This window comes from Zafaria cholistanensis (assembly GCF_008580665.1).
GTDB lineage: Bacteria > Actinomycetota > Actinomycetes > Actinomycetales > Micrococcaceae > Zafaria > Zafaria cholistanensis.
This window is the reverse complement of the sequence record NZ_BKDJ01000011.1, coordinates 1-55613: the sequence shown is the minus strand read 5'-3', so window position 1 is coordinate 55613 and position 55613 is coordinate 1. Positions and strand designations below refer to the sequence as shown.

The window sequence follows — 55613 nt, the reverse complement described above, 5'->3', positions numbered from 1 at the left end:
CGCATCGGCCATGCGGGAGGGCGGGAAGCCGTCCTCGGCGCCGGCGATGTCGAAGCCGACGACGCCGCGGTCGCGGTGGCGCAGGGCCAACTCGGCGATCTCGGTGCCGCGGTCGGCGTGGCGCATCGCGGTGAGCAGCTGCCCGACCTGGATCGGACGGCCGCTGGCCTCGACGGCGGCCACGCCGGCGTCCAGGCCCTCCTGCACGGCCTCGACGGCCTCATCCAGGGACAGGCCGGCGGACAGGTGCTGCTCGGGGGCCCACCGCACCTCGGCGTACACGACGCCGTCGTCGGCCAGGTCCTCGACGAACTCGCGGGCCACGCGGGCCAGCCCTTCGGCGGTCTGCATGACCGCAACGGTGTGGTCGAAGGTCTCCAGGTACCGGACCAGCGAGCCGGAGTCGGCGGAGTCGCGGAACCACGCGCCCAGGGCTTCGGGATCGGTGGCGGGCAGCCCGTGCCCGGCCGCGGCGGCCAGTTCGATGATGGTGGCGGGGCGCAGGCCGCCGTCGAGGTGGTCGTGCAGCGACACCTTGGGCAGGGCGCGGAAGTCGAAGTCGGGGTCGTATGCGGTGTGGATCAGCTCGTCAGTCACCCGACCAGCCTACTGCGGGGTGACGGGCTTGCGATAGCGCCCGCGCCCTTGTCAGACGGGCCCCTCAGGTGGCGTCGCCGTCGGCCTCTTCCGCCTTCATCAGCTCATACTCCGGAGCCTCCGTCGGCTTGCCCATCCGCCTCAGGATGGCGTACACGATCCGGTCCAGCAGGTAGCCCAGCACGATCGCGACCACGATCGAGAGCACGATGCCCAGCACCTGGTTCTCATGGAACCACTGGCCGGCGAGGGCGCCCACCCCCACCGAGTACGCGGCCCAGACCAGGCAGGAGAGGATGTCCAGCACGGTGAAGCGTCCCAGCGGGTAGCCGGTGGCCCCCGCGGTGAAGTTGACCGCCACGCGGCCGATCGGGATGTAGCGGGCGGTGAAGATCAGCATCGCCCCGCGCTTCATCAGCTCATGGTGGGCAAAGGCGAAAGCCTTGCGGCTGCGGCGCAAGCGCATCCAGCGGAAGCGTTCCGTGCCGATCCGCCGCCCCATCCGGTAGGCGATCTGGTCGCCGGTGATCGCCCCGGCGGCACCGGCCACGGCCAGCAGGGCCATGTTGGGCGTTGCGGCGTTCACGGCGACGCTGCCCAGGGCCACCAGCAGGGTTTCGCTGGGCAGCACCGGAAAGAACCCGTCGATCAGGCAGAACAGGTACACAATGGGCAGGATCCACCACGCGTTGGCGGCGTGGAGAATGGCCTCATTGATGACATCCACGTAGGTTCGCTTTCCCTCGGCACCCGGCCCCGGCCGGCACGGCACGGTAGTCGGGCCGGTGCACACCATTGTCGCCCACCGGAAGGGCGGCCCGCGTCAGCCGATACGGTCCAGGATCAGCGGCCGGGACGGCAGGTCCCCCCCGGCGGCGATCACCGCGGCCCCCTCAAGTGCCTCCTTGGCCCGCCCGAACCGCTCCGGGGTGTCGGTCAGCAGCGTCATCAGCGGCTGTCCGCGGCGGACTGCGTCCCCGGGCTTGGCGTGCAGGCGCACCCCCGCGCCGGCCTGCACGGCGTCCTCCTTACGGGCCCGGCCGGCGCCCAGCCGCCAGGCGGCCACCCCGACGGCGCGGGCGTCCAGTTCCACCAGCACCCCGTCCGCCTGGGCATACACGGTTTCCGATTCCCGGGCGACCGGGAGCTTGGCGCGCGGGTCTCCCCCCTGGGCCGCGATCATCCGGTTCCACACATCCATGGCGCGGCCGTCGCGCAGCGCAGCGGCCGGGTCCGCCCTGGACATTCCGGTGGCACCGCGCACCCCGGCCGCCTCGAGCATCTCCTCGGCCAGCCGGACCGTGAGTTCGACGACGTCGGGCGGCCCGCCCCCGGCCAGCACCTCCACGGACTCCTCGACCTCGATCGCGTTCCCCGCGGTCAGTCCGAGCGGGGTCTGCATGTCGGTCAGCAGGGCCACCGTCCGGACCCCGGCGCCGGTGCCGAGGGCGACCATGGTTTCGGCGAGCTCGCGGGCGGAGGCCGCGTCCTTCATGAATGCCCCGGACCCGACCTTCACGTCCAGGACCAGCGCCCCGGTGCCTTCGGCGATCTTCTTGCTCATGATGGAACTGGCGATCAGCGGAATCGATTCGACGGTCCCGGTGACGTCGCGCAGGGCGTACAGCTTCCTGTCCGCCGGGGCCAGCTTGGAACCGGCGGCGCAGACCACCGCCCCGACATCCTGGAGCTGGGACATCATCTCCGCAGTGGACAGCACCGCCCGCCAGCCCGGAATGGCCTCAAGCTTGTCCAGGGTGCCTCCGGTGTGCCCGAGCCCGCGGCCGCTCAGCTGGGGCACCGCGACGCCGAATACTGCCACCAGCGGCGCCAGCGGCAGCGTGATTTTGTCCCCCACCCCGCCGGTGGAGTGCTTGTCCGCGGTTGCCTTCACGCGCCCGTCCGGGGTGCGCAGCGCGGAGAAATCCATCCGCTCGCCCGAGGCGACCATCGCTGCCGTCCAGCGGGAAATCTCCGCGCGGTCCATCCCGTTGAGCAGGATAGCCATGTTCAGCGCCGCCATCTGCTCCTCGGCGATCGCGCCGCGGGTGTATGCGTCGATGGTCCAGTCGATCTGGGCGGCGCTGAGCGTGCCTTTGTCCCGTTTGGTGCGGATGATGTCGACGGCGTCGAAGGCCTCGGTGGTCATGGCTGCCTTTCGTGGGTGCGGGACTGCTGCGCGGGAGTCAGAACAGGTTGTGGGGACCGAAGGCGTCCGGCAGGACCTCGTCCATGGTCCGGACCCCGCTGACGGTCATCAGGCGCATGTGGGCGCCGCGGTGTTCGAAGAGCAGTTGGCGGCAGCGGCCGCACGGCATGAGGACGTTGCCGCGCCCGTCCACGCAGTAGAAGGCGCGCAGCTTTCCGCCGCCGGTCATGTGCAGTTGGCCGACCAGCGTGCATTCGGCGCAGAGCGTTACTCCGTAGGAGGCGTTTTCCACATTGCACCCCGTGACCATCCGCCCGTCCTCGGTTAGGGCCGCGGCCCCGACCGGGAACCCGGAATAGGGCACGTAGGCGTGGGTGGCGGCCTCGCGGGCCGCCTCGGCCAGGCGGGCCCACTCGGCCTCGGTCACGGCGGGCTCGGGCGTGGCGGGCTCGGGCATGGCGGGCTCGGGCATGGCGGGCTCGGGCGTGGCGTCCGGCATGGGCTGCTCCTTCACGGGGGGACGGGCTGCGGGGGGGACGGGCTGCGGGGGACGGCTGGGGAGACGGGCTACGCCTCGACGGGTTCCCCGTCCCGCGCCCCGGAGGCGGCAATGGCGTCCAGCGCGGCCCGGGCCATGACGCGCACGCCCACGGCGATGGCCCGTTCGTCCGGGATGTAGTCACCCCGGTGGAGGTCGTAAGTGTCCCCGCCCGGGGTCCGGGTGCCCAGCCGCATCATGGCGCCGGGGACCCGCTGCGTCATCCAGGCGAAGTCCTCCCCGCCCATTGACTGCGGGGTCAGCACGATCGCGGAGGAGCCGATCTCGGCGCGTGCGGCATCTTCGATCAGTTCCGTCTCCTCCGCGGTGTTGACCACCGGCGGTACGCCCCGGATGTGCTCCAGCTTGACGTCCACCCCGTAGGGCGCGGCCACCTGGCGCACCACCTCGTCCAGCAGCTCGCCGGCACCGTGCCAGGCGGCCGCGTCCAGGCAGCGCATGGTGCCGGCCATGTAGCCGGAGGCGGGAATCGCGTTGGGGGCGGAGCCGGCGTGGATCTGTCCCCACACCACGGACACGGCGCTGCGCACGTCGATGCGCCGGTTCAGCACCGCGGGCACGTTCACCGCGATCTGGGCCAGGGCGAAGACCATGTCCTCGGTCAGGTGCGGGCGGGAGGTGTGGCCGCCGCGGCCGGTGAGTTCGATCTTGATGGTGTCACTGGCACTGGTGATGGCGCCGATGCGGGTGCCGATCTTTCCCGCGTCGATGCGCGGCTCGCAGTGGAGGGCGAGGATGCGCGGGATCCCTTCAAGTGCCCCCTGGGAGATGACGAACAGGGCACCGCTGGGCAGCGTCTCCTCGGCGGGCTGGAAGATGACGCGGATGCGGCCGTGCAGCTGGCCGGCGTCGTCCATGTTCTTGAGCAGCAGCGCGACGCCGAGCATCACGGTGGTGTGGATGTCGTGGCCGCAGGCGTGGCATACGCCCTCGTTGGTGGAGGCGTACGGCAGGCCTGTCTCCTCGAGGACCGGCAGCGCGTCGATGTCCGCCCGCAGCCCCAGGGCGATCGGGCCCCGGCCCACGTCGACGAACACTCCGACCCCCTCGAAGCGCTGCGGGGACAGCCCGGCTTCCTCGAGGGCGGCGACGATCCGGCCGGTGGTCCGGAACTCGCGGAAGGACAGCTCCGGGTTCGCGTGGATGTCCCGCCGGAATCCGACCAACCGGTCGACCAGCGGCTCCATCCAGCCGGCGAGCGTCGGAATCTGGTACTGGGCCTCGGAAGTGAATCGCACGGCAAAACCCTACTCGGGTTTGACGCCCCCGGCTGCGCCGCCGTTCCGTTCTGGTGCGTCCGTCCTCGCGCGTCCGTCCTCGCGCGCCGCCGGGCGGGACCCCGGCGGCGGCTGCGCGCATGGGCGGGCTAGAGGACGTCGACGTCGCCGGCGGCCTTGAGGTGCTCCACGGCCTTCTTCACCGACTGTGCGTGGTCCTTGGTGGTAACCAGGAGCGCGTCGGGGGTGTCCACCACCACCACGTCGGAGATCCCGATAAGCGCGATCACGCGCTTGGTGTCGGAGACCACGACGCCGGAGGCCTGGTCCGCATAGACCCGCGCCCCCTCGCCCAGGACCGTGATGTTGGTGCTTTCGCTGGCGGGGTTCAGGCGTCCGATGGCCGCGAAGTCGCCCACGTCGTCCCAGGTGAACACGCCCGGGATCATGGCCACGTCGCCGGCGGCCGCGGCCGGTTCGGCGACCGCGTAGTCAATGGCGGTCTTGGGCAGGTCGGGCCAGATGCGTGCCATGACCTCGTCGCGGACCGGGGTGTCCCAGGCCGCGGCGATCTCCATCAGGCCCACGTAGAGTTCCGGCTCGCTGGCCGCCAGGTGGCGCAGCATCAGGCCCACCGGGGCAACGAACATGCCGGCGTTCCACAGGTAGTCGCCGCTGGCCAGGTACTTGCGGGCCAGGTCCTCCCCGGGCTTCTCCACGAACTCGGCGACCGCCATGGCGCTCGGGGCGCCGTCGATGTCCAGGCGGCCGGACTGGCGGATGTAACCGAAGGCGGTCGAGGGCAGCGTGGGGCGGATGCCGATGGTGACGATCTTGCCGGTGGCGGCGGTGGCGACGGCCTCGCGGACGGCCTCCTGGAAGACCTCGACGGGGCCGATCACCTGGTCGGCGGCGAAGGAACCCATGATGGTGTCCGGGTTGCGCTGGCTCAGGATCGCCGCGGCCAGTCCGATCGCCGCCGCCGAATCCTTGGGCTCGCTCTCCAGGACCAGGTTTTCGTCGCACAGCTCGGGAAGCTGGGCCAGCACCGCGGTGCGGTGCGCCTGCCCGGTGACCACCATGATGCGGTCCCCGGTCAGCGGGGCCAGGCGGTCGTAGGTGGCACGGATCAGCGTGCTGCCCGAACCGGTCAGGTCATGGAGGAACTTGGGGGCAGCAGCCCGGGAGAGCGGCCATAGCCGCGTGCCCACCCCACCGGCCGGGATGACGCCGTGGAACCGCTGCAGGATGTCTTCGCTCATTTGCCCAAGGCTAGCCGATGTCCCCGGCCGGGGACGCCAGGCGGCCCCGGCCGGGCGGCTTCCTCCAGGCTCCGATTTAGGCCACTTTCGCGTTGCGTAATTCCGCATGATTCCAAGGTTTTCGGGCCGGTCGCGTCATCAAAGTGACCCTGCACACACACCGCCGATCCCGACCGCATGCATCCCGCCATAGTGGTTTAGGGTATGCGGTAGGAACGCTCACGCACCGGCGTCAATTCTTGTGTGGAAACCGCACAACGCCCTTGCGATGCATGGAGGTTAATTCAGTGTCGAAGACTTCGTCAGGCACCCTCTACCGCGGCCGCGAAGGCATGTGGTCTTGGGTGGGACACCGTATCACCGGTGTCGTCATTTTCTTCTTCCTTCTGGTGCACGTGCTCGACACGTCCCTGGTGCGCGTGTCGCCCGGGGCCTACGACGCAGTGATCGCCACTTACAAGAACCCGCTGATGGCCCTGGGCGAGACCGGCCTGGTGGCCGCGATCATCTTCCACGCCTTCAACGGCCTGCGCCTGATCCTCGTGGACTTCTGGAAGCAGGGTCCCAAGTACCAGCGCCAGATGCTGTGGGGCGTCATCATCCTCTGGGCACTTGCCCTCGGCGGATTCGCCATCCGCCACCTTTCCCTCGCCTTCGGAGGTCACTAAGCCATGGCATCGACGGAATTCGTAGCCCCGCGCACCGGCCGCATCGAGCCGCAGTACAACCGCATGCGCAACCGCGGCGGCACCTTCGAGATGTCCGCCTGGCTGTTCATGCGCCTCTCCGGCGTCATCCTGGTGGTGCTGATCTTCGGCCACCTCATCACCAACCTGCTGGTTGGCGGCGGCATCAACGACGTCGACTTCGGCTTCGTCGCCGGCAAGTGGGCCGACCCGTTCTGGCAGTTCTGGGACCTGGCCATGTTGTGGCTGGCCATGCTGCACGGCACCAACGGCCTGCGCACCATCATCAACGACTACGCGGAGAAGACGCGGACCCGCATGTGGCTCAAGACCGTGCTGTACATCTGCACGGCCGTGATCATCATCCTGGGCACCCTGGTCATCTTCACCTTCGATCCATGCATCCCGGGGTCCACCCTCGAGGTCTGCAACTAGTCCCGGCGCCGTTCGCCGTTACTGAGAATTCGAAAGATTAGAGAGAGCATCCGGTATGCAGGTACATAAGTACGACGTCGTCATCGTCGGCGCAGGCGGCGCCGGCATGCGCGCCGCCATCGAGTCCGGCCAGCGCGCGCGCACGGCGGTACTCACCAAGCTTTACCCGACCCGTTCGCACACGGGTGCGGCGCAGGGCGGCATGTGCGCCGCCCTGGCCAACGTCGAGGAAGACAACTGGGAGTGGCACACCTTCGACACCATCAAGGGTGGCGACTACCTGGTTGACCAGGACGCGGCCGAGGTCATGGCCAAGGAGGCCATCGACGCGGTCCTCGACCTGGAGAAGATGGGCCTGCCCTTCAACCGCACCCCCGAGGGCAAGATCGACCAGCGCCGCTTCGGCGGCCACACCCGCGACCACGGCAAGGCCCCGGTCCGCCGGGCATGCTACGCCGCCGACCGCACCGGCCACATGATCCTGCAGACGCTGTACCAAAACTGCGTCAAGCACAACGTCGAGTTCTACAACGAGTACTACGTGCTCGATCTGCTCCTCGTCGAGGAGGACGCGGTCCGCGCCGACGGCACCCCCTACAAGCAGAAGCGCGTTGCCGGCGTCGTCTCCTACGACCTGGCCAGCGGCGAACTGCACGTGTTCCAGGCCAAGTCCGTCGTCTTCGCCTCCGGCGGCGCCGGCAAGGTCTTCAAGACCACCTCCAACGCCCACACCCTGACCGGCGACGGCATGGGCATCGCGTTCCGCCGCGGCATCCCGCTGGAGGACATGGAGTTCTTCCAGTTCCACCCGACCGGCCTGGCCGGCCTGGGCATCCTCCTCACCGAGGGCGCCCGCGGCGAGGGCGCAATCCTGCGCAACTCCGAGGGCGAGCGCTTCATGGAGCGCTACGCGCCCACCATCAAGGACCTGGCCCCGCGCGACATCGTGGCCCGTTCCATGGCCAACGAGGTCCGCGAGGGCCGCGGCTGCGGCCCGAACAAGGACTACGTCCTCCTGGACCTCACCCACCTGGAGCCGGAGCACATCGAGTCCAAGCTGCCGGACATCACGGAGTTCGCCCGCACCTACCTGGGCGTGGAGCCGTTCACCGAGCCGGTGCCGGTCTACCCGACCGCGCACTACGCCATGGGCGGCATCCCGACCAACGTCGAGGCGCAGGTCCTGCAGGACAACGACACCGTGATCCCGGGCCTGTTCGCCGCCGGCGAGGTGGCGTGCGTGTCCGTGCACGGCTCCAACCGCCTCGGCACCAACTCGCTGCTGGACATCAACGTGTTCGGCAAGCGGGCCGGCCTGGCCGCTGCCAAGTACGCCCGCGACGCCGAGTTCGTCGCCCTGCCGGAGGAGCCGGAGGCGTTCACCACCACGCTGCTGGAGGACCTGCGCAACGCCAACGGTACCGAGCGCGTCGCCGTGCTGCGCAAGGAGCTCCAGGACACCATGGACGCCAACGTCCAGGTGTTCCGCACCGCCGAGTCCCTGCAGGAGGCGCTGGACGTCATCAAGTCCCTGCGCGGGCGCTACAAGAACGTGGCCATCCAGGACAAGGGCAAGCGCTTCAACCTGGACCTGCTCGAGGCCGTTGAACTGGGCTTCCTGCTGGACATGGCCGAGGTCATGACCACCACGGCCATGCACCGCAAGGAATCCCGCGGCGGGCACTACCGCGAGGACTTCCCGGACCGCGACGACGTGAACTTCATGAAGCACTCCATGGCCTACAAGGACGCCGACGCCGTCTCCGAGGGCACCTCCGGCATCCGCCTGGAGACCAAGCCCGTCGTCTTTACCCGTTACCAGCCGATGGAGCGTAAGTACTAATGAGCACGGAACTTCCGGAACCAGCATCTGTCGTCAAGCTCGCCCCGGGCGTGGGCGGCGGCGGGGAGATCCCCAAGTTCGACATCACCCTGCGCGTGCGCCGCTACGACCCCGAGGTCTCCGAGGAGGCCTCGTGGGAGGACTTCAAGCTGACCATGTACGGCACGGACCGTATTCTGGACGCGCTGCACAAGGTCAAGTGGGAGCATGACGGCTCGCTGTCCTTCCGCCGGTCCTGCGCCCACGGCGTCTGCGGCTCCGATGCCATGCGCATCAACGGCCGCAACCGCCTGGCCTGCAAGACCCTGCTGAAGGACCTGGACACGAGCAAGCCGATCACCGTCGAGGCCATCAAGGGCCTGCCGGTCGAGAAGGACCTGATCGTGGACATGGAGCCGTTCTTCCAGTCCTACCGCGAGGTCATGCCGTTCCTGGTCGCCAAGGGCCACGAGCCGTCCAAGGAGCGCTACCAGTCCGTCGAGGACCGCGAACGCTTCGACGACACCACCAAGTGCATCCTCTGTGCCGCATGCACCTCCTCCTGCCCGGTGTTCTGGACCGACGGCCAGTACTTCGGCCCGGCGGCGATCGTGAACGCGCACCGCTTCATCTTCGACTCCCGCGACGAGGCCGGGGACATGCGCCTGGAGATCCTCAACGACAAGGAGGGCGTGTGGCGCTGCCGCACCACCTTCAACTGCTCCGAGGCCTGCCCGCGCGGCATCCAGGTCACGAAGGCGATCGCCGAGGTCAAGCAGGCCATCCTGGCCCGCTCCCTGTAGCCGACCGGCTCGCGCGAAGGCGCCGCTCCCCTGCGGGAGCGGCGCCTTCGCCGCGTTAACGGCGCGTCATTAACCGCGCCTGCGGGAGGGCCTGAGCAGCCCGGCCCGGCGCCGCAGGCTGAGCCCGTCCAGGCCCTCCTCCGCCGCGGCGCGGGCCCGGGCGTCCGCCGCGGCCACGGCGCCCCAGGCGGCCGCCAGCAGGTAGATCTGGCTCAGCAGGTTGAACCACACGAAAAGGCCCAAAACCACGGCGAAGGGTGCCAGCAGCGGGTTGTTCCCGACCGTTCCAAGCAGCAGCGAGGAGAAGTAGCGCAGCACCGTCGCGCCCAGGCCTGCCAGCAGGGCGGCCTGCAGCATCGCGCGGCGCGGCATTGAGATGGCCGAGGCGAAGCGGAACAGCCCAACCGCCAGCATCATGTCCAGCGCCAGCATCAGGCCCAGGCCCGCGATGCGGGCCAGCGGCGCCACCAGGGCGGCATCGAGCCGCAGCCACCCAATCACCAGGTCCAGGGCTGCGCCGGTGAGCGCGCCCAAGGCGGTGGTGAGCAACAAGGCCAAGCCGGCCAGGACCAGCAGGCCGAGGTCGCGGGCGAGCTTCACCAGCGGATTGATGCGCTCCAGCTCCAGCCCGAAGATCCCGCGCACGCCCTGCCGCACGCTGGAGATCCAGTGCAGCGAGGTGAAGGCCAGCGTGGCCGTGGAAATGGCCAGCGCCCAGCCGAAGCTCCTGGCGCTGAACAGCTGCGCCGGCCGCGCCAGGCCACCCCCGCCGGTGTCGATGAGGCCTGGGACGGCGCGCGCAACCGTCCTCACCACCGCCTCCTGCCACTGCGGGTTGCCGCTCAGGACCAGCCCCAGGATGGAGAACCCCACCACGGCCGCCGCGGCGATGGAGAAGAACATGTTGTAGGCGTTGCCGGCGGCCATCAACGGCCCGCGGCGCGCGGTGTACAGGTTCCACGTGCGCAGCGGACGGGCAGCCGCGGCCTGGGCCCCCAGCCACTGGAGCCCCGCGACGGCCACTTTGAGCCGGCCGTCGCCGCGGCGGCGGGCAGCGCCGTACATGGCCCGCCGGCGCAGGGCGGCGGAGCGCAGCGCGTCCAGGTCCAGCGGATCCGCCGGGGGCTGCAGGTGGTGGACGCCGGCGCCGGCCCGGACACGCACCGGCGCCGCGGCACTAGTGCGGGGCCTCGACGGGGCGGCCAAGGGGCAGCTCCTCGCGCAGGGCCCAAAGGCCGGCGGCGTCGGCCTGGAAGAGTCCAATCGTGGCCACCCTGAACTCGGCCGTGAAACCGGCCATCTCCGCCATCGCCCGGTCCAGGCAGGCCTCGGCCACCTCCTGCGCCAGCGTCACGTGCGGGTGGTAGTCGAAGGTGCGTTCGGCCTCGAGCGGCCCGTCGAGCAGGCGGCGGTGCAGCCGGGCGCAGGCGTCCGCGCCCTCGGCCAGCGCCAGGTAGACGACCGGCGAGACCGGGCGGAAGGTCCCGGTCCCGTGCAGGCGCACGGTGAACGGGTCGGTGGCGGCCGCGACCGCGCGCACGTGCGCGGTCGCCCCCTCCAGGTCATGCGTGGAGCCGCCGGTGACCAGGGTAATGTGCGCGGGCACCACGGCGGCCAGCGGGTCGTTGTAGGACGCCCGGGCCCGTCCCAGTTCCCCCGACAGCGGCTCGGGAACCGGGATCACGATCCCGAGGCGCTCTTCCGGGCCCCCGGAGGACTCTCCCGGGGCCACAGGCACCTCGCCCGTGCGGCGCATGCCCTAGCCGGCCGTCCCCGACCCGGCCAGCGGCAGGAAGCCAACCTTGTCGTAGACATCGGCCAGCGTGGCGGAGGCAACGCCGCGGGCCTTCGCGGCGCCGCGCGCCAGCAGCCGGTCCAGTTCGCCCGGGTCGCCGAGCAGTTCCAGGGTCCGCGTGCGGATCGGTTCGAGCCGCGCCACCACCGCATCGGCCACGTCCACCTTCAGGTGCCCGTACATCTTGCCCTCGTAGCCGGCAACCAGCTCCGGGACGGGGGTCCCGGTGAGCGTGGAGAGGATCTCCAGCAGGTTGGTCACGCCCGGCTTGTTCGCGCGGTCGTGGGCGATGACCGTGCCGGTGTCCGTGACGGCCGACTTGATGCGCTTGGCGATGGTCTTGGAGTCGTCGAGGATATTGATCAGCCCGTTGGGGCTGGAGGCGGACTTCGACATCTTCGAGGTGGGGTTCTGCAGGTCGTAGATGCGGGCCCCCTCCTTCTGGATGAGGGCCTGCGGCACGGTGAATGCCTTGCCGTAGCGGTGGTTGAAGCGCTGCGCGAGGTCGCGGGCCAACTCCACGTGCTGGCGCTGGTCGTCCCCGACCGGGACGCCGTGGGGCTGGTAGAGCAGGATGTCGGCGGCCATCAACACCGGGTAGGTGAACAGGCCGACGCTGGCGGCCTCCTGGCCGCCCTTGGCGCTCTTGTCCTTGAACTGAGTCATCCGCGAGGCCTCGCCGAAGCCGGTGATGCAGTTGAGCACCCAGGCGAGCTGGGCGTGCTCCGGCACGTGGGACTGCACGAACAGGGTGGACTTTTCCACGTCGATGCCGCCGGCGATGTACTGGGCGGCGGTCTTGCGGGTGCGCGCCCGCAGTTCGGCAGGATCCTGCGGAACGGTGATCGCATGCAGGTCCGGGATGAAGAAGAAGGCGTCGTGCTCGTCCTGCGACTTGACCCAGTTGACGAGGGCCCCGAGGTAGTTGCCCAGGTGCAGGGAGTCCCCGGAGGGCTGCATGCCGGACAGCACGCGCTGGCGCGTGCCTTCGGGAACGGCGGCGGCGCCGTCGTGGGCTGTGGCCGTGGAAGCGGTGCCGGCCTGGGCTGCGGTGCTGGTCTGGCTCATCTGGTCCTTCTAGAACTGGTAGTCGACGACGATCGGGGCGTGGTCGGAGAAGCGCGCGTCGTAGGTCGCCGCGCGGTCCACGACCGCGTTGCCCGCCCGCCGGGCAAGCTCGGGGGTGGCCATGTGGTAGTCGATGCGCCAGCCGGCGTCGTTGTCGAACGCCTGTCCGCGCCAGGACCACCAGGTGTAGGGGCCGTCGACGTCGCCGGCCAGTTCGCGGGCCACGTCCTTGAAGCCAATCTCCTCGCCGAAGAAGCGGTCGAAGTAGGCCCGCTCCTCGGGCAGGAAGCCGGCGCGCTTGACGTTGCCCTTCCAGTTCTTGATGTCGCGGGTGGTGTGGCCGACGTTCAGGTCCCCGACCACCAGGACGTGGTCTTTCTCGACGCGGAGCTTGGGCAGTCGCTCGGAAACGACGTCGAGGAAACGGTACTTGTCCACCTGCTTGGGCGTATCCACCTCGCCCGAGTGCACGTAGGCGCTCGCCACCGAGAGGATGCTGCCACCGTCGACCAGGAAGTCGGCCTCCACCCAGCGGCCTGAGGTGGTGAAGTAATCGTCGCCGATGTGCTCGCGGGTGGCCACCGGTTCGACGCGCGAGGCGATGGCGACCCCGGCGCGGCCCTTGGCCTCCGCCTCGGCGTGCAGCACGTGCCAGCCCTCGCCCAGCAGTTCGCGCAGGACCGCGTCGGGTGCGCGGACCTCCTGCAGGCACAGGATGTCCACGTCCCGCCCGGCCAGCCACTCGGCCATGCCGCGCTTGTAGGCGGCGCGGATTCCGTTCACGTTGACGCTGGCCACGCGCAGCGCACCGGCGTTCTTGGCTCCGGTGCCGCTGACAGCGGCATCCAGGGCAACGGCCAATTCATTGGTTTCCACTGCGGCACTCACCCCATCCACCTTACAGACCCCGCGCTAGTCGATGATTTCGCCGGACATCGGCTTGGCTCCGCCGGAGGGCTTCATCAGGTCGCGGGCGTTGGAGGCGGTGATCTCGATGGTCTCAAGGGCGCGCGCCACCATCTCGCGTGCCTCGGCACCCTCCTGCGGCAGGTACTCCTTGATGACCCCGGCCTGGACCAGGACGATCTTGAAAGAGTGGTCCAGCTTCAGGTCCCGGGCGCTGGTGGCTTCGTTGACGACCACCGGTGCGGAGGAATCACCCCTGGCCGCCAGGCCCACCGTTGCCTGCTGCAGCTGCTTGCCGACGGCCTTGGCGCCGCGGCGCAGGCCAAACACCAGGAACGCGGACAGCAGCAGCCACCCCAGCGAAATGATGACGACGAACCAGCCGATTACATCGTTCTGGTTGGCCGCGAACACCACGGCGACGAGGAACACCGTGACCATGACGGCCAGGGAGAGGGTGCTCGCGGAAAGGGTGAGCGATTTGCCCGGGGCACCGTTGGACGGCGTGCCGGGGTTGCTGCCGAGAGATTGCATGGCTCCATTCTCTCAAACCGCACGGACTGCCCCGTACCGGTTCAACCGGCGGCGAACAGGCCGCGGTATGGCCGGCTGCCGCCGGTGCCGGTCCGCCGCTGTGCCGCCGTTCACGACACCGGCCACCACGCCACCGGTCACCACGCCACCAGGCAGAAAGGATGCTTTTGCGGGTCCAGGTAGACACGGTGGTTGCGGCCGCCGGAATTCATCGACACGGCGCCCAGCCGAAGGACCTGTTCCTCCGCGAGATCCAGATCCTCGACCCTGATGTCCAGGTGGGCCTGGGCCGGGTGCAGGTGCCCGGGCCACTCCGGGGCGACGTAGGGGTCCACGCGCTGGAAGGCGATCGCCGGACGGTCGGGTGCGTCGCCGATCGTGATCCACCCGTCGTCGTCATGCTGGACCCGCACCATACCCAGCAGCTGCTCGTAGAACGTGGCCAACTGGTCGGTGTCCTCGCAGTCGATGACCACCGCTTGCCATTTTCCGATCATGGGGGTGCCTCCTGGAGTCGGTTTTCCCACACCCTAGCGCCTGCCGGGCTCCCCCGTCTGCCTTCGCTCGCCGCGGGTCCCCCGCCCGTCGGGCCGTGCCGCCGCCAAGACTGGGGAAGGAACGGGACTGGCCAAGGAAGAGGGCTAGCGAAGGAAGAGGGCTAGCGAAGGAAGAGGGCTAGCGAAGGAAGAGGGCGCGCAGCCGAACCGTGGTCAGGACCAGCCCGGCCGCGGCCATCACCAGGTAGTAGGCCAGGTGCCCCAGCGTGGCCGGGCCGACCTGGCCCACGCCCAACTGCCGGAGCAGTTCGACGCCATGCCACAGCGGCAGCGCCTGGATGAACCACCGCACCGGCTCCGGGTAGACGGTGAGCGGATAGAAGGTGGCCGAGAAGAGGAACATGGGCAGCAGCGCGAACCCGATCCAGTCCATCTGCTGGAAGCGGGTCATGAAGCTGGTGATGCCCATGCCGACCGCGGCGAAGCCGAAGGCGATGAGCACCGAGGCGGGCACCATCAGCAACGCCCACGGCGAGGTGGCCAGCCCCAGGGCCGCCATGACCACGGTGAAGCCGGTGGCATAGAGGAAGCCGCGCAGCAGGGCCAGGAAGATCTCCCCGATCGCCACATCCAGCGGTCCCAGCGAGGTGTAGAGCATGTTCTGGTAGAGCTTGGCGAAGTTGAGCTTGAAGAACACGTTCCACGTGGAGTCGTAGACCGCCCCGTTCATTGCCGAAACCGCCAGCAGGGCGGGGGCGATGTAGGCGGCGTAGCTGATCTCCTGCCCGCCGGGGCCGGCCACCTCGCCCACCAGGGCGCCCAGGCCGATGCCCATGGAGAGCAGGTACAGCACGGGTTCGAAGAACCCGGAGACCATGACGGTCCAGTTGCTGGTGCGGGTGGCCAGCAGCCCGCGCGCGATGACCGCGCGCGCGTTGCGGGAGTACAGGCCCGCCAGCGGGCGCCCGTCAGGCACAAGGTGCGGGGCGCCGTCGTGCACCGGGCCCACCTCAGGCCTCCAGCCGGCGGGCGTAGGTGCGGCGCGCCGCCAGCAGTCCGGCTCCGGCCAGCAGCAGCAGGTAGGCCAGGTGGAGCCCCGAAAGCCAGGCCGGCTCCACATGCCCGTAGCCGAGCACCCGGCCCAGTTCGGTGGCGTGCCAGACCGGCGAGGCCCAACCGATCCACTGCAGGAACCAGGGCAGCGTGGACAGCGGGAAGAAGGTTCCGGAGAAGAGGAACAGCGGCACCACCACGAAGCGCTGCACCAGGGCGAACTGTCCGCGGTCCTCCCTGATGGAGGCCGCATACGCCATCATCGGCAGCCCGAAGGCCAGGCCCGCCAGCACCGCCACCAGCGGAGACGCCCACCCCCGCGTCCCGGTGGCGCCGAAGGCGATCACGATCGCCTGGTAGGCCACGGACTGGGCGAGCAGCCGCACCGCGACGGCGAGCGCGTGGCCCTGGCAGATCTGCTGGGGCGAGATCGGGGAGGCCAGTGGCCCGTAGTAGGTGCGCCTCCACTTGAATCCGCTCATGACCGGGTAGCTGAACTCCTCCGAAGCCGCCATCACCGCCGTGGAAACCAGCAGGGCCGGGACGATGAACTGCAGGTAGGTCACCCCGCCAAAGGCCCGGGCCCCCGAGGTGGAGTCCACCAGGGACGCCAGACCCACCCCCATGGCAAACAGGTACATCAGGGGGCTGCCGATGGAGTAGGCGATGATCACCCCCAGGTAGCCGCGCATTCCACGCAGCTTGTGCTCGGCGACGTACCAGGTGCCCCACCGGCGGGCCCTGGCCGCGCTGGCCGCCGCCGAGGGGGGCCGCAACGGCGCGGGCGCGGGCCGCTGTGGCCGGGCGTCGCCGGAGCGCTCAGTCAATGAGGCTCCTGCCGGTCAGCCGGAGGAACACGTCCTCCAGCGAGGACCGGCGCACCAGCGACGTGGCTGGTTCCAGCCCGCGTGCAACCGCCTGCCCCAGGACCGCCTCGCCGTCGTCGGCGTAGACGAGGATCCGGTCAGGCAGCACCTCGATGCGCTCGCCGAGCCCGGCGAGCGCGCCGGCCGCGGAGGCATTGCGGCCGGCACCGAAACGCAGTTCGAGGACCTCCCGGCTCGAGTGTGCGCGAATGAGTTCCGCCGGGCTCCCCCCGGCCATGATCCGGCCCCGGTCCACGACGATCAGGCGGTCGCAGAGCTGCTCGGCCTCGTCCATGTAGTGGGTGGTCAGGACCAGCGTGGTGCCGCGTTCCTTGAGGCGGAAGAGCCGGTCCCACAACACGTGCCGCGCTTGGGGGTCCAGGCCCGTGGTGGGCTCGTCCAGCAGCAGGATGCCCGGATCGTTGATCAGCGAGCGGGCGATCGTCAGGCGCCGCTTCATGCCCCCGGAGAGCTCCCCGATGCGGGCCCCGGCCTTGTCTCCCAGCTGGGCGAACTCCAGCAGCTCGGCCGACTTCGGCCGGAGGTAGGACATCGGCAGCCCGAAGTAGCGGCCGTAGATGATCAGGTTGTCGCGAACGCGCAGCTCCTCGTCCAGGTTGTCCTGCTGCGGTACCACCCCCAGGTGCGCCCGCACCTCGGGCCCCTGCCGCTCGGGGTCCAGCCCCATGACCTCCAGCTCCCCGGAGGTGCGCCGGGAGACGCCGCCGAGCATGCGCATGATGGTGGACTTGCCGGCCCCGTTGGGGCCAAGCAGCCCGAAGGACTCGCCGGCGGGAATCTCGAAGGAGATGCCGTCGACGGCCGTGAAGTCACCAAAGCGCTTGGTCAGGTTCCGGGCGGAAACCACCGCCCGGTATCCCGAACTGTTGGGCATGGGCTTCACACTAGCGCCCGGAGGCCCGCGGCCACAGAGGCGGGGACGCTCCGGCGTAAGCCTTCCAAAATGCCGGCCAGTTGGGGAGGCAGGGGCCGGGAGGCGACCGCAGGGAACGGGGACGGCGGCCTTTGGCAGGGGTGGTCCCCGGAGCGCGGGAATACTTCGCAGAGGCGTAAAATGGTGCGGAAACCTGGGCGGGCCAGGACCCTGCGCAGCCCTGGAGGCCAGCGCAGCTGTGAGGGCCAGCGCAGCTCTGAGGGCCAGCGCAGGGCGGCCGGCCAATCACCGTCCCCCTAATCACCATCCCCGTTGCTGCGAAGGATTCGCTCCATGAAACGTAGTGCCTTGCCCGCGTCCCTGCTCGCCCTCGCCTTCGCCCTCGCCGGGTGCGCCCCGGGAGCGCAGCCCGGCTCCAGCCCCGATTCCCCGGCAGGCGGTTCCGGCATGCACACCGGCCATGGCTCCGCGCCCTCGTCCGCCCCAACCGCGGGGGACCATAGCGCGGCAGACACGATGTTTGCCCAAATGATGATCCCGCACCACCAGCAGGCGGTGGAGATGAGCGATGCCGTCCTCGCCAAGGACGGCATGGATCCCCGGATCATCGGCCTGGCCACCGGGATCAAGGCCGCGCAGGGACCGGAGATCGAGAAGATGACCGGCTGGCTCAAGGCATGGGGCGAACCCGTGGCGCCGGGCACGGCGCACCACTCCATGGAAGGGATGATGAGCGGGGAGGACATGGCCAAGCTTCGGGAAGCCGAAGGCGATGCCGCCGCGGCGCTGTTCCTGACCCAGATGATTGCCCATCACCAGGGCGCCGTGAAAATGGCGGAGAAGGAAGCCTCGGAGGGTTCGAACCCCGAAGCCGTGGACCTCGCCCGCAAGATCGTGGAGGACCAAAAAGCGGAGATCAAGACCATGGAGGACATGCTTCCGGACTACCGCTAGCTGTATTCCCCAAGCCCCGCGGGCCCAGCCCAGTCCAGTCCCGTCCAAGGAACCAGCTCCATGCTCTCTCCCCTGTCCTTCCCCCGCACGCCGTGTGCTGTCCGCTGTTTCCTCGCCGCAGCAGCCGCAGCCCTGTCCCTCGGGGTCGCAGGGTGCTCCACGGCGCAGCCTTCGGATTCCACCGCGCAGCCCCCGAATTCCACCGCGCAGCGCCCAAATTCCACCGCGCAGCACCCGGAGGCCGCCAGCGGCCCCTCCCACGTCCACGGCGCGTACGCCGATCCGCAGACCGGCAGGCTCCTGCTGGCCTCGCACAACGGCCTCTTCGAGGCCACCGGCGAACACCCCGTGAAGATCGGCCCCACCATTGACCTGATGGGCTTCGCCGCCGACGAAGACGGCACCTTCTACGCCTCGGGACACCCCGGTCCCGGGGTCGGCCTGCCCAATCCGGTGGGCCTCATCACGTCCACCGACGGCGGAGCCACCTGGAGGCCCGTGTCACGCCAGGGCGAGTCCGACTTCCACGCGCTCGCCGTCACCGGGGACGGTTTCGTGGGGTTCGACGGCGAGTTGCGCATCAGCCGCGACGGCCGGGAGTGGGACTCCGTCCGGCCAGCGCCGGAACCCCATGCCTTGGCGGGCGGGCCAGGGCATGGCGTGGTTCTGGCGACCACCGGGGAAGGCGTGTGGAGGTCCGAGGATGGGGGCAGTACCTGGAGCGCGCCTTCCGGCGGGCCCGTCCTGCTCACGGCCGCCTTCATCGACGCCCGGACCGCCGCCGGCGTCAGTCCCGATGGCACCGTATACGTGAGCGAAGACGCAGGGAAGAAGTGGAAAAGCGTCGGGCGCGTCCAGGGACAGCCAGCCGCCGTGACTGGAACGCGTACCGGCACCGGACTTGCCCTGTGGGTTGCCGGCACCGAAGGCGGCACCGAGCGCCTGGACGTCCCCTAGCACCCGGACGTCCCCTAGCACCCGGACATCCCCCAGGGCGCCGGGACATCCACCCTTCGGCGGATCCGGGGGCAAGGTCCGGGCAGCAGGTTTCGGCAGCCGGCACGGCACGGCGCGGGTCGGGGCGCCGATCCGCGCCCCGACCCGCGGTCAGCAGATCAGGCGGCCAGCGGCGTCAGCCGAGGGACGCGAGCAGTTCCGCGCAGGCCTGCTCGCAGCGACGGCACGACTCCGCACAAACCCGGCAGTGCTCATGCATGCCGCCATGCATGGCGCATTCATCGCCGCACGCCTTGCATGCGGTGCGGCACGCCTCGAGAAGGGCCCGCGTGAGGGCGGGATCCCGTTCCGTTTGCCGGGACAGGACTGCGCCGGTCGCGGCGCACACGTCGGCGCAGTCGGCGTTGAGGCGGATGCACCTGACCATGTCGGCCACCATGTCCTCGCCCAGGCAGGAGTCGGCGCAGGCGGTGCAGGTGGCCGCGCATTCCAGGCACGCCGCGATGCAGGCGGCGAGCCGGTCCCTGTCGAGTCCGCCCAAGCCCTTGGGATGGGTGTCAAGCATCGAGGTCACGTGGAGCGTCATCGGTTGTCTCCTTTACCAGCGGATTTTTTCTGATGGGCCCCGTCCCCGACCCTACTCCCCGCCTCCGGCGTTCGGGAAGGTTTCACACCCTTCCCTTAATACCCCCAAGGGGTATAATCGGCGCCAGGGGCAGGCCCGGAGCGGCTGCCATCCGGGAGCGGGCCGCCGGAACGGGAAGGAAGCCCATGGAGCACACCCGCCATTCGCACCAGGGAGGCCAGTCCGGGGAGGCCGGCCCGCCGGCAGCGGGCCATATCGCCGGACAGGCGGGCTTGGGGGCCGAGGACAGGGAGCACGCGGTCCACCGCCACGGCCAGCATGCCGGGCACAGCACGGCGATGTTCAGGAACAGGTTCTGGCTCTGCCTGGCCCTGTCCGTACCGGTGGTGTATTTCAGCCCGATGTTCGCCCACCTGCTGGGCTATCACCTGCCGCAGTTCCCGGGTTCGGTGTGGGTCGCCCCCGTACTGGGGACGGTGGTCTTCGCCTACGGGGGCGGCCCCTTCCTCAGGGGTGGAGTGTCCGAACTGAAGGCGCGCAAGCCCGGGATGATGCTGCTGATCGCCCTGGCGATCAGCGTGGCGTTCGCCGCTTCGTGGGCCACCACGCTGGGCACGACGCTGGGCACCGGCGGGTTCGACCTGGACTTTTGGTGGGAGCTGGCACTGCTGGTCGTCATCATGCTGCTGGGCCATTGGATGGAGATGCGCGCCCTGGGAGCGGCTTCCGGCGCCCTGGACGCCCTGGCCGCACTGCTGCCGGACGAGGCGGACCTCGTCACGGCGGAAGGCGTGCGCACCGTTCCGGTACCGGAACTGTCCGTCGACGACGTCGTGCTGGTCCGCTCCGGAGCCCGGGTGCCCGCGGACGGAACGATCGTCGAAGGCGGGGCCGCGTTCGACGAATCCATGATCACCGGAGAGTCCCGCACGGTCCCCCGGGGCATGGGGGACCGTGTAGTCGCCGGGACGGTCGCCACGGACAGCTCCGTGCGGGTCCGGGTAACCGCCGTCGGCGGGGACACGGCACTGGCCGGGATCCAGCGCCTGGTGGCCGAAGCCCAGGAGTCTTCGTCGCGGGCGCAGGCCCTTGCGGACCGGGCCGCAGCCCTGCTGTTCCACTTCGCCCTCGGCGCCGGGCTCATCACCTTCACCGCCTGGACGGCCGCGGGAAGGCTGGACGAGGCCGTGGTCCGGACCGTAACCGTTCTCGTCATCGCCTGCCCGCACGCACTGGGCCTGGCGATCCCGCTGGTCATCGCGATCTCCACGGAGCGGGCCGCCCGCTCGGGGGTGCTGATCAAGAACCGGATGGCGCTGGAGCTCATGCGCACCATCGACGTCGTGCTCTTCGACAAGACCGGCACGCTGACGGAGGGCAGGCATGCGGTCACCGGCACGGCCGCCGTGCCCGGGGTCGCCCCCGCGGAACTGCTCGCGGTGGCCGCGGCCGTGGAGGCGGACAGCGAGCATCCCGTCGCCCGCGCGATCGTGCGGGCCGCCGGGGAGGACGCGGCCGCCCGGGCCCTGGGCCTGCGGGGTTCGGGCTTCATTTCGCTGACCGGGCGCGGGGCCAAGGCCACTGTGGACGGGACCGAGGCGGCCGTCGGCGGGCCAAACATGTTGAGGGAACTCGGCCTGCGCACTCCGGAGGCCCTTCACGGCGCCGTCGACGCGTGGAGGGAACGCGGGGCGGGCGTGCTGCACGTGGTCCGCGACGGGCGGATCATCGGGGCGTTGGCCCTGGAGGACAGGGTGCGGGGCGAGTCCCGCGCAGCCGTTGCCGCCCTCCGGCGGCGCGGCCTCAAGGTTGCCCTGGTGACCGGTGACGCGCGCCAGGTCGCCGAGGCCGTCGGCCGGGACCTTGGCATCGACGAAGTGTTCGCCGAGGTCCTGCCGGAGGACAAGGACAAGAAGGTCCTGGAGCTGCAGCGGCGTGGCCTGAAGGTCGCCATGGTCGGCGACGGCGTGAACGACTCCCCAGCCCTGGCCCGGGCCGAGGTGGGCATCGCCATCGGCGCCGGCACCGACGTGGCCGTGGAGTCCGCCGGCGTGGTGCTGGCCGGGAACGATCCCCGGGCGGTGCTGTCGATGATCGACCTTTCCCGGGCCAGCTACCGCAAGATGGTCCAAAACCTCCTGTGGGCGACCGGCTACAACATTCTCGCTATCCCGCTGGCGGCCGGGATACTGGCCTTCGCCGGGGTGGTGCTGTCCCCCGCTGCCGCCGCCATCCTGATGTCCGCGTCCACCATCGTCGTCGCTCTGAACGCGCAACTGCTGCGCCGCATCGACCTCGATCCGGACCGCCTTCGCTAGGCTCCGTCTCCGCTGCGGGAGGGCCCCTTGGGTTCCTGGTCCGGGCCGCCCGCATCTTGGGTCGTGCCCCGTTCCGTTCCCCGCGCCTCCTGCCCCGGGCCCTGCCCCGTCTCCCGGGCGGACGGCTCGTGGACCGCCTTTCCGGTTGGCGGCTCGTGGGCCGCAGGCTCGTGGGCCATCGATGTTCGGGCTTCCGACTCCCGGGCCGGTGCGTTCGGGCCGGCGGAATCCGCCGGTTCCAGGGCCTCGGCCTTGCGCTCTTCCTCGGCCATGGTGCCGCGGGCCTCCTGTGCCTCCTGTTGGAGCCGCTGGGCCGCCCGGCGCTTGCGCTCGACCTCAAGGTTGGCCTCGTCCAACCGCAGCGCGGCTTCCTCGGCATGAAGGCTGGCGCGGCGGGCCTCGACCTCATGCTGGCGGGCAGCCCTGTCCCGTTCCGCAGCCTCCTCCTGCAGCCGGAGGGCCTCCTCCCGGTGCTGCTGCGCCTCGTGGGCGTGGCGCTTGCGCCGCGCCGCTCCGGAGGTCCTGGCGATGACAACGGCCAGCACAATGAGCACAACAGCGGCGACGATGATCCAGAAGACCTGCATGGTGTCCATGGCTCGCGAACCTCGTTCCCAATGGCGGGTAATTCCTCCAGCAGGACCGCGGAGGCTGTCTGCACGGGGCCGGCTGCGGCACCCAGCCTCTTTGTACCACCGGGGACCCGCCTTGCACAGGGCAAGGCGGATCGGGATGGTGGGGCAAACGCAGGCCGGACAAACGGGATGGCCGGGCAAACGGGATGGCCGGGCAAACGGGGAGCCGGACAGGAACGCCGCGGCCCCCACCGGAAAACCGGTGGGGGCCGCGGCGTGGTGGCGCTGGTGATGCTGCGCGCCGGCGGTGCAGCTAGGCGGTGCCGGCCTCGACCTGGGTTGTGGCGGCCTGGCGTTCGGCGGCCTCGACCACGTTGGCCAGCAGCATGGCGCGGGTCATCGGACCCACGCCGCCCGGGTTGGGGGAAAGCCAGGCGGCGACGTCGGCGGCGGCCGGGTCCACATCGCCGGTCACCACTGCCTTGCCGCTGCCGTCGTCGACGCGGGAAACGCCCACGTCCAGCACGATCGCGCCGGGCTTGAGGTCCTCGGCCTTGATCATGTGCGGCACCCCGGCGGCTGCGATGACGACGTCGGCCCGGCGCAGCTCGGCGGCCAGGTCCACGGTCCCGGTGTGGGCCAGGACCACGGTCGCGTTGACGTCGCGGCGGGTCAGCAGCAGTCCGATCGGACGGCCGATGGTGACGCCGCGGCCCACGACGACGACGCGCTTTCCGCTGAGGTCGATACCGTTGCGCTCCAACAGCACAACGCAGCCCTTGGGGGTGCACGGCAGCGGAGAGACCATCGGCCGGTTGACGTTGGCGACCAGGCGGCCCAGGTTCATCGGGTGCAGGCCGTCGGCGTCCTTGGCCGGGTCCATGGCCTCAAGGATGACGTCCTGGTCAATGTGCTTGGGCAGCGGCAGCTGGACGATGTACCCGGTGCATTCGGGGTTGGCGTTCAGCTCGGCGATCACCTCCAGCAACTCTTCCTGCGTGGTGGATTCCGGCAGGTCCCGGCGGATGGACTGGATGCCGACCTCGGCGCAGTCCTTGTGCTTGCCGCCGACGTACCACTGGGATCCGGGGTCCTCGCCCACCAGAACGGTGCCCAGGCCCGGGACGATCCCCTGGGCCTTCAGCGTGGCGACCCGCCCGGCCAGCTCGTCCTTGATCGCGGCGGCCGTGGCCCGGCCGTCAAGAATCTGTGCAGGCATCGGCTTTACCACTGCTCCAGGCCCGGGTAGAGCGGGAAGGAGGCGGCCAGCTTGTCGACGCGGGCCTTCAGGGCCTGGACGTCGGTGGCGGCGCCGTCCTTCAGGGCGGTGGCGATGATCTCGGAGACCTCGGTGAACTCGGCAGCACCGAAGCCGCGGGTCGCCAGCGCCGGGGTGCCGATGCGCAGGCCGGAGGTGACCATCGGCGGACGCGGGTCGAACGGCACGGAGTTGCGGTTCACGGTGATGCCGACCTCGTGCAGCAGGTCTTCGGCCTGCTTGCCGTCCAGCTGCGAATTGCGCAGGTCCACGAGGACCAGGTGCACATCGGTGCCGCCGGTGAGGACGGACACGCCGGCCTCCACGACGTCGGACGCGGTCAGGCGCTCGGCCAGGATCCGCGCACCCTCAAGGGTGCGCTCCTGGCGCTCCTTGAACTCCTCGGAGGCGGCGATCTTGAAGGCCACGGCCTTGCCCGCAACGGCGTGCATGAGCGGGCCGCCCTGCTGGCCGGGGAAGACATTGGAGTTGATCTTCTTCGCCATCTCCGCCTCGTTGGAGAGGATGATGCCCGAGCGCGGGCCGGCGAGGGTCTTGTGCACGGTGGAGGTGACCACGTCGGAGTAGGGGACCGGGTTCGGGTGCAGCCCGGCGGCCACCAGGCCGGCAAAGTGCGCCATATCGGTCCAGAACAGCGCGCCGACCTCGTCGGCGATGGAGCGGAACGCGGCGAAGTCCAGCTGGCGCGGGTAGGCCGACCAGCCGGCGACGATCACCTGGGGGCGTTCGCGAAGCGCCTGCTCGCGCAGCTTGTCCATGTCGATGCGGAAGGTGTCGGCCTCGACCTCGTAGGCGGCGACCTCGTAGAGCTTGCCGGAGAAGTTCAGCTTCATGCCGTGGGTCAGGTGCCCGCCGTGGGCCAGCGAGAGGCCAAGCATCTTGTCGCCGGGCTTGATCATCGCCGCGAGCGCCGCGGCGTTGGCGGAGGCGCCCGAGTGCGGCTGGACGTTGGCGAACTTGGCCCCAAAGAGGGATTTGACGCGGTCGATCGCGAGGTTCTCGGCGACATCGACAAACTCGCAGCCACCGTAGTAGCGGCGGCCCGGGTAGCCCTCGGCGTACTTGTTGGTCAGGACGGAACCCTGGGCCTCGAGGACAGCGCGCGGGGCGAAGTTCTCCGAGGCGATCATCTCAAGGGTGTTGCGCTGGCGTCCGAGCTCGTCGGTGAGGACGGCGGCAATTTCCGGATCGACCTCGGCGAGGGACTGGTTGGTCACGGTGTTCTCATTGCTCACGTGTGTAATCTCCTGGGGGCGGAATCGTGGTACGAAGCGGGCTGGGTCAGGTTCTCGGCACGCAGCCGAAACATGCTCCACGGGCCCAGGCGCGCGGTCCGTGGTCGACGCTCGTGCCGCTCCCCGGTGGTCATCCACCCAACGCCAGTCGCGACGGGTTCCATGCTATCGGAGAAGGCACCAAGCCGCGGAAACGTGAGCCGCCTCACCCGCACCCGGGCGCGGCGGCGCGGCGCCCGCCCCCAGTAGAATTTCCGGGTGACCAGCACCCAGAACTTCATCGTGACCCTGTCCTGCGCCGACCGTCCCGGGATCGTGCATGCCGTCTCCGGGGCCCTGCTGCAGGCCGGATGCAACATCACCGAGTCCCAGCAGTTCGAGAGCCCCGAAAGCGGGGCATTCTTCATGCGGGTCGCGGTCTCCACCCCGGAGGGCGAGGACGCGCTGAACGCGGCGCTGGCCCCGGTGTCCCGGGAGTTCAGGATGAACCTGGGCGTCTACGCGGAGGACCGCCCGCTGCGCACCCTCATCATGTGCTCCAAGGAAGGGCACGCGCTCAACGCCCTGCTGTTCCAGCAGCGCACCGGCACCCTGCCGATCGAGGTTCCGGTGATTGTTTCCAACCACCTGGACCTGAAGCCGATGGCCGACTTCTACGGGGTTCCGTTCGTGCACATTCCGGTCACCCCCGCCACCAAGGCCGACGCCGAGGCCCGGCTGCTGGAGCTGGTGGCCGCGCACGACATCGAACTGGTGGTGCTGGCCCGGTACATGCAGATCCTCTCCGACGACCTCTGCCGGTCCCTGCAGGGGCGCGCAATCAACATCCACCACTCCTTCCTGCCCTCCTTCAAGGGAGCCAGGCCGTACCACCAGGCGTACGCGCGCGGCGTCAAGCTGATTGGCGCCACCGCCCACTACGTGACGGCGGACCTGGACGAGGGCCCGATCATCGAGCAGGAAGTCATCCGGGTCAACCATGCGCGCACGGCCGAACAGTTCGTGGCCATGGGCCGCGACGTCGAGGCCCGCACCCTGGCGCACGCGGTGCAGTGGCACGCCCAGCGCCGCGTCCTGCTGGACGGCCACCGTACCGTCGTCTTCAACTGACGCCATTCCCCGACCGGCGCCCTTTCAGCGCACGCACACGCCGGGACACGTGCGCGGCTTCCTTCGCTGGTCCTTTTTGCCGCTCAAGCCCTTGTCAACCGACCGATCGGGCGGAAAGTGGTATTTCGGGTACCGGAATACGTCACATTGCCCCATCGGATGCACAAATTCTCCCCTATCCCTATGTGCCGGCCATCACATGTGGTACCCATGGGGAGAGCGCCGTTTTCGTCCGGCGCCCCGGACCGCCGCGCGGGCCGGGTATCCGCCCCACACCGAAGGACAGTACTTGGCCACCGTTGTGAATGATGCGTTGACCGAATCCCTCCAAGCAGGACGTTCCCTGCCCCGAACCACCCCGGAATGGCTTGCCCGGGCCGAAGATGTTGCCGCCCTGCTGGCCGCCCACGTGGTGGACCAAGACCGCGGCGGCCTGTCGCCCGAGGCCCAAGTGGCCCTCCTGAAGGAGTCCGGGCTGACCGTCATGCTGGGTCCGGTTTCCGCCGGAGGCGGCGGACAGACCTGGTCCACCGCCCTGCGCGCGATCCGCGCGGTCTCCGCCGGCTGCGCCTCGGTTGGCGAACTGCTGGGCTGCCACCTGCTCTGGGCATGGTCGGTGCGGCTGGCCGGGACCAAAGCCCAGATCTCCGCGATCGAGGATCTTTACACCCGCAACAATCTGTTCTTTGGCGCCGTGACCGATCCCGGTGAAGGGACGGTGCAGGTCGGGGAACGCCGCGGGCGCCTGTATTTCAACGGGCGCAAGTCCTTCTCCTCCGGGGCGGCCGCTTCGGACCTGCTGGTGCTGGAGGGCCTGGAGGCCGACGGCACCCGCGTGTTCGCCATTGCCCCGACCCGCCAAACCGGCATCGCCTTTACGGCCCCCACGGGCGAACCGGACCCGCAGTCCGCGCCGCAGGGCACCGCAGTGCTGGTCGATGTCGAGGTGGGCTGGGAGCGCGCCGCCCGCTATCCGGCCACCGCCGCCCACAACACCCTCGGCGTCCCCCTGGCCCAGCAGATCTATGCGGAAATCTACATCGGCATTGCCCAGGGCGCGCTGCGTACCGCGCTGGAATGCGCCCGCTCTGAGGCTTCGGCCGGCGGGGAGCGGGCCCGGGAGACCGGGACGCAGGACTATGCGCTGGAGACCTTTGGGGACCTGCAGTCCAGGCTGTGGGCGGCACAGGCCCTGACCGACGCCGTGGACGCCCGGCTTTCCACGCTGGTGCACGGGAACCCGGACGCCCTGAGCGCGCAGGAGCGCGGGGAAGTCGCGGTGCGGGTCTGCGCCGCGAAACAGAGCGCCGCCGCCGTCGCACTGGAGATTGTGGACCGGGTGTTCGAGGTGTCGGGGAGCCCCGCGACGTCCAACAAGACGGGCCTGGACATTTTCTGGCGCAACGCCCACCGCCACAAACTGCACGACCCCGCCGCCCACAAGCGGCACGAGGTCGGCGAGTACGCCCTGCTGGGCCGCCTGCCCGACCCCGGCCGGAACCTCTAGGTACTGAATCCAGCGCGTCCGCGCACGGCGTCCTCAGCCTTCCATCTCCGGGCGCCGTGCCTGCAGCACGGCTAGGATCCTCCCATGAGCCCCATTGTCACCATTGACGGCGCGACCCCGCAGGTCGCCGCAGACGCCTTCATAGCACCGACCGCGACCCTCTCAGGCGACGTGGGAATGGCGCCGGGATCGAGCGCGTTCTACGGGGTCTCCGTCCGCGGGGACTCCGCGCCCATCCGCATCGGCCCCAACAGCAACCTGCAGGACAATGTCGTGGTGCACGCCGACCGCGGGGTCCCCTGCACCGTCGGCTCCGGCGTCTCCGTGGGCCATTCGGCCGTCATCCACGGCTGCACGATCGGAGACAATACTCTGGTGGGGATGAGCGCGACCATCATGAACCGCGCGGTCATCGGTGAGGAGTCACTGGTGGCGGCTGGGGCCCTGGTCCTTGAGGGGACAGTGGTGCCGCCGCGCTCCCTGGTGGCGGGCGTACCCGCGAAGGTGCGCCGCGAACTGACCGACGACGAGGTGGAATCGGTCCGCCGCAATGCCGAGACCTACCTGGTGCTGGCCGCCAAGCACCGCGCCGCGAACACCTGACCCGCCCGGCCCCCGGTCCGGGAACCGCATACCAAGCAGAGGCCCCCGCCACGCCGGCCCGTCCCCTGGTCCTACCCAGCCAGGGACGTGCCGGCCCACCGGGGGCCTCTGCCGCACCGTCCCCCGGTCCGTCCTCCGGAGGGCGCCTGCGGTCAACCCACGATCACTATATTAGTCTAGTCTTTACTAATCCTGTCAATGACTGTTTTGGCGGTGCTGCGCCCGCGGCGGAAGGGGTTTGCCTCCGGCCATTGCCGCACCCCCTTCCCGGTGGCAGGCTGTGCCCATGACCGGATACACCGCCCGTGAACCGACTGCTTCCGCCCCGCACTTCATCCCGGTCCCCCCCTGCGCCGCGGAGGGCGCCCCCTCCCCCGTCCACGCCACGGGACGGACCCTGAACTGGGGGATCGTCTCCACCGGCACTGTCGCCGAACTGGTGGCCCACGACCTGCTGATGCTCGAGGACGCGCAGCTGCTGGCGGTGAGTTCGCGCGACGCGGCCCGCGCCGCCGCGTTTGCCGCCAAGCATGGTGCCGTGCGCTCCTACGGGGACACCCCGGAACTGCCCGGCCACGGGCACCTCTTTGCCGACCCGGAGGTCGAGGTCGTATACATCGCCACCCCGCACGGGCAGCACTATGAGGTGGCGCGGGCCGCCCTGGAAGCGGGCAAGCACGTTCTGTGCGAAAAGTCGCTGACCATCAATGCCGCCGAGGCCGCGGAACTGGTGGAGCTGGCCCGGGCGAGCGGGCTTTTCCTCATGGAGGCCGTCTGGACCCGCTTCCTGCCAGCCATCCACCGGGCCCTGGGAATCATCGGCTCCGGGGAGTTGGGCGAGGTGGCCTGGCTGCACGCGGACCTGGGATTTCCCGCGGACCAGGACCCGCGGTGGCGGCTGTGGGATCCTGCCGCCGGGGGCGGGGCGCTGCTGGACCTTGCCGTATACCCGCTCACTTGGGCGGTGGGAGTCTTGGGGTTTCCCCAGTCGGCGCAGGCCGCGGGATGGCTGAACCAGGACGGCGTGGACCCGCAGGAGGCCATTACGCTGAGCTACCCCCGCGGACGGCAGGCCCAACTGATGGCGAGCCTGGTGGGTTCCTGCCCGCGCAACGCCACGGTTTCCTGCACGGCCGGCTGGCTGCGCACCGGGGATCCGCTGCACAATCCGCCCTTCCTGGAGATTCATCCGGTCGGGGCGGAGGACCGGATCGAGCGGTTCGATCCGGTGGGGCACAACTACGCGTATGAACTGCGCGAGACCACCCGGTGCATCCAGGAGGGACTGCAGCAGAGCCCGACCATGCCTTGGGACCACACGCTGGCGACGATGCGCCTCTTCGACGGCCTGCGCGCCCAATTGGGCCTCAAGTACCCCAACGACCACCACCACTGACCGCCGGGCCAGGACAGCAGGGCCAAAGCACTCCGGCCACAGCAATCCGGCCACAGCAATCCGGCCAGGGCCGTACTGCTAGGGCAGCACGTGCCGCAGCGCGTCTTCAAGGCGGCGGTGGCGGAACACGTAGCCCGAGGCTTCCAGCCTGGAGGAGGAGACGCGCTGGCTGGAGAACGCCAGGTCCGCGGCGCCCTCGCGGCCCAGCAGCAGGCGCGGCGCGGCGGCGGGGACCCGCAGGGCCGCGGGGCGGTGGAGGGCCCTGCCCAGGGTCCGGGCGTACACGGATCCGGGCACCGGCTCCGGGGCGACGAGGTTGACGGGCCCTTCCAGGGCACCCTCCGCCGCGCCCTCCGCTGCCGGATCGCCCAGCACCGCATGGGCGTACGCGCCCACGGTGTCCTCCAGCGAAATCCAGCTCTGCCACGGATCCTCTCCGCTGCCGGGCAGACGCACCGGCCCGCCCAGGCCGGCCGCGTACAGCGGGAGGAGTTGGGCAAGGACGCCGCCGGCCGAGCTCTGGACCAGGCCGGTGCGCATCCGGACCGTCCGCACCCCGGCGCTTTCGGCCGGCGCCGCGGCGGCCTCCCACGCGCTGCAGACCGCGGCCAGGAAATCGTCCCCGGCCGGGGCGTCCTCGCGCAGCGGCTCCGGGTCGGGCTCACGGTGCGGGTGGGCGCCGTAGTAGCCGGTTGCCGAGGCGGAGACGAAGGTGCGCATGGCGCCTCCTCCGGCCAGCCTGGCCGCGGTGCGGGCGAGCAGATCGGTCCCGGAAAGGCGGCTGCGCAGGATGTCCTCCTTCACCGCCGGGGTGAAACGCCTGCCGATAGGGCTTCCGGCGAGGTTGACCACCGCGTCGCAGGCAGCGAGGTCCTCCGGATCCAGGGTTCCCGTGGCGGGGCCCCAGAAGATTTCGCCCGGGGCCGCCGGAGCCCGGCGGACCAGCGGCAGCACCCGGTGGCCGCCGCCTTCGAGCAGCGCCCGCAGTTGGGTGCCGATCAGTCCGGAGGCCCCGGAGATGGCGACGGCCAGCGGACGCCCCGCAGGGTGGAGTCCCGTGTGGGCTGCGTGGAACGCCAGGTCCGCGGCCAGCTGGTCCGCGCGGTAGGCGAAGATGCGGCGCAGGTGGGAGGCAAACAGCCGCGCCGCCGACTCCGCGGTGGAGCCGGGGAAGAACCTTTCGGCGGGGACGCCGTAGTCGATGGTGTCGCGCATGAGGGTGCCTCCTGGCGCGTCCTCGAAGAGGTGCGTGTGCACCCAATGGCCCAGCGGTCCGCGGACCATCTCGTCGCGGAAAAGCCGGCCCTTCTCATAGGCGGTGTGCCGGGCGGTCCAGGCGACCTCGGGGCGCGGCGTCCACGGCACCCTGGCGGCCAGCGCGGCGGCCGCGGCCGCCAGCCCCGTTCCGGCGACCCCCGGGGCGCCGATGGCGATCACCGCCGTCGACCCGGGCCGGATGCCGTCGCTGGGAGCCGAAAGGACCCGTCCGGAAAAGGGCGGGGTCAGCCGGTGCAGGGCACCGGGCCGCTCGAACCACGCAAAGACCTCCTCGCGCGGATGGGGAAGGAAGGTCTGGTGCTCGAAGACGGCCATGTGCCCATTCTGCAGCAGGCCCGGCGAATTGCCCCACAGGCCCTGGATGGAGGGGGCCGGTGGATAAAGCGCGCGGGTGGCGCACCGGAGGATTCCGGTGCGCCGCCCGCTGTGGGGAGGTGCCGCGCGAAGGCGTCAGGCCAGGGTGGCCAGGACCTTGTTCAGCGTCTCGGAGGGGCGCATGACCGCGGAGACCAGCTCGGTGTTCGGGTGGTAGTACCCGCCGATCTCGACCGGGGAGCCCTGCACCTGGGCCAGCTCGCCGACAATGGTTTCCTCGTTGGAGGTCAGTCCGGCGGCGATGTCGGCAAAGGCCGCTGCCAGTTCGGCGTCCTCGGTCTGCTTGGCCAGTTCCTGGGCCCAGTAAGTGGCCAGGTAGAAGTGGCTGCCGCGGTTGTCGATCTCGCCGACCTTCCGGCTGGGGGACTTGTTCTCCAGCAGGAAGGTGCCGGTGGCGCGGTCCAGCGTGTCGGCCAGGACCTGGGCGCGCGTGTTGCCCGCGGTGGCGGCCAGGTGCTCGAAGCTCGCGGCCAGGGCCAGGAACTCGCCCAGGGAATCCCAGCGCAGGTGGTTTTCGGCGAGCAGCTGCTGGACGTGCTTCGGGGCGGAGCCGCCGGCGCCGGTCTCGAACAGGCCTCCGCCGTTGAGCAGCGGCACGATCGAGAGCATCTTGGCGGAGGTGCCCAGCTCGAGGATCGGGAACAGGTCAGTGAGGTAGTCCCGCAGCACGTTGCCGGTGACGGAGATGGTGTCCTCGCCGCGGCGGATGCGCTCGATGCTGAAGGCGGTGGCCTTCTCCGGGGACATGATCTCGATCCGCAGGCCCTCGGTGTCGTGGTCCTGCAGATACTCGTTGACCTTGGCGATGAGGTTGGCGTCGTGCGCGCGGGTCTCATCCAGCCAGAACACGGCCGGGGTCTGGGAAGCGCGGGCGCGGGTGACGGCCAGCTTGACCCAGTCACGCACGGCCACGTCCTTGGTCTGGCAGGCGCGCCAGATATCGCCCGGGGCGACTTCGTGCTCGATCAGCACGGCACCGGAGGCGTCGACGACCTGGACCGTGCCGGCGGACTGCAGCTCAAAGGTCTTGTCGTGGGATCCGTACTCCTCCGCCGCCTGCGCCATCAGGCCCACGTTCGGGACGGTGCCCATGGTGGTCGGGTCGAAGGCGCCGTGGGCGCGGCAGTCGTCGATGACTACCTGGTAGATGCCGGCGTAGGAGCTGTCCGGCAGGACGGCCAGGGTGTCGGCGGGCTTGCCGTCCGGGCCCCACATCTGGCCGGAGGTGCGGATCATGGCCGGCATCGAGGCGTCGACGATGACGTCGGACGGCACGTGCAGGTTGGTGATGCCCTTGTCGGAGTCGACCATGGCCAGCGCCGGGCCCTCGTCGAGGCCCTTCCGGATCAGGGCCTCGACGCCCTCGCGGACGTCGGCGGGCAGGTCGGCCAGGCCGTTGAGGATGGAGGCCAAACCGTTGTTCGGGGACAGGCCCGCGGCGGTCAGCTGCTCGCCGTAGGTGTCGAACAGCTCGGCGAAGTAGGCCTTGACGACGTGGCCGAAGATGATCGGGTCGGAGACCTTCATCATGGTGGCCTTCAGGTGCGCGGAGAAGAGCACGCCCTCTTCCTTGGCGCGCGCCACGGAGGCGGCCAGGAATTCGTCCAGCGCGGCGGCGCGCATCACGGTGCCGTCGACGACCTCGCCGGCGAGGACCGGGAAAGCCTTCTTCAGCTCGGTGACGGTGCCGTCCTCGGCCACCAGCTGGATCTTCAGCGTGGTGTCGGCCGGGATGACGACGGAGCGCTCGTTCGAGCGGAAGTCGTTGGCGCCCATGGTGGCGACGTTGGTCTTGGAGTCGGCGCTCCAGGCCCCCATGGTGTGGGGGTTCTTGCGCGCGTAGTTCTTCACCGACAGCGGGGCGCGGCGGTCCGAGTTGCCCTCGCGCAAAACCGGGTTCACGGCGGAACCCTTGATCTTGTCGTAGCGGGAGCGGACGCTGGTCTCCTCGTCGGAGGTCGGGTTGTCCGGGTAGTCCGGAAGGGCGTAGCCCTGGCCCTGGAGCTCGGCGATGGCGGCCTTCAGCTGCGGAATGGACGCGCTGATGTTCGGCAGCTTGATGATGTTGGCTTCCGGCTTCTTGGCCAGCTCGCCCAGCTCGGCAAGGGCGTCACTGATGCGCTGCTCCGCGGTCAGGTACTCGCCGAAGGCGGCGATGATGCGGCCGGCCAGGGAGATGTCGCGGGTCTCCACTTCCACACCCGCCGTGGAGGCGAAGGCCTCAACGATCGGCAGGAAGGAGTACGTTGCCAGCATCGGCGCTTCGTCTGTGTGGGTATAGATGATCTTGGCCATTGGTGAGGCGTCTCCCTGCAAGGTCTACGGATTTTCCGGAAATCTGATCTGCTCTGATCTCAACGACCCCAATTTACCCGAGGTGGCGCCCTGGGCGCCCTTCCGGCGCCGGGGGTGCCGGTCCCCGGACCGTTTCCGCGCGGGGCACTCCCCCGCGCGGCACCCGTGCGGACACGTCAGCGGCACCGATCCGCGGGCAAGTCCGGCTCTGCCCGGCAGCCGTAACATTGCGCCCGGAAGGCAGGGCGGGAGGCAGCGCGGGAAGCGGGGCGGAAGGGCACGACGCCGGCGGGCGCGGCGGGTCCGCCGCTGCCCGGGGCAGGTTAGAGGCAGGTCAGGGGCGGGGGCCGGAGCCGGGGCCGGAACCGTTGTCGGGGACGTCCCCGCCGCGGGGGCCGGGGCCGTTTCCGTCCGGGCGGGAGCGGCGGGCGGCGCGGCCGTGCGCGGTCAGCAGCCGGTACACCCACCCCAGGAACACCAGCACCACAAGGCCCACGCCCACGAGGACCCCGGGGGTGGGGCCGGAGGCGGCGCCGGCCGCTGCGGAAAGGATTGCTGCGTAGGTGGTCATGCTGTCCTCGCTGGTTCGGCGGCGCCCGTCCGTGGACCGGCGCCGGAGTGCCGCAAAAGGGAGGCGGCCCGGTCCCCGGGATCGGGACCGGGCCGCCTGGCGCCGGCTCCTAGTGGAAGAAGTGGCGGGCGCCGGTGAAGTACATCGTGATGCCGGCCTCGTTCGCGGCCTGCACCACCTCGTCGTCGCGGACGGATCCGCCCGGCTGCACGACGGCCTTGACGCCGGCGTCGATGAGGATCTGCAGGCCGTCGGCGAACGGGAAGAACGCATCGGAGGCGGCCACTGCGCCACGGGCACGCTCCGGGGCCCCGGCGCCCTCGACGTTGGCGGCGCCGCCGGCCGAATCGGCGCCGGATTCGACGGCCACGCCCAGGGTGTTGGCCCGTTCCACGGCCAGGCGGCAGGAGTCCAGGCGGTTGACCTGGCCCATGCCGATGCCCACGGCGGCGCCGCCGGCGGCGAGCAGGATCGCATTGGACTTCGCAGCGCGCACGGCACGCCAGGCGAAGGCCAGGTCCGCGAGCGTGGCCTCGTCTGCGGCCTCGCCGGCGGCGAGCGTCCAGTTGGCCGGGTCGTCGCCGGCAGCGTCGACCGCGTCGGCGGCCTGCAGCAGCATGCCCCCGGAGACCTGCTTGTACTCGACGGTGTCGCGGGCGAAGCCTTCCGGCAGGGCCAGCAGGCGGATGTTCTTCTTCTGGGAGAGGATCTCCACGGCCTCGGGCTCGAAGCCCGGTGCGACGACGACCTCGGTGAAGATGTCCTTGACGGTGTTGGCCATGCCGGCGGTGACGGTGCGGTTCGCGGCGATGACGCCCCCGAACGCGGACACCGGGTCGGTGGCGTGGGCCTTGGCGTGGGCGTCGGCGATCGGGTCCACGGCATCCGCGGAGGCCACGGCGACGCCGCACGGGTTGGCGTGCTTGACGACGGCGACGGCCGGCTCGGCGAAGTCGAAGGCTGCGCGGACGGCGGCGTCGGCGTCCACGTAGTTGTTGAAGCTCATGGCCTTGCCGTGCAGCTGCTCGGCCTGGGCGATGCCCGGCTCGGCTCCGACCTCGGCGTAGAGGGCGGCCGGCTGATGCGGGTTTTCGCCGTAGCGCAGGGACTCGGAGCGTTCCAGGGCAACGCCGGCGTACGGCGGGAAGGCCGGGACAGCGGCGGCTGCGGCATCGTCGCCGAACTGTGCGGCAGTCCACTTCGCGACGGCGGTGTCATAGGCCGCGGTGTGCGCGAACGCGAGGGAGGCAAGGCGCCGGCGCGTCGCCAGGTCGAAGCCGCCGGTCTTGGCGGCCTCGACCACGTCGCCATACGTGGCCGGGTCCACCACGATCGCGACCGACGGGTGGTTCTTGGCCGCGGCGCGGACCATGGAGGGGCCGCCGATGTCGATCTGCTCGACCACCTCGTCCTGGGTGGCCCCGGACTTCACGGTCTGCACGAACGGGTACAGGTTCACGACCACCAGGTCGAACGGCTCGATATCCATGGCGGCCAGCTGCTGGACGTGCTCCGGCAGGCGGCGGTCGGCCAGGATGCCGGCGTGCACGCGCGGGTGCAGGGTCTTGACGCGCCCGTCCAGGCACTCCTGGAAACCGGTGACCTCGGAGACCTCGGTGACCGGGACCCCTGCAGCGGCGATGCGGGATGCGGTGGAACCGGTGGAGACGATGGCGACGCCGGCGTCGTTCAGGCCACGGGCCAAATCCTCCAAACCGGTCTTGTCGTAGACGGAAATCAGGGCGCGGCGGATCGGGATGCGGTCAAGAACGGTATGGCTCACAAAAGTCTCCCTGGTACGGGTGGCTGGGGTTGGCACCCAGTCTAGCCGCCCCCGGGCCCGCGCCGCGGCCCGCGGGCGGGCCTGCGCCCGCTAGGCGCCCCGCAACCGCTCCAGCGCGGCTTCGGCCTCGCGCACCGCCTGGTCCTGGACGGCCAGCTCGGCCCCGTACAGCACCCCGAGGGCGAAGGTGTCGTGCCCCGCCTTGCGGGCCTGCCGCGCACTGTCCCGCACATACTTCTGGAACATCACGCTGTCCCGGTGCCTCCCCAGCGCGTCCTGTACGTCCGCGGCCAGGTGCATCCGCGCGGAGGGGCCCGGGCCCAGTGTGAAACCCGCGGTCCGGGTCCCGCCTGCTTCCCCGTCCACCCCACCGGGCCCGACGTTGTCCACGGCCACCGCCTTGACCGCGTACCGCAGCCGTTTCGCGGTTTTGCGGACCTCGTGGAGCAGGTCGGTCCTCTCGCCGTGGCCGTCCGCCGCCGCGGCCCGCCCGGCCAGGGCCAGGACCTCGGCGAGGCCCCGCTCCACCCGGGTTTCGAGCACCTGGCTCGCCGGCCCGGCGGCCGCGAGGAGCAGGGGCGGGGCCGCGGCAAAGGCATCCAGGTCGTTGAGCAGGGCAAGGTACCTGGCCCCGCCCAGACGGCGGTCAAGCCGGGCCATCTGGTCCCGGCGTTCGGCGTTCTTTCCGGCCCACAACTGCTTCCTCACCGCGGCCGGAATGCCTTCGGGCACCGCCTGGCACCGGGGGTCGACCATGTCGCGCACCACCTCGGCGTCGCGGGCACCCGCCAGGGCCCTACCCAGCCGGCGCAGGCCGTCCTCAAGCCGTCCGAGGGCCTCGGGGGCAAACAGGTCCCCGTACGTGTGCAGCAGGCTGCGCAGGGTGCGGGCGGCGATCCGCATCTGGTGCACCGCGTCCGCCGCGTCGCCGCGCACCAGCGGGTCCCAGCGCCTGAGCGTTTCCAGCCCCGCCCGGAACGCCGCCGTCAGGACGGCGGCGGCGCTGGGCTCGGCCGTGCCGGGCCCGCCGGGGCCGGACTGATCCGGGCCAGGCTGATCCGGGTCAGGCTCATCGGGGTCGGGGCGGCCGGCGCCGGTTTCCCCGGGTCCGGACCGGGCTGCGGCTTCAGGGTGCGGCCCGGGCCCTGCCGCGTCCAGGACCCGGCCCAGCTTGGAGAGGTGGGTGCTGGGGGTCGCACCCGCCCTCAACAACACCGCCTCGATCCCGTCCAGCAGGTCCGCCGTGCCGGCCGGCCCCAACTCCACCTCCCATTCGCGCCAGACCAGTTCGGCCCCGCCCACCGCGCGGGCCTGGACCTCGTCGTCGCAGAACTCGGCCAGCAAGGCTCCTGTCCCGTCCAGCAGGCGCACCACGGTCCGCCGGGTGCGCACGCGGGCCACCGGGCGCAGCGGATCGGAGCGCGTGTGGACCCTGACCGCGTCCAGGACCGCCTCCGGCACGTGGGCCTCCTGGCCGCCGAGCGGGAAATGCGTCTCCATCCGGCCCCCTACGGCCGCCGACTTGATGTGCCAGCCTTCGTCGGGTCCGCCCAGGCGGCGGCGCAGGATGATCTTGCGTTCTCCCAGGGTGCCCCCGCCGGTATCGAAGTAGTCGGCGCGCAGCTCAACCGGGGGAAACCCCACGGCCCTGGCGACACCCGGCACGGTGGCGAGGTTCGGAACCGAAACCGGCCCGCCGACGTCGTACTTGCGTTCGACCTCCAGGTGCGTATGCGCGTCCATGCGGCCATTATCACCGCAGCCGGGCGGGGCGGCCACGGGTAAGCGCGGCGCCCGGGCAGTCCGAGCGCGGGGCCTCAGGAACGGGGCAGGTCCGCCGGCAGGGCGGCGAGGTCGGGGAAATGCGCGGCCAGCTGCTCCGGTGTCAGGCAGGCCCGCAGCAGCTGGTCGGCGTGGTCCTCATCGGAAACATAGGCAATCAGGTCCGCGTTCCGCCCCACGGCCAGTTCGCGGCCCAGGTCGATGGCGATGGAGACCAGCATCCGGTAGTAGCGGCGGATGGTCTCCTCCCATCCGTGCCGGCGGGCAACGGAGGTGAGCGCCTCGCTCCAGAGCTCGGAAGCGGACTCGTCGAACAGCTCCATGGAACACCAGTGCCATTCCGGGGGGTTCCAGCGGGTCGAGTAGAAACTGCTTCCGTCCTCCGCGGCCTCCTCCCCCAGGTCCTCGCCCAACAGGTCCTCCACGGATTCGGTGTCCTCCTCGGGGGCGAACACGTCCGCGCCCCCGTCCCCATCCTCGGCGTCGGCGTCGGCGTCAGCGTCGGCGTCGGCGTCGGGACGGGCCCCGTGCAGGATGATGTCCTCCGTGTCGGAGACCACCACGTCGTGGAGTTCGGACTGGAAGTCGGAGCCGTCCTCGGAGAATCCTCCGCGGGTGTCTTCGGCGGGTGCGGGATCTCCCAGGGGTTCGGGCTCTTCGTCGCGGACCGGCGCGTCCAGGCGCAGGTCCCGGCGCAGGGCCTGTTCGGAGTTCAGGGCCAGGACGGGCAGTTCGATCCGGGCGGCGGGCTCCGTGGACACCCCGTCCAGGGCCACGGCGTAGAACACGTGCCCGGGATGGCTGTCGATGATTTCCCTGGCCTGGCGCAGCGCGGACTTCCGGATCGCTTCTTCCAAGGCCGCCCAATCAACTCCCATGCCGGAACTCTACCCCCGTCCGGGCCGCGGCTGTAGAGGCGTTTCGGGCCCTGCACTGGAGGCGGGGAGGGCTGCGGAGGGGTAGGATCGACGCGCCCGGACAACGGGCTTCGAGACCGAGGGGATCCGCCTGCCATGACCGACACCCGCAGCCTGCCGTCCGGCCAGTCCGTGGTCCAGAACCTCCCGTGGCGCTGGGGCGTCCAGGGGAAAATCTTCCTGATTGGCGGGCTGGGCTTCATGTTCGATGCCTGGGACGTCTCCCTCAACGGCGCCCTGATTCCGTTGGTGATGCAGGAATGGTCGCTGGACAGGCCGACGGCGGCGCTGCTGGGCACCGCCAACCTGATCGGCATGGCGCTGGGCGCCTTCGTCTGGGGCACCATCGCCGACCGGGTGGGGCGCAAGACGGCGTTCACCTGGACCCTGCTGGTCTTCTCCATCTTCACCGTTGCCGGGGCGCTGGCCCCCAACTTCGCCCTCTTCGCCGCCTTCCGCTTCCTGGCCGGCTTCGGCCTGGGCGGCTGCATCCCGGTCGACTACGCGCTGGTGGGCGAGTTCACGCCCACCCGGCAGCGCGGACGGGTGCTCACCGCGATGGATGGGTGGTGGCCGGTGGGCGCGGCCCTGGCGTTCTTCGTTTCCGCCCTGATCCAGGCCTCCACGGACAACTGGCGGCTGATCCTGGCCGTGATGGTGCTGCCCGCGTTCCTGGTCTTCTGGGTCCGCCGCAGCGTCCCCGAATCCCCGCTGTACCTGATCCGGCAGGGACGCCACGGTGAGGCGCGGCGGGTCATCGACGACCTGGTGCGGCGCACCGGCGCACCCGCACAGCAGTACGACCTCCCGCCCGCTGCCCGGGCCCCCCGCTTGTCGGCGGGTTCCTGGGGAGAGCAGCTGGTCAAGGTCTGGGCCTTCGGCTGGAGGACAACCTTGGCGGCATGGTCGCTGTTCTTCACCGTCCTGCTGGTCTACTACCTGGCGCTCACCTGGATGCCTTCGATCCTCACCGACGCCGGCATGGGTGGTGTCGCCGCCCTGTTCAGCAGTGCCGGCATGGCCGCCGTGGGCCTGCTGGGCGTGGGCGCGTCCGCGCTGCTGGTGGAACGGACCGGACGCAAATGGCTCCTGGGCGTCACCGGACCGCTCAGCGCGCTGGTCCTGGTCATGGTCGCCCTGAACCTTGGGAACCCCCAGGTGGCGGTGGTGTGGCTGCTGGTATTCGGCTTCATTGTCCAGATGGCGATCCCGGTGCTCTACGCCTACGTTTCCGAGCTCTACCCCACGGAACTGCGCGGCTCCGGGTTCGGCTGGGCCTCGACGTTCAGCCGGGTGGGCGCCGGAGTGGGCCCGCTGGTGTTTGCCCTCGTCTGGCCGGTATTCGGCTTGGCCCCCACGTTCCTGGCCGCAGGGGTCCTGGTCCTGCTCGCCGTGGCCTGGATGGCATTCAATGCCCCGGAGACCACCGGCAAGATCCTGGACTAGGTCCGGGATCCCGGACCGGGTTCAGGATCCCCGACTGCGTTCAGGATCCTGGAGTGGGCCGGAAGGCTCCCCTCAGGGGCCGGGGCCGGCTGGCGGGCAGACGCGGCCGCGAGCCGGCGCAGGGTCTCGATGAGCAGGGCGCGCTCCTCGACCTTGATGCGCTCGTGCAGGGTCTCCTCGGTGTCCTCCGGCAGCACCTCGACGGCCTTTTGGGCCAGGATAGGGCCGGTGTCCACTCCCGCGTCGGCAATGTGGACCGTGCAGCCGGTGACCTTGACCCCGTAGGCGAGGGCGTCGCGGACCCCGTGGGCGCCGGGGAAGCTGGGCAGCAGGGCCGGGTGGGTGTTGATGTAGGTGCCGTTGAACGCGTCGATGAACTCCTGGCCGACGATGCGCATGAAGCCGGAAGACACCACGTAGTCGGGGGCGTAGGAAAGGCATTTTTGGGTCAGGGCGTGGTTCCATTCGCCACGGTCGGCGTAGTCCTTGAAGTTCACCACGAAGGTTTCGATGCCGGCCGCGGCGGAGCGCTCCACTCCGTAGGTACCGTGCTTGTCCGCGCCGACCGCCGCGATCTCGACATCCAACTCTCCGGCCTGGACGGCGTCGATGACCGCCTGGAGGTTGGAGCCGGTGCCGGAGACAAGAACCACGATGCGCATATGTCCAAGCTTAGCCGCCGCCGGACCCGCCCCGGCCGGCAGCGGGCGGTGGGAGGCCGGCAAGCGTTAGGGAGGGTTTCAGGCAAGGGATTAAGCACCCGGGCCCCGTATCACCCGGGCCCCGTACCACCCGGGCCCAGCACCACCCGGGCTCTGCACCCCGGGCCCTGTCCCGCCGGCTGCCGGTTCCCGTGTCCGGCGTCGGGCCCTGTCAGTCCTCGAAGTCCTCCGCGGGGACCGCTTCCCCTCCGGCCGCCCCGGCGTCGCCGCCCCGGGTTCTTCCGGCGGCGCTGCTGAGGTGGATGGCGGCCTCCGGGGTGGCGACCAGGAAGCTGAACGATTCCTCGAGATAGAGGTGCACCGAGTCGTCGTCGTGCCCCTGGTAGCCCAGGGACAGGTCCTGGCCGGCCTCGAAGCGGAAGTCGCCGCCGCGCAGGCTCACCACCACGGCGCCTGTGACGCCGGGGACCCACACGAGGGGGCCTTCCAGGATGGTGGAAAGGTGCTCGGAGAGCAGGTACCCGCCCCGTTCGGTGGCCTCCACGACCGCGGTATAGTGCCCCGGGCCCAGGGCCAGCCCGAAGGGGCCTCCGATCCCTGCCTGGCGCAGGACGGACACCGCATGCGCCACCCGCTTGGGGTAGTCGTTGAAGTCCTCTACGCGCGGTACCGGTTCGTGGGGGGTGGCCTCGGTGATGCCGAGGATGCCGGCGTTGGCCCAGCCGTGGAAAACGGCGGTGTTCTCCGCCGCGGCGATGCGCAGGGCGGCGGCATCCAGCCCGGGCAGGGAGGCGTCCAGGACTCCGCGGTCGATGTCCATCAGTTCCGCCCGCGAGACCTCGAAGTCGGCCCGCACCTCCACCAGCGGAAGCACCCGGCGGCGAAGGGCCCGCAGGCCGTCCTGCGGGCCGGCCAACGGCTCCACGCGCCCCAAGGGCGTGGCCGAATACTCCCAGCCCAGCGGTCCGTGGAAGTCCACCAGTTTCCGTGCCCCCAGCGCCACGGCAAGGCGGGACGTAGCCTCCCGGTCCAGGAAGCTCCACCCTGCCTCGGAGATCGGGGCGTTCTCACGCAGCAAATGGTTGGCGCTCATCCCAAGCCCTCCTTCAGGCTTCCGATCCCCAGCGAGGTGCCCGGGTCCGGCGCACCCGCCCGCCGCCCGGTCCCGCCGTCGGCTCCACCGCTTTCGACCGCGTGTTCGGCGGCACTGGCGTTGGCGGCAATGTCCCCGTCCCGGAAGAGCACGCCGCGGGCGATCTCCCGCCACACCGGCTTGGCACGCAGCAGAAACTCAAGTTGCATGCTGAAGTGCTTGTATTCCTCGACCTGCGAGTTTTCCATGATCGAGCGGGCCACCGGGTCCTGTTCGAGAGAGAGGCGCTGTTCGTACCAGCCGATCGCCTCGGCCTCCTCGGTCAGGTTGGCGCACATGCGCGCGAACGTTCGCACCTCGGCCGGCAACTCTCCGGCCGGTTCGTGGTATTGCTCGAAACCCATGCTGGACCCTCCGTCCAAGGCGGGCCCGGCGGACGTGTCAGGCCCACTGCTCAGGTTAGACCGGAGGGGTTCCCACGGCTACCCATGGTCCGGAGTGCTCTCTCCCCCAAGGGCCACTTCCGGAGCACCACGCCCCGGCCGGCCGCGGTGAGCGATGGCCACCACGCGCATGCCATAAATAAACTCACTTTGCCCTTGCCTGTAGTACTTAGGCTAACCTTAACCACCGTGACCCAACTTCCCGTGCGAGGCCTCGCTGCCGGGGCTCCCCGCCCTGATTCCCGGCTGGCACCCGTGTCCGCGTCCGACGCCGGCCGGGCGGGGCTTCCCGCGCCGGTCGCCGCGGCCGCCGAGCTGGCGGCGGGATGTCTCGCATGGCGGGTGGCCGACCGCCCGATCCGGCGCCTGCAGGACCTGATCCCCTCCCACCCGATGAAACGAAAGCACCTCATGACCCATAACCGCCGCCCTTTGCTCGCCCTCGCCCTCGTACTGCCGATGGCCCTGGCCGCCTGCTCCGGCGGCCCCGCCGGTCCGGCCGGGCCGGCCGCCGGAGACGCCTACCAGCCGCAGGCGGACACGCTGCAGGTCTACTCCGCCCAGCACATCGAGGTCACCGAGGCCGTCGCCGCCGCGTTCACGAAGGAGACCGGCATTCCCACCCAGGTCCGCGACGGCCAGGACTCCTCGATGGGACACATGATCGTGGAGGAAGGCGATTCCTCTCCGGCCGACGTGTTCCTCACCGAGAACTCCCCGGCCATGACGCTCGTGGAGCGCGAGGGTCTCCTCGCACCGGTGGACGGTTCCACTCTGGACCAGGTCCGTGAGGGCCTGGCGCCGTCTTCCGGCCTCTGGGCGCCAATCGCCGCCCGCTCCACCGTGCTGGTCTACAACAAGGACCTGATCAGCGAGGAGGACCTGCCGTCCTCGATGATGGACCTGGCGGACCCCAAGTGGGCCGGCAAATGGGGCGCGGCCCCGGGAGGCGCGGATTTCCAGGCCATCGCCGCAGGCATGCTCGCCGAACGCGGCGAGGCCGAGACCCGCGCCTGGCTCCAGGCGCTGGCGGACAACGCCGAGGTCTACCAGAACAATATTGCCACCATGAAGGCGGTCAACGCCGGTGAGGTCCCGGTCGGAATCATGTACCACTACTACTGGTACCGCGACCAGGCCGGGGACCGGCAGGGCAGCGCGAACACGCAGCTGCACTACTTTGGGGGCGAGGACCCGGGGGCGTTCGTCAGCCTCTCCGCCGGAGGGGTGCTGGCCTCATCCGACATGCCGGAACAGGCCCAGAAGTTCCTCGAGTACGTGACCGGACCCAAGGGCCAGCAGGCCCTCGTCGACAGCGGATCGATGGAGTACGCGGTCGGGACCGGCGTGGAGTCGGCTCCGGCACTGCCGCCCCTGGACAAGCTGGAGGCCCCCGCCGTCGACGTCTCCACCCTCAACTCCGACAAGGTGATCGCGTTGATGACCGATGTCGGAATCCTCTAGCGCGCGCGGTGTTGTGGCGGCCGCGACCCTGGTCGCGGCCCTCACCGTGCTGCCGCTGCTTGTCGCCCTTCCCGGTGCGCTCTCGGAGGGTCCGGCCCGGGCCGTGGAATACCTGTTCCGTCCCCGCATCGGCAACCTCCTGGCGAACACCGGAATGCTCATGGCCGTCACGGTGCCCGCCTCGGTCGTCCTCGGCACGGCCGCCGCGTGGCTGGTGGAGCGCACGGCGCTGCCAGGGGCCGCCTGGTGGCGAACCCTGCTGCTGGCGCCGCTGGCGGTGCCCTCGTTCGTCAGCGCGTACGCCTGGGTGACGGTTGCTCCCGGCCTCACCGGCTTCGCCGGCGCCGCCTTGGTCACCACACTGGCCTACTACCCGTTCGTGTTCCTGCCCGTCGCGGCGCTGCTGCGCGCTTTGGACCCCGGGGACGAGGAGGCCGCGCGCTCCCTGGGCCTCTCCCCCGCCGCGGCCGTAGCCCGCACCGTCCTGCCCCGGCTGCGTCCCGCGCTGAGCGGCGGGGCCCTGCTGGTGGCGCTGCACCTGCTCGCCGAGTACGGGGTGCTGGAGATGATGCGGTTCCAGACCTTTACCACGGCGATCATGCAGCAGTACGCCGTGGGCTTCAGCGACACCTCCGGCAGCCTGCTGGCCTCGGTGCTGGTTGGCCTCTGCCTGCTGGCCCTCCTGCTGGAGCTGATTGCCCGCGGCCGCCGTCGGGTCGCCCGGCTGGGGCCCGGCACGCAGCGCCAGGCCATGCCGCACGCCCTGGGCGCCTGGACCGTGCCCGGCCTGCTGTTCCTCGGAGCGCTCGTCGCCGGGGCGCTGGTGGTCCCCGTCGCCAGCGTGGCCCGCTGGCTCGCCGCCCCGGGCGGGTGGGCCGGGGTGTTCGACGGCGACCTGCTGGCCACCGTCCTCGGCACGGTGACCCTGGCGGTCTTGGGCGCCGTGGCCGCTACCGCGGCGGCGCTGCCCGGAGCGTGGCTGCTCAACCGGCATCACTCCGGCCTGCCCCTGGTCCTGGAACGCGTCACCTTCGTCGCCAGCTCCCTGCCCGGGATTGTCATTGGACTGGCGCTGGTGACCTTGGCCGTGGGATGGGCCCGCCCCCTGTACCAGACCGTCGGGCTGACGGTCCTCGCCTACGCCATCCTCTTCATTCCCCGGGCGATGGTCTCGCTGCGCGCGGGGCTGGCCGCCGCGCCGCCCGAGCTGTCCGAGGTCGCGCGCTCGCTGGGCGCCCGCGGCTCCGGCACCCTGGTCCGGGTGGTCCTGCCGCTGATGGCCCCGTCCGTGCTGACCGGGCTCGTGCTCGTGGCCCTGGCGGTGGGGACCGAGCTGACGGCCACCCTCCTCCTGGCGCCCACGGGGACCGAGACCCTGGCCCTGTCTTTCTGGCGCGAGGCCAGCCAACTCGACTACGCCGCCGCAGCCCCCTATGCCGCGGCGATGATCGCGCTGTCCGCACCCCTGACCCTGCTGCTGCGGCGGCAGATCCTGGAGGAGAAATGACCGAACTGAGGATCCGCGCCGTCACGGCTGGCTACGGGCGGGACGCGGTGCTGGAGTCAGTCGACCTCACTGTGCCCGAGGGCACGACAACGGCGGTGCTCGGCGGGTCCGGCAGCGGCAAGACAACGCTGCTGCGCCTCATTGCGGGCTTCCTCCGCCCCAGTGGAGGCGAGGTGTCCGTCGGCGGCCGCACGGTGGCCGGGCCCGGCGTGTGGGTGCCGCCGGAGCGGCGCGGAGTCGGGTACGTGCGCCAGGAAGGAGGGCTGTTCCCGCACCTGTCGGTCGCCGGCAACATCGCCTTCGGCCTGCCCTGGCCGCGACGCCGCCACCGGGCCCGCGTGCTCGAGCTGCTCGATCTCGTCGGCCTGCCCGCCTCCATGGCGGACCGCTGCCCGGATCAACTCTCCGGGGGCCAGCAACAGCGCGTTGCTTTGGCTCGCGCGCTCGCTCCACGCCCGGGCCTGATCCTGCTCGACGAGCCGTTCTCGGCGCTGGACAGCGGCTTGCGCGCCGCCACCCGCGAAGCCACCGCCCGGGCCCTGCGCGCCGCGGGCGCCACCGCGGTGCTGGTGACCCATGACCAGGGCGAGGCACTCTCCTTTGCGGACGAGGTCGCCATCCTTGGCGCCGGCCGCTTCCGCCAGGTTGGCCGGCCCGCCGAGGTCTACCGCGAGCCGGTCGACGCGGAAGTGGCGGGATTCCTCGGCGATGCAGTCCTTCTCGACGGCATCGCCTCCGGGGGCGCGGTCTCCTGCGTGCTCGGTTCGCTGCCCGTCCAGGAAGGGGTTCCCGACGGGCACGTTCTGGTCATGGTCAGGCCCGAACAAATCGCCCTCACTCCCGCCGGAGGGGGCCACCTGGACGCGACCGTGCGCGCCGTGTCCTACTTCGGGCACGACGCGATCGTGGAGCTCGACGGGATCGGAGACGGGATCGGATCAGCACCGTCGGGAACGGTGGTCGCGCGGGTCCTCGGCCAGGACGCACCCCGAAGCGCGGAGCGCGTGGGGCTCAGCGTCGCCGGGCCGGTCCGGGCGTTCCCCGTCGGCCCCTCCGTGGCCCGGCCGCTGTCTGGGACGGCGGCCCGCTGACGGAACCCCGGCATGCGAAACCGGGCAGGAACGATGTGAACCGCCCCCGCCCCTCGCTTCGCCCGGGGCGGGGGCGGAGGTAGGGGCGCTAGTCTTCCAGCACCGGATCGTGCTCGAGGACCGGGGCCGCGAGGTACCCGACGACGGCGCCGACGGCCACCTCGGCCAGCAGCAGCAGGGCCGTCAGCCAGGCGTTGGGCCCGAAGTCGACCAGCCGGCCTATGCCCAATGACCCGCTGGAGAGCCAACTGCCCACCAGCGAGAGAATCCCGGCAACGGCCCCGATGAACGCGCCCAGCAGGAGGGTGGAGGCGGACAGCGTGAACCACCGGGCCCGGAACCTCAGGCTCAGCCAGTCGTCGAGGTGGTTTTCCCCTTCGCGCAGGAAGAACCATCCGGCCAGGAACCCGGCCAGCACCGGCACGAACATGAACATCCATGCCTGGCTCAGGTCTCCGGTAGGCAGGCTCCCCAGCACGGGCAGGGCCGGCAGCGGGCCCACAGTGGTCTCCAGCGTGCTCAGCGTGCTTCCGGTGCCCAGGGAGAACCCGCCGCCGGAGACCCAGGCCAGCGTCCAGGCCGCCAGGTTCGGGACCATGCCCAGCTGTGCCGCGGTAAGCACCGCCCCGCCCACGGGACCGGGCTTGAGCTGCTGGTAGACGTTGGAGATCTCCGCCCAGTGCATCGCGAAGTTCACCGCAAGCACCGCCGCAGCCAGGCCAAAGGCGGCCAGGTAGGCGAGCGAACCGGCACGGACCACCGACCATACGTAGGATCCGGCCCAGCGCGAGTGCTGGCTGGCGCGGGCGATCCACGCCGCCGAATCGACGCCGATCAACCGTCCCCACGAGCCGGCCTCGCGGCGGGCGCCAACGACCAGTCCGGCACCGGCCGCCACTGGCGGCACCAGGGCAGCCGCCGCAAGCGAAATGCGCACCTCCTCCGTCTGGACGGCGAACCCGGTGACCAGGCCGAAGATCATGTACGCCCCCAGCGCTCCGGCCAGGCCCTGCCACAGCTGGTCGGTATAGGAGGCGCGGGCGATGCGGCGGCCCGAGCGCCAGGCCAGGAAGAACGGCAGCAGCGTCAGCCCCAGCGGCGTGAGCGTCAGGGTGCCGGTCAGGACCTCCGGCGAGTCGGCGTTCACCGGAACGCTCAACTGCAGCGGCACGCCGTGGATCAGCAGCCAGGCCTGCCCGCCGAGTTGGAGCACCGAATCGAGTGTCCGGTCCGCGAACCCCTGGCCGAACCACACGGCCACCAGCGGCCCCAGCACCAACAATCCGGAAAGGATCGCGCACTGCAGGAACTCAAGGGCGCCCTGCAGCCACAGCGGCATGGGAAACCCTTCCTCGAGGTAGCCCCGCAGCGCCGTTCCCCGGGCCCCCGCGCCCGGCTTGGCCGCCGCGGAGCCTGATGCCTGTCCCAACCGGGCCCCGGAAGGGGGCCCCGGCGGCGGCGCGTCGGAGGGCGGGGCCGGCCGGGCCGCGCGCGGGGCCTTGGGGGAGCCGGGACGGCGTCCCGCCTTCGGGGCTCCAGGCCGGCTGCCGCCGGCGGGGTCGGTGCTGCGCTCGTCTTTCATCGTTCCTATGGTGCCACCCCTGCACGGGAGGGCCTGCCAGCAACGCGGGCCCGGGCACAAGCCGTCCGCGGGCCCCGTGCCGGAAGTTCATCCCGGGCGCGCCGCGCGTTCACCGCTCGGCCACGCACGCGGCGCAGGCTGGGCGGGTGAGGATTGCAGTGGTTGCCGAATCTTTCCTGCCGCACATGAACGGGGTCACCAATTCCGTTCTCCATGTCCTGGCGCATGTGCGCGAGCAGGGCCACGAGGCGATGGTCATCGCTCCTGCCGGGGCCGAACCGGGACCGGAATCCGTCGAGGGCTTTCCCGTGGTGCACCTGCCCGCGCTGCCGCTCAACGGCTATCCGACAGTCCGGGTGGCCGCGGGCAGCGTGCTGCGCGTGCGCCGGCTGCTGGCCGGATTCGCGCCGGACGTGGTGCATGTGGCCAGCCCGTTCGTGCTGGGGTGGCGTGCCATCCAGGCCGCGGAGCAGTTGGGGCTGCCGACCGTTTCCGTCTACCAGACCGAGGTTCCCGCCTACGCCGCGCGCTACGGGGCACCCTGGCTGGAGCCGCTGCTGTGGAACCACGTGCGGACCCTGCACGAGGCCTCCACCGTGAATCTGGTCCCCAGCACCCATTCGATGGACCAGTTGCGCGGGCTCGGGGTGCGGCGGACCCACATGTGGCGGCGCGGGGTGGACACCCGGCGCTTCCATCCCTCGCGGCGCGCCACCCCGGGAGGCGCAGCCTTCCGGGCCCGGATGGCTCCCAACGGCGAACGCATCATTGGCTACGTGGGGCGGCTGGCCGCGGAGAAGCAGGTGGAGGACCTGGCGGTGCTGGACGCCCTGCCGGGCGTGCGGCTGGCGGTCGTGGGGTCGGGGCCGCTGCGGGAGGGCCTGCGCGGAGCCCTTCCCAACGCACACTTCGCCGGATTCCTTGGTGGAGAGGACCTCGCGGAGGCCGTGGCCGGGTTCGACCTGTTCGTGCATCCCGGCGAGGCGGAGACCTTCTGCCAGACCATCCAGGAGGCGATGGCCTCCGGTGTGCCGGTGGTTGCGGTGGGCCGGGGCGGCCCGGTGGACCTGGTGGATTCCTCCCGTACGGGCTGGCTCTACAAGCCGGGCGACCTCGCGGAACTGCGCGCGCGGGTGGAGGACTTGGTGTACGACGACGGCAAGCGGCTGGCGTTCGGGGCGGCGGCGTACGCGACGGTGCGGACCCGGACGTGGCCCGCAGTCTGCGCGGAACTGGTGGGCCACTACGAACGGGCGATCCAGGTGAAGTCGCGGCAGCTGGACGTGGTGGCGCGCGGGGTGCTGGCCCGGTAGGACCGGGACGGCTGCAGGGCCGGTTGGTCCTGCGCCCAACCGGCCCTGCAGCCGTCCTCGCGCCTGACCGGCCTTGGGTTGGCGCCTTGGCGCTACTCGGCCTTGCGGCGCAGGAAGACCGGCAGGACCACCAGCAGAAGGGCGGTTACCAGCAGCACCGCCCCGCCAATGACCAGCGCCAGGGAATCCCCCAGCAACACATCGGCGATGAAGGTGACGGACGCGGATACCAGCAGGCCGGTCCCGATGAGGGCGATCTGCACAATCCGGTGGCCCTGCTCGACGGTGACTTCCTTGATGTGTTGGCGGAAAAGCTTGCGGTGGACGGCCACCGGGGTCAGGATCAGGCCGGTCAGCAACACGGAAAAGACAAGCAGCGCCAGGTAGAAACGGATCTGCGTCGGGTTCAGCTCGTCGAACCGGGACTGGAAGGGCAGCGTCATCAGGAAGGCCGTGGTGATCTGGACGCCGGTCTGCATAACGCGCAGTTCCTGGAGCAGTTCGCCCCAGTTCCGGTCAAGCATTTCATCGAACGTTTCCGTGCGGCCACGCTCCATGGCACCGTCCCGCGCCCCGCCAGATGTTTCCTTATCGGATTTCATGCGCCCTAGGGTACCGGACGGTCCCGCCTCCCCGGGTGTCATCCGGTCCGGGCTGCGGCTCCTGCCGGCGGCACCGATTGGAGGCCGGGCCGTCGGCAAGCCGGGCGGAAAGGGAACGGAACCGTCAGGAGGCCGGTCGGATGTTGGCCAGCAGTTGCTCGAACGGCAGGGACTCCAGGGCGCCGGTTCCCGGGCGTGCGGGGGCCGCCCCCTCGACCGCCAGGGCCAGTTCCCGCCCGGCCCGTGCCACGCGGTCGGCCAGGGCCCCGCCACCGGTGTCTCCGCCCCAGTCCTCCGCGGAGGCGAAGACGCCGGTGGGCACCACGGCCGCGCGCAGGTAGGCAAGGACCGGACGCATGGCGTAGTCCAGGACCAGGCTGTGGCGGGCGCTGCCGCCGGTCGCCGCGACCAGCACCGGCATTCCGTCGAGGGACTTAGGGTCCAGCACATCCAGGAACGACTTCACCAGCCCGGAAATGGACGCGCTGAACACCGGCCCGACGATCACCACCGCGTCGGCGGCCGTAACTTGGGCGATCATCCCGGCAAGGCGCGGCGCCGCGTAGCCCGTGACCATGTTGTTGGCGATGTCCGCAGCGTAGTCGCGCAGTTCGATGGCGGCGACCTGCGCCTCCAATCCGCGCTCGGCGAGCGCGCTGCGGGCCGCCTCGCCCAGCTGGTCTCCAAGCATGCGGCTGGTGGACGGGACCCCGAGGCCTCCGGAAACTACAACGATGTTCTTGGCCATGGCGGGCACCCCTCACTCGATTTCAATGCAATCGCATATAAAAACCGAAGGGGTGCCGTTTTCATTCCCGCCGGCCCGGATCGTCTTGGCGGTGGGCGCGCAAGGCCTATCGCGCGCGCTTGCGTGCCTGGGCCACCGGGTCGGTGGGCATCTCCATGTCATGCTTGGCGCGCTTCTCCGCGCGGCGCTGCTTGATGGTTTTGCCGGTCTTCTTGTGCTCGTGTTTCTGCGGGGCCTTGTCGGGCATGGCGCACCTTCTTCGGCTGGGCCTTTGTGGGACCTGGGGACTTTGTGGGGATCCGGGGCCTTTGTAGGGATTTGTGGCTTGCGGGATTCCGCCGGGCGGAGCCCGCATTGCGTCGGGTTTCCGACACCCCCAAGGTACGCCTGCAGCTGCCCGACGCAATCCTTCCGCGGCAACAAAAAATGCCCGGTTCCGTCTTCCGGGGCGGTCATGGTGCCCGCCAGCCGGGTTCAGCCATCGGGTCCAGTCCGGCGGCGATCCGTTCCAGGACCTCGGGGTACTCGAGCTGGCTCAGCTTGGGATCGGCTAGTTCGCTCCAGGTTCGTGGCGCGGCGACGGTCGGGCGCAGGCGCCCCCGGAGCGAATAAGGGCAGACCGTGGTCTTGTGGGCCATGTTTTGGCTCCAGTCCACCAGCACCTTGCCCTCCCGCAGGGACCGCTTCATCTCTGACACCACGCGCCGGGGGTGGGCTGACTCAAGTTCCAGGGCCACCTCGTGGGCGATCCGGGTGGATTCGTCCGCCGTAGTCCCCTTCCCCAGCCCGGCATACAGGTGGATCCCCTTCGACCCCGAGGTCACCGGAAGCGCGGCCAGGCCCCGCCGGCCCAGGGCTTCCCGGCACCAGTGGGCCACTTCGGCGACCCCGGCCAGGTCCACCCCTGCCCCGGGGTCGAGGTCGATCACCAGGCGGTCGGGGCCATGGGCCCGGTTGCCCGGGCCCATGCGCCACTGCGGGACATGGATCTCCAGCGCGGCCCGCTGGGCGAACCACGCCAGGACCGCGGGACCGTCCACTATGGGGTAGGTGTTGGTGTGGTCGCGGTGCCGGAGGTTGGCCCGGGGAATCCATTCGGGCGCCGAATCCTCGAGGTCCTTGCGGAAATAGGACTCTCCGGGCCGCTCGGCCGTGCCCACTCCACCCATCCAGTGCTTCCGTGTGGCCGGACGCCCAGCGGCCTGCGGCACCAGCACCGCGGCCGCCTCCAGAAGGTAGTGGAGGACATCAGCCTTGGTGGTGCCTGTGGATGGATACAGCACGCGGTCGGGGTGGGTGAACCTCACCTGCCGTCCCGCGACCTCCAGAGTGTCAGCCGGCGTCAAAACGCTCGTCGGAGTCCCTCTCACGGGACCCCATCCCGTCGTTGCCGCTGCCGTTGGGCAGGTCATCGGGGCTGGCGGAGGGGACGTGGCGGGGATGTTCCGGGGGCACCTGCCCGGCCGTGCCCTCCTTGTCGGGGCGTTCCTGGCTGCCCCCGCCGCTGGCGGTGCGCTCCGGTTCCGGCGTCGCGTTCTTCATGGCGTTCTCCTCACCTGGTGGGCGGACTCGTGGCTTGGCGCCGGGCGGCCCGCTAAGTCCACGGTAGTTCCGGCGCCGGCCCGGCGGTAGGGACGTCCCCGGGTCCACAAGCCGCTGCCGCCGGACCCGGCACTCCCTCCACCGAGGGTAGGGGGGCGCATCCCCCATAGCTACAGGGCCACCTTCCTGCCGGGCCTGCCGGGCTTGCCGGGGAATCCGGCACCCCTCCCCCTCACGGTGGTGCCGCAATGGTCGGCGGGGCCCCTTTTCCACACGGGTGCGCCCCACGTCCAGCAGGACCGGGCCGGGCGGGTTCGATGGAAACTCCGGGCAAGACGGGGCAAAACCGGGCAAACCCGGGCAAGGCACAAGGCACAAGGCACAAGGCAGGGACAACACAATGAAAGGACGCACGATGGAGGGAAGCACCAGGGAAGGAAACAGCAGGGAGGGAAGCGCCAAGGCAACGCAAGGCACTGACGTGGCATACGCCAAGGCGCAACAGGGAGGTGGCAGGGTTCCAGCCCGGGCCGGGTTGCCCAACGGCGGCGGAGGGCCGCCGGCAGGGGCCGCCTCGGCCTGCCACCGCCCGCAAAGCATGCGCCGCACGGAGCTCATCCACCGAACGGTGGATTCGCCGCTGGGTTCCCTGCTGTTGGTGGCCTCGCCGGCCGGCCTGGTCCGGGTGGCCTACAGCGTGGAGGACCACGAGGACGTCCTTGAGGGACTGGAGGCTCTCGCCCCGGGAGGGGTGGAACGGGCCGGGGCCGCGCTCGACGGGCCAGCCAGGCAGTTCGAGGACTACTTCGCCGGACGGCGGAATGAATTCACGGTCCGGGTGGACCTGCCGGATCCCCCGCCCACCTTTGGCGCCCAAGTCCTGCAGACCGTACAGCGGGTGCCCTACGGCGCGGTGGCCACCTACACGGACATTGCCGCCCTGGCCGGCCGCCCAGACTCCGTCCGCGCCGTGGGAGCGGCCTGCGCCCGCAACCCCCTGCCCATCGTGGTGCCATGCCACCGCGTGGTCAGGCTGGACGGATCCCTGGGGCACTACGTGGCGGGCCCCGCGGCCAAAAGGTGGCTGCTGCGCTTCGAGACGCTCGGGCCGGACCGCCAGGTCCCAACGCACAGGCCAGGCCGCTAGGTCCCAGCGCACGGATGCCAGGCCGGACGTCAAAGCGGACTGTCAGGCGGCCGGGCTGCTCCCGGCTGTTCGGCAGGGCGCGGCTGTTCGGCAGGGCGCGGCTGTTCGGCAGGGCGCGGCAGGCCCCTTTTTGCCCTGCCGGTTATTCCCTGCCAGTGTCCCCGGGAGGCCGCCCGAAGCCGCCCGGAGGCTTTATTCCACCCGCGCTGCGGACCAGCCCAAACACGAACATGCCCAAGCCCACCATCATGCCGAACCACAGGGAGCCGAACGCGTCGCGCCCGCCCAGCCCAATCGCCAGGAACGCCCCACACAGGCCAATCAGGATCAATCCGGTGATGGCCGTCCTGTTGCCAGGTGCGCCGTGGTGACGCGCCATCCCGTCCGCTGCAACCGCGTTCCTGCGTACCATGGTCCGCCCCTTCCGGTCGGCCACCACCGGCCGCCGTTGGCCGGTCCATACATCAAAAGTATGCCTGCCGCAACGGGTACACAAGGGGTGCCGGGCTCCGCCCAACACGGTAGGCCCCGCAGGAAACCCGCGGGGCCTACCGTGTTAGGGCCCGCTGGAGCCACAGCGCCTGCCCGCGGCTCCAAGGGTCGCCAACTTAGCTGAACGGATCAGGGTCCGGGTTCGCAGTGCACCCGCTGCCGCGGAAGCACCCGGCGGAACCAGCCGGCACAAGGACCGGCCCGGCCGTGGATCTGGCTCCACGGCCGGGCCGGTCCTTGTGTGGGGTGGCCTCAGTCCTCGACGAACCCGTCGGCCACGTCCAGGGCGCGGTCCAGGGCCTCCAAAGCCTCCAGCAGCAGCTCGTCCGGGATATTCAGCGCCGGAACCACGTGGATGCGGTTGAAGTTCGCGAACGGCAGCACGCCGCCGGCCTTCAGCGCCGCCACGACCTGGTTCATCTCCGGCGAGGACCCGCCATAGGGGGCCAGCGGTTCCCGGGTGTCCCGGTTCTTCACCAGTTCCACCGCCCAGAAGCATCCCGCTCCGCGGACCTCGCCCACGGACGGGTGCTTCGCGGCAAGCTCGCGCAGGCGCGGCCCAATGACTTCGGCGCCCAGGCGGGCCGCGTTCTCCACGATCCCTTCCTCCCGCATCGCCCCGATGGTCGCGACGGCCGCCGCGCAGGCCAGCGGGTGTCCGGAGTAAGTGAGCCCGCCCGGGTACGCCCGTTCGCGGAACGTCTCGAAGATGGCGTCGGAGATGGCCACGCCGCCCAGCGGCACATAGCCGGAGTTCACGCCCTTGGCGAAGGTCACCAAGTCCGGGACCACGTTCCAGTGGTCGATCGCAAACCACTTCCCGGACCGCCCGAACCCGGCCATGACCTCATCGGCGATGAACACAATGCCGTGCCGGCGGGTGATGTCGCGCACGCCTTCCATGTACCCGGCCGGGGGCACGTAGATGCCTGCGGTCCCGGGAATGGATTCCAGGATGAGGGCCGCGACGTTCTGCGGGCCCTCCAGCAGGATCATGTCCTCCAGGTGGCGCAGCGCCCGCTCGGTCTCCTCCGCCTCCGTGGTGGAGCCGAAGTAGGAGCGGTACGGGTAGGCGGGCAGGAAATGCACGACGCCGGAGTCGCCGGAGTCGTTGGGCAGCCGGCGCGGGTCTCCCGTAAGGTTCACCGCCAGGTGCGTGCCGCCGTGATAGCTGCGGTAGGCGGAGAACACCTTCCGGCGGCCGGTGTGCAGCCGGGCCATGCGGATGGCGTGCTCGACGGCGTCGGCACCCCCGTTGGTGAAGAAGACGCGGTTCAGGTCGCCGGGGGCCAGTTCGGCGACCAGCCAGGCCGCTTCCGAGCGGGCGTCGTTGACGTGCTGCGGGGCGATCGTGCAGAGCTTCCCCGCCTGTTCCTGGATGGCGGCGACGACCTTCGGGTGCTGGTGGCCAATGTTGGTGTTGACCAGCTGGCTGGAGAGGTCGATCAGGCGGTTGCCCTCGCCGTCCCAGACCAGGGACCCCTCGGCCTTCAGGACGGTCATCGGGGCGAAGGGCCCCTGCGCCTGCCAGGAATGGAAGACGTGGGCGCGGTCCAGCTCGTGGGCGCGTCGGCCGGCCTCGATCTCAGCCGCGGTAATCTCCGATGTGGTGATCTCCAGGGCGGCGGCTTCGGCGGTTTCGGGCATGGCGGCATCAATGCTCATAGTGCGGGCCTCCTAGGCGTTCTGCGGGAAGCCGAGGTTGAGGCCGCCGTGGCTGGGGTCGAGCCAGCGGCTGGTCACCACCTTGCCGCGGGTGAAGAAGTGCACTCCCTCGGCGCCGTGCGCGTGGGTGTCGCCGAACAAAGAGTTCTTC

General features: G+C 70.5%; 51 protein-coding genes, 1 pseudogene and 1 riboswitch (1 of these 53 running past the window's edge). Of the genes and pseudogenes, 17 read left to right on the top strand and 35 right to left on the bottom strand.

Annotated features, from left to right (window positions below; genetic code table 11):
• The 6 genes from NCCP_RS10900 to NCCP_RS10870 all read right to left on the bottom strand — a co-directional run.
• Positions 1–597, bottom strand: partial view of an adenosine deaminase gene (locus NCCP_RS10900; protein ID WP_149957309.1) — the start only. 615 nt of this gene lie to the left of the window's left edge; the window shows 597 of its 1212 coding nt (coding positions 1–597); it begins with the start codon at positions 595–597; its stop codon lies off the left edge, out of view.
• Between the two features lie 64 nt (positions 598–661).
• Positions 662–1324, bottom strand: coding sequence for a DedA family protein (locus tag NCCP_RS10895; protein WP_149957307.1), 663 nt, complete (start codon positions 1322–1324; stop codon positions 662–664).
• Between the two features lie 96 nt (positions 1325–1420).
• Entirely contained in the window at positions 1421–2746 is a 1326-nt protein-coding gene (locus NCCP_RS10890; protein WP_149957305.1) for a thymidine phosphorylase, read from the bottom strand.
• A gap of 37 nt (positions 2747–2783) precedes the next feature.
• Positions 2784–3203, bottom strand: a complete 420-nt coding sequence (locus NCCP_RS10885; RefSeq protein ID WP_149957303.1) for a cytidine deaminase — start codon at positions 3201–3203, stop codon at positions 2784–2786.
• A gap of 110 nt (positions 3204–3313) precedes the next feature.
• Positions 3314–4492, bottom strand: a complete 1179-nt coding sequence (locus tag NCCP_RS10875) for an amidohydrolase (protein WP_149957351.1) — start codon at positions 4490–4492, stop codon at positions 3314–3316.
• Positions 4493–4671: 179 nt separating this feature from the next.
• The gene (locus tag NCCP_RS10870) at positions 4672–5784 is read right to left on the bottom strand and encodes a mannose-1-phosphate guanylyltransferase (protein WP_149957302.1); all 1113 of its coding nucleotides are present in this window, start codon (positions 5782–5784) and stop codon (positions 4672–4674) included.
• 272 nt (positions 5785–6056) lie between these two features.
• Between NCCP_RS10870 and sdhC the strand changes: the two genes are divergently transcribed.
• Genes sdhC through NCCP_RS10850 form a run of 4 tightly spaced genes read left to right on the top strand, consistent with a single transcriptional unit; the run spans position 6057 to position 9530 of the window.
• The gene (gene sdhC, locus NCCP_RS10865; RefSeq protein WP_149957300.1) at positions 6057–6452 is read left to right on the top strand and encodes a succinate dehydrogenase, cytochrome b556 subunit; all 396 of its coding nucleotides are present in this window, start codon (positions 6057–6059) and stop codon (positions 6450–6452) included.
• A gap of 3 nt (positions 6453–6455) precedes the next feature.
• Positions 6456–6905, top strand: coding sequence for a succinate dehydrogenase hydrophobic membrane anchor subunit (locus NCCP_RS10860; protein WP_149957299.1), 450 nt, complete (start codon positions 6456–6458; stop codon positions 6903–6905).
• 55 nt (positions 6906–6960) lie between these two features.
• Positions 6961–8748: a succinate dehydrogenase flavoprotein subunit gene (gene sdhA / locus NCCP_RS10855; RefSeq protein ID WP_149957297.1), complete on the top strand. Its 1788-nt coding sequence runs from the start codon at positions 6961–6963 to the stop codon at positions 8746–8748.
• Entirely contained in the window at positions 8748–9530 is a 783-nt protein-coding gene (locus tag NCCP_RS10850) for a succinate dehydrogenase iron-sulfur subunit (RefSeq protein ID WP_149957295.1), read from the top strand. The genes sdhA and NCCP_RS10850 overlap by 1 nt, the downstream gene beginning before the upstream one ends.
• A 69-nt stretch (positions 9531–9599) precedes the next feature.
• Here NCCP_RS10850 and NCCP_RS10845 read toward each other — a convergent pair whose 3' ends face one another.
• From NCCP_RS10845 to NCCP_RS10805, 9 genes are all read right to left on the bottom strand, one after another.
• Positions 9600–10736, bottom strand: a complete 1137-nt coding sequence (locus NCCP_RS10845) for a YihY/virulence factor BrkB family protein (protein WP_149957293.1) — start codon at positions 10734–10736, stop codon at positions 9600–9602.
• Positions 10708–11262, bottom strand: a complete 555-nt coding sequence (locus NCCP_RS10840) for a 2'-5' RNA ligase family protein (protein ID WP_172627373.1) — start codon at positions 11260–11262, stop codon at positions 10708–10710. The genes NCCP_RS10845 and NCCP_RS10840 overlap by 29 nt, the downstream gene beginning before the upstream one ends.
• A 27-nt stretch (positions 11263–11289) precedes the next feature.
• On the bottom strand, positions 11290–12393 hold the full coding sequence (trpS, locus tag NCCP_RS10835; protein WP_149957289.1) for a tryptophan--tRNA ligase: 1104 nt from the start codon (positions 12391–12393) through the stop codon (positions 11290–11292).
• Positions 12394–12402: 9 nt separating this feature from the next.
• Positions 12403–13242, bottom strand: coding sequence for an exodeoxyribonuclease III (locus tag NCCP_RS10830; protein WP_172627378.1), 840 nt, complete (start codon positions 13240–13242; stop codon positions 12403–12405).
• Positions 13243–13305: 63 nt separating this feature from the next.
• Positions 13306–13833 carry a hypothetical protein gene (locus NCCP_RS10825; RefSeq protein ID WP_149957288.1) on the bottom strand — a complete coding sequence of 176 codons (528 nt, stop codon included), beginning with the start codon at positions 13831–13833 and terminating at the stop codon, positions 13306–13308.
• A 137-nt stretch (positions 13834–13970) separates the two neighbouring features.
• Positions 13971–14330, bottom strand: a complete 360-nt coding sequence (locus NCCP_RS10820; protein WP_149957287.1) for a VOC family protein — start codon at positions 14328–14330, stop codon at positions 13971–13973.
• Positions 14331–14508: 178 nt separating this feature from the next.
• The gene (locus tag NCCP_RS10815) at positions 14509–15339 is read right to left on the bottom strand and encodes an ABC transporter permease (protein WP_225873792.1); all 831 of its coding nucleotides are present in this window, start codon (positions 15337–15339) and stop codon (positions 14509–14511) included.
• A 1-nt stretch (position 15340) separates the two neighbouring features.
• Complete coding sequence (locus tag NCCP_RS10810; protein WP_414727723.1) at positions 15341–16210, bottom strand: ABC transporter permease; 870 nt, start codon at positions 16208–16210, stop codon at positions 15341–15343.
• Complete coding sequence (locus NCCP_RS10805; RefSeq protein ID WP_149957284.1) at positions 16203–17144, bottom strand: ABC transporter ATP-binding protein; 942 nt, start codon at positions 17142–17144, stop codon at positions 16203–16205. Before NCCP_RS10805 ends, NCCP_RS10810 begins: the two co-directional genes overlap by 8 nt.
• A 333-nt stretch (positions 17145–17477) precedes the next feature.
• Between NCCP_RS10805 and NCCP_RS10800 the strand changes: the two genes are divergently transcribed.
• Positions 17478–18098, top strand: coding sequence for a DUF305 domain-containing protein (locus NCCP_RS10800; protein WP_149957283.1), 621 nt, complete (start codon positions 17478–17480; stop codon positions 18096–18098).
• 60 nt (positions 18099–18158) lie between these two features.
• Entirely contained in the window at positions 18159–19055 is an 897-nt protein-coding gene (locus NCCP_RS10795) for a F510_1955 family glycosylhydrolase (protein ID WP_149957282.1), read from the top strand.
• A gap of 175 nt (positions 19056–19230) precedes the next feature.
• Here NCCP_RS10795 and NCCP_RS10790 read toward each other — a convergent pair whose 3' ends face one another.
• The gene (locus NCCP_RS10790; protein ID WP_149957280.1) at positions 19231–19641 is read right to left on the bottom strand and encodes a four-helix bundle copper-binding protein; all 411 of its coding nucleotides are present in this window, start codon (positions 19639–19641) and stop codon (positions 19231–19233) included.
• A 185-nt stretch (positions 19642–19826) separates the two neighbouring features.
• Here NCCP_RS10790 and NCCP_RS10785 point away from each other — a divergent pair, with 185 nt between their 5' ends.
• Complete coding sequence (locus tag NCCP_RS10785) at positions 19827–21959, top strand: heavy metal translocating P-type ATPase (RefSeq protein WP_149957279.1); 2133 nt, start codon at positions 19827–19829, stop codon at positions 21957–21959.
• On the opposite strand, the gene NCCP_RS10780 is transcribed toward NCCP_RS10785, so the two are convergent.
• The 3 genes from NCCP_RS10780 to glyA all read right to left on the bottom strand — a co-directional run bounded on the left by NCCP_RS10780 (position 21956) and on the right by glyA (position 25048).
• Entirely contained in the window at positions 21956–22555 is a 600-nt protein-coding gene (locus tag NCCP_RS10780; RefSeq protein ID WP_149957277.1) for a hypothetical protein, read from the bottom strand. The genes NCCP_RS10785 and NCCP_RS10780 overlap by 4 nt on opposite strands.
• Before the next feature lie 292 nt (positions 22556–22847).
• Positions 22848–23753, bottom strand: coding sequence for a bifunctional methylenetetrahydrofolate dehydrogenase/methenyltetrahydrofolate cyclohydrolase (locus tag NCCP_RS10775; RefSeq protein WP_149957276.1), 906 nt, complete (start codon positions 23751–23753; stop codon positions 22848–22850).
• A 5-nt stretch (positions 23754–23758) separates the two neighbouring features.
• On the bottom strand, positions 23759–25048 hold the full coding sequence (glyA, locus tag NCCP_RS10770; RefSeq protein WP_414727722.1) for a serine hydroxymethyltransferase: 1290 nt from the start codon (positions 25046–25048) through the stop codon (positions 23759–23761).
• 76 nt (positions 25049–25124) lie between these two features.
• A riboswitch (ZMP/ZTP riboswitch) is annotated at positions 25125–25210 on the bottom strand.
• 96 nt (positions 25211–25306) lie between these two features.
• Between glyA and purU the strand changes: the two genes are divergently transcribed.
• From purU to NCCP_RS10750, 4 genes are all read left to right on the top strand, one after another.
• Positions 25307–26158, top strand: coding sequence for a formyltetrahydrofolate deformylase (gene purU, locus NCCP_RS10765; RefSeq protein ID WP_149957274.1), 852 nt, complete (start codon positions 25307–25309; stop codon positions 26156–26158).
• A 289-nt stretch (positions 26159–26447) separates the two neighbouring features.
• On the top strand, positions 26448–27665 hold the full coding sequence (locus NCCP_RS10760) for an acyl-CoA dehydrogenase family protein (RefSeq protein ID WP_172627372.1): 1218 nt from the start codon (positions 26448–26450) through the stop codon (positions 27663–27665).
• An 84-nt stretch (positions 27666–27749) separates the two neighbouring features.
• Positions 27750–28268: a gamma carbonic anhydrase family protein gene (locus tag NCCP_RS10755; RefSeq protein WP_149957271.1), complete on the top strand. Its 519-nt coding sequence runs from the start codon at positions 27750–27752 to the stop codon at positions 28266–28268.
• Positions 28269–28554: 286 nt separating this feature from the next.
• Positions 28555–29664 (top strand): Gfo/Idh/MocA family protein, encoded by a 1110-nt coding sequence (locus NCCP_RS10750; protein WP_149957269.1) that lies wholly within the window; start codon positions 28555–28557, stop codon positions 29662–29664.
• 78 nt (positions 29665–29742) lie between these two features.
• On the opposite strand, the gene NCCP_RS10745 is transcribed toward NCCP_RS10750, so the two are convergent.
• The 6 genes from NCCP_RS10745 to NCCP_RS10720 form a co-directional block, all read right to left on the bottom strand.
• Positions 29743–31257, bottom strand: coding sequence for a TIGR01777 family oxidoreductase (locus NCCP_RS10745; RefSeq protein ID WP_149957268.1), 1515 nt, complete (start codon positions 31255–31257; stop codon positions 29743–29745).
• Between the two features lie 135 nt (positions 31258–31392).
• Positions 31393–33612 (bottom strand): NADP-dependent isocitrate dehydrogenase, encoded by a 2220-nt coding sequence (locus NCCP_RS10740; RefSeq protein ID WP_149957267.1) that lies wholly within the window; start codon positions 33610–33612, stop codon positions 31393–31395.
• 334 nt (positions 33613–33946) lie between these two features.
• Positions 33947–34183 (bottom strand): hypothetical protein, encoded by a 237-nt coding sequence (locus tag NCCP_RS10735; RefSeq protein ID WP_149957266.1) that lies wholly within the window; start codon positions 34181–34183, stop codon positions 33947–33949.
• Between the two features lie 109 nt (positions 34184–34292).
• Entirely contained in the window at positions 34293–35966 is a 1674-nt protein-coding gene (gene purH / locus NCCP_RS10730) for a bifunctional phosphoribosylaminoimidazolecarboxamide formyltransferase/IMP cyclohydrolase (RefSeq protein WP_149957264.1), read from the bottom strand.
• Between the two features lie 90 nt (positions 35967–36056).
• Positions 36057–37709 (bottom strand): CYTH and CHAD domain-containing protein, encoded by a 1653-nt coding sequence (locus tag NCCP_RS10725; protein WP_149957263.1) that lies wholly within the window; start codon positions 37707–37709, stop codon positions 36057–36059.
• A gap of 74 nt (positions 37710–37783) precedes the next feature.
• Entirely contained in the window at positions 37784–38626 is an 843-nt protein-coding gene (locus NCCP_RS10720; RefSeq protein ID WP_149957262.1) for a hypothetical protein, read from the bottom strand.
• A 135-nt stretch (positions 38627–38761) separates the two neighbouring features.
• Between NCCP_RS10720 and NCCP_RS10715 the strand changes: the two genes are divergently transcribed.
• Positions 38762–40111: an MFS transporter gene (locus NCCP_RS10715; RefSeq protein WP_149957260.1), complete on the top strand. Its 1350-nt coding sequence runs from the start codon at positions 38762–38764 to the stop codon at positions 40109–40111.
• A 101-nt stretch (positions 40112–40212) separates the two neighbouring features.
• Here the strand turns inward: NCCP_RS10715 and purN are convergent.
• The 3 genes and pseudogenes from purN to NCCP_RS10700 all read right to left on the bottom strand — a co-directional run.
• A pseudogene (gene purN / locus NCCP_RS10710) lies at positions 40213–40773 on the bottom strand (phosphoribosylglycinamide formyltransferase); the annotation flags it as partial.
• Positions 40774–40984: 211 nt separating this feature from the next.
• Positions 40985–41866 carry a family 1 encapsulin nanocompartment shell protein gene (locus NCCP_RS10705; RefSeq protein WP_149957257.1) on the bottom strand — a complete coding sequence of 294 codons (882 nt, stop codon included), beginning with the start codon at positions 41864–41866 and terminating at the stop codon, positions 40985–40987.
• Positions 41863–42270: a ferritin family protein gene (locus NCCP_RS10700; RefSeq protein WP_225873791.1), complete on the bottom strand. Its 408-nt coding sequence runs from the start codon at positions 42268–42270 to the stop codon at positions 41863–41865. Before NCCP_RS10700 ends, NCCP_RS10705 begins: the two co-directional genes overlap by 4 nt.
• A 294-nt stretch (positions 42271–42564) precedes the next feature.
• Here NCCP_RS10700 and NCCP_RS10695 point away from each other — a divergent pair, with 294 nt between their 5' ends.
• From NCCP_RS10695 to NCCP_RS10685, 3 genes are read left to right on the top strand one after another with little or no spacing between them, the layout of a single operon-like run.
• Positions 42565–43773 (top strand): extracellular solute-binding protein, encoded by a 1209-nt coding sequence (locus NCCP_RS10695; protein ID WP_308655506.1) that lies wholly within the window; start codon positions 42565–42567, stop codon positions 43771–43773.
• Positions 43757–45280, top strand: coding sequence for an ABC transporter permease (locus NCCP_RS10690; RefSeq protein ID WP_149957255.1), 1524 nt, complete (start codon positions 43757–43759; stop codon positions 45278–45280). Before NCCP_RS10695 ends, NCCP_RS10690 begins: the two co-directional genes overlap by 17 nt.
• Positions 45277–46371, top strand: coding sequence for an ABC transporter ATP-binding protein (locus NCCP_RS10685; RefSeq protein WP_149957254.1), 1095 nt, complete (start codon positions 45277–45279; stop codon positions 46369–46371). Before NCCP_RS10690 ends, NCCP_RS10685 begins: the two co-directional genes overlap by 4 nt.
• Positions 46372–46459: 88 nt before the next feature.
• On the opposite strand, the gene NCCP_RS10680 is transcribed toward NCCP_RS10685, so the two are convergent.
• Complete coding sequence (locus NCCP_RS10680; RefSeq protein WP_149957253.1) at positions 46460–47710, bottom strand: cell division protein PerM; 1251 nt, start codon at positions 47708–47710, stop codon at positions 46460–46462.
• Between the two features lie 389 nt (positions 47711–48099).
• Between NCCP_RS10680 and NCCP_RS10675 the strand changes: the two genes are divergently transcribed.
• Positions 48100–49266 (top strand): glycosyltransferase family 4 protein, encoded by a 1167-nt coding sequence (locus NCCP_RS10675; protein ID WP_149957252.1) that lies wholly within the window; start codon positions 48100–48102, stop codon positions 49264–49266.
• Between the two features lie 92 nt (positions 49267–49358).
• Here the strand turns inward: NCCP_RS10675 and NCCP_RS10670 are convergent, their stop codons facing one another.
• The 5 genes from NCCP_RS10670 to NCCP_RS10655 all read right to left on the bottom strand — a co-directional run bounded on the left by NCCP_RS10670 (position 49359) and on the right by NCCP_RS10655 (position 52158).
• Positions 49359–49868, bottom strand: a complete 510-nt coding sequence (locus tag NCCP_RS10670) for a DUF6328 family protein (protein WP_225873790.1) — start codon at positions 49866–49868, stop codon at positions 49359–49361.
• A gap of 124 nt (positions 49869–49992) precedes the next feature.
• Entirely contained in the window at positions 49993–50616 is a 624-nt protein-coding gene (locus NCCP_RS10665; RefSeq protein ID WP_149957251.1) for a CE1759 family FMN reductase, read from the bottom strand.
• A gap of 106 nt (positions 50617–50722) precedes the next feature.
• Positions 50723–50863 carry a hypothetical protein gene (locus tag NCCP_RS15020; RefSeq protein WP_172627371.1) on the bottom strand — a complete coding sequence of 47 codons (141 nt, stop codon included), beginning with the start codon at positions 50861–50863 and terminating at the stop codon, positions 50723–50725.
• A 205-nt stretch (positions 50864–51068) separates the two neighbouring features.
• Positions 51069–52028 (bottom strand): non-homologous end-joining DNA ligase, encoded by a 960-nt coding sequence (gene ligD / locus NCCP_RS10660; protein ID WP_149957250.1) that lies wholly within the window; start codon positions 52026–52028, stop codon positions 51069–51071.
• Entirely contained in the window at positions 51949–52158 is a 210-nt protein-coding gene (locus NCCP_RS10655) for a hypothetical protein (RefSeq protein WP_149957249.1), read from the bottom strand. Before NCCP_RS10655 ends, ligD begins: the two co-directional genes overlap by 80 nt.
• 628 nt (positions 52159–52786) lie before the next feature.
• Here NCCP_RS10655 and NCCP_RS10650 point away from each other — a divergent pair.
• The gene (locus NCCP_RS10650; protein ID WP_172627370.1) at positions 52787–53305 is read left to right on the top strand and encodes a methylated-DNA--[protein]-cysteine S-methyltransferase; all 519 of its coding nucleotides are present in this window, start codon (positions 52787–52789) and stop codon (positions 53303–53305) included.
• A 744-nt stretch (positions 53306–54049) separates the two neighbouring features.
• On the opposite strand, the gene NCCP_RS10645 is transcribed toward NCCP_RS10650, so the two are convergent.
• Positions 54050–55462, bottom strand: a complete 1413-nt coding sequence (locus NCCP_RS10645; protein ID WP_172627369.1) for an aspartate aminotransferase family protein — start codon at positions 55460–55462, stop codon at positions 54050–54052.
• Positions 55463–55613: the final 151 nt, after the last annotated feature.

What these genes read in the sequence shown, in the direction of transcription:
- NCCP_RS10725 (WP_149957263.1), bottom strand. Translation starts at nt 37,709, where the DNA reads ATGGACGCGCATACGCACCTGGAGGTCGAACGCAAGTACGACGTCGGC.
- NCCP_RS10775 (WP_149957276.1), bottom strand. Translation starts at nt 23,753, where the DNA reads ATGCCTGCACAGATTCTTGACGGCCGGGCCACGGCCGCCGCGATCAAG.
- NCCP_RS10780 (WP_149957277.1), bottom strand. Translation starts at nt 22,555, where the DNA reads ATGGACACCATGCAGGTCTTCTGGATCATCGTCGCCGCTGTTGTGCTC.
- trpS (WP_149957289.1), bottom strand. Translation starts at nt 12,393, where the DNA reads ATGAGCCAGACCAGCACCGCAGCCCAGGCCGGCACCGCTTCCACGGCC.
- NCCP_RS10870 (WP_149957302.1), bottom strand. Translation starts at nt 5,784, where the DNA reads ATGAGCGAAGACATCCTGCAGCGGTTCCACGGCGTCATCCCGGCCGGT.
- NCCP_RS10750 (WP_149957269.1), top strand. Translation starts at nt 28,555, where the DNA reads ATGACCGGATACACCGCCCGTGAACCGACTGCTTCCGCCCCGCACTTC.
- NCCP_RS10795 (WP_149957282.1), top strand. Translation starts at nt 18,159, where the DNA reads ATGCTCTCTCCCCTGTCCTTCCCCCGCACGCCGTGTGCTGTCCGCTGT.
- sdhC (WP_149957300.1), top strand. Translation starts at nt 6,057, where the DNA reads ATGGAGGTTAATTCAGTGTCGAAGACTTCGTCAGGCACCCTCTACCGC.
- NCCP_RS10655 (WP_149957249.1), bottom strand. Translation starts at nt 52,158, where the DNA reads ATGAAGAACGCGACGCCGGAACCGGAGCGCACCGCCAGCGGCGGGGGC.
- NCCP_RS10790 (WP_149957280.1), bottom strand. Translation starts at nt 19,641, where the DNA reads ATGACGCTCCACGTGACCTCGATGCTTGACACCCATCCCAAGGGCTTG.
- NCCP_RS10800 (WP_149957283.1), top strand. Translation starts at nt 17,478, where the DNA reads ATGAAACGTAGTGCCTTGCCCGCGTCCCTGCTCGCCCTCGCCTTCGCC.
- NCCP_RS10755 (WP_149957271.1), top strand. Translation starts at nt 27,750, where the DNA reads ATGAGCCCCATTGTCACCATTGACGGCGCGACCCCGCAGGTCGCCGCA.
- NCCP_RS10705 (WP_149957257.1), bottom strand. Translation starts at nt 41,866, where the DNA reads ATGAGCGCCAACCATTTGCTGCGTGAGAACGCCCCGATCTCCGAGGCA.
- NCCP_RS10720 (WP_149957262.1), bottom strand. Translation starts at nt 38,626, where the DNA reads ATGGGAGTTGATTGGGCGGCCTTGGAAGAAGCGATCCGGAAGTCCGCG.
- NCCP_RS10875 (WP_149957351.1), bottom strand. Translation starts at nt 4,492, where the DNA reads ATGGAGCCGCTGGTCGACCGGTTGGTCGGATTCCGGCGGGACATCCAC.
- ligD (WP_149957250.1), bottom strand. Translation starts at nt 52,028, where the DNA reads ATGACCTGCCCAACGGCAGCGGCAACGACGGGATGGGGTCCCGTGAGA.
- NCCP_RS10745 (WP_149957268.1), bottom strand. Translation starts at nt 31,257, where the DNA reads ATGGCCGTCTTCGAGCACCAGACCTTCCTTCCCCATCCGCGCGAGGAG.
- NCCP_RS10690 (WP_149957255.1), top strand. Translation starts at nt 43,757, where the DNA reads ATGTCGGAATCCTCTAGCGCGCGCGGTGTTGTGGCGGCCGCGACCCTG.
- NCCP_RS10735 (WP_149957266.1), bottom strand. Translation starts at nt 34,183, where the DNA reads ATGACCACCTACGCAGCAATCCTTTCCGCAGCGGCCGGCGCCGCCTCC.
- NCCP_RS10715 (WP_149957260.1), top strand. Translation starts at nt 38,762, where the DNA reads ATGACCGACACCCGCAGCCTGCCGTCCGGCCAGTCCGTGGTCCAGAAC.
- NCCP_RS10645 (WP_172627369.1), bottom strand. Translation starts at nt 55,462, where the DNA reads ATGAGCATTGATGCCGCCATGCCCGAAACCGCCGAAGCCGCCGCCCTG.
- NCCP_RS10885 (WP_149957303.1), bottom strand. Translation starts at nt 3,203, where the DNA reads ATGCCCGAGCCCGCCACGCCCGAGCCCGCCGTGACCGAGGCCGAGTGG.
- NCCP_RS10665 (WP_149957251.1), bottom strand. Translation starts at nt 50,616, where the DNA reads ATGGCCAAGAACATCGTTGTAGTTTCCGGAGGCCTCGGGGTCCCGTCC.
- NCCP_RS10850 (WP_149957295.1), top strand. Translation starts at nt 8,748, where the DNA reads ATGAGCACGGAACTTCCGGAACCAGCATCTGTCGTCAAGCTCGCCCCG.
- NCCP_RS10820 (WP_149957287.1), bottom strand. Translation starts at nt 14,330, where the DNA reads ATGATCGGAAAATGGCAAGCGGTGGTCATCGACTGCGAGGACACCGAC.
- NCCP_RS10890 (WP_149957305.1), bottom strand. Translation starts at nt 2,746, where the DNA reads ATGACCACCGAGGCCTTCGACGCCGTCGACATCATCCGCACCAAACGG.
- NCCP_RS10680 (WP_149957253.1), bottom strand. Translation starts at nt 47,710, where the DNA reads ATGCCGCTGTGGCTGCAGGGCGCCCTTGAGTTCCTGCAGTGCGCGATC.
- NCCP_RS10670 (WP_225873790.1), bottom strand. Translation starts at nt 49,868, where the DNA reads ATGAAATCCGATAAGGAAACATCTGGCGGGGCGCGGGACGGTGCCATG.
- NCCP_RS15020 (WP_172627371.1), bottom strand. Translation starts at nt 50,863, where the DNA reads ATGCCCGACAAGGCCCCGCAGAAACACGAGCACAAGAAGACCGGCAAA.
- NCCP_RS10805 (WP_149957284.1), bottom strand. Translation starts at nt 17,144, where the DNA reads ATGCCCAACAGTTCGGGATACCGGGCGGTGGTTTCCGCCCGGAACCTG.
- NCCP_RS10700 (WP_225873791.1), bottom strand. Translation starts at nt 42,270, where the DNA reads ATGGGTTTCGAGCAATACCACGAACCGGCCGGAGAGTTGCCGGCCGAG.
- NCCP_RS10685 (WP_149957254.1), top strand. Translation starts at nt 45,277, where the DNA reads ATGACCGAACTGAGGATCCGCGCCGTCACGGCTGGCTACGGGCGGGAC.
- NCCP_RS10860 (WP_149957299.1), top strand. Translation starts at nt 6,456, where the DNA reads ATGGCATCGACGGAATTCGTAGCCCCGCGCACCGGCCGCATCGAGCCG.
- NCCP_RS10740 (WP_149957267.1), bottom strand. Translation starts at nt 33,612, where the DNA reads ATGGCCAAGATCATCTATACCCACACAGACGAAGCGCCGATGCTGGCA.
- NCCP_RS10785 (WP_149957279.1), top strand. Translation starts at nt 19,827, where the DNA reads ATGGAGCACACCCGCCATTCGCACCAGGGAGGCCAGTCCGGGGAGGCC.
- sdhA (WP_149957297.1), top strand. Translation starts at nt 6,961, where the DNA reads ATGCAGGTACATAAGTACGACGTCGTCATCGTCGGCGCAGGCGGCGCC.
- NCCP_RS10825 (WP_149957288.1), bottom strand. Translation starts at nt 13,833, where the DNA reads ATGCAATCTCTCGGCAGCAACCCCGGCACGCCGTCCAACGGTGCCCCG.